Source organism: Actinoplanes sp. NPDC051346 (assembly GCF_040682215.1).
In the GTDB taxonomy this organism is placed as follows: domain Bacteria; phylum Actinomycetota; class Actinomycetes; order Mycobacteriales; family Micromonosporaceae; genus Actinoplanes.
Window position 1 is genome coordinate 558,614 of sequence record NZ_JBFBAJ010000002.1, and the last position, 57,671, is coordinate 616,284.

Sequence of the window (57,671 nt, forward strand, 5' to 3'; positions counted from 1 at the left end):
GTCAGAACCGGTGCAAGGGCCAGAACGGCCAGGGCCAGAACGGCCAGCAGAACCAGAACAACAACAACCAGCAGAACGGGCGTCAAGGCTCCGATCAAGGCGGTAACGGTTCGGCGGCCCGCCAGATGAGCGATATGGAAAACGCCGCGGACAACGCCGAGATGCGCAACTGACCCGCAGTCGTAACCGGACCGACGGCCATCACCGTGAAGCGTTCCGGTGGGGCGCCGATTTCGCCGTCCAGCCAGGATCGGCGGGATCCGGCGCCCTCCGTCGCGCGCGGCGACGTGCGTGGTGTCGGCCCCGGATCGCCGCTGGTCAGCTCGCCCGCGGTGAACCTTGGTTCCGCCCGCCTCGTACTCTCCGGAGTGACACAAGCTGAGGTGACTACGGCGCGACGCGCAAGGCGGGTGGTGCGACAACTCGGCCTGGCGGTGCTCGTCGCCGCGGTCAGCCGGGGTGTCGACCAGCTGTCGTTCGATTCCACGTGGGCCTATTTCGAGTGCGAGCCCGGTTCGAAGTGGGTCTTGGCACTGCTCGGCGGCACGGTTCTTCTCGCGCTTGCCCGGCTGAGGTTCCCGGCCACGACCCTTGTCGGCGCTGCCGCCTTGTTCGCCCTGTGGCCCGCGGCCGGTGCGCTGCTCGCGTTGACGGCCTTCCGTGCCGCCGGGCACGTCCGACCGGAGCGCCGGCTGCGGATCTCGGTCGCGCTGGCCGTCGTGGTCGACCTCGCCGTCGCCGTGGCCGGCGCCCACTACGGCTGGACGATCGTTGTCGCCGGTCACGCCGTGGCGCTGCTCATCTGCATCGGTCTGCCGTTCGGTGTGCAGGTGCTACTCGGCAAGGCGGACCGACTCGTCGCGGTGCTCCGCGAGCGGGCGCACTACCTGGAGGACAACTACCGGCTTGCGCATTCGGCCGCCCGGCTCCAGGAACGGTCCCGCATCGCCCAGGAGATGCACGATCAGCTCGGTCATCGGCTGAGCCTCATTTCCCTGTACGCCGGCGCGCTCGAACTCGCCACGACGGGCACGGAGCCCACCCTGAGCGAGACCGACGGGGCCCACAGAGGTGGGGCCGGCACCGTGGGGACCGGGTCCGTGGGAACCGGAACTGTGGGGACCGGGTCTGTGGGGACCGGGTCTGTGGGGACCGGGTCTGTGGGGACCGGGTCCGTGGGCAACGGGACCGGGGGCAACGGGACCGGGGAGTACCGGCTCGCTGGATATGGGAACGCGGCGAGGACGCCGGCGGGTGCCGACGAGGCCCGGTTGATTCGTGGCACCGTACACGCCGCGATGCGGGAGCTCCGCGCGACGCTGGGCATGCTGCGCTCGGTCGATCCCGGCGAGCCGCTGCTGCAGCCGTTGGCGCAGACCGGCACGAAGACCGACCTGGCCATGCTGGTGGCGGAATCCCGCTCGGCGGGCGTACCCGTGGTGCTGACCTGGGACGGGGATGACCTCACCGATGCTCCACTGCCGGTCCGTCGGGCCGTGCACCGGCTGGTGCGGGAGGGGCTCACCAACATTCACCGGCACGCGCCCGGCGCGGAGGCGACGGTGGTCGTCGAGCGGTGCCTGGGCCGCGTACGGATCGAGGTCACCAGCAGCCCGCCCGTGCCGCGGGTGACGGCGCCGCGCTCCGCGGGTACCGGACTGGGTCTGGTCGGTGTGCAGGAACGAGTGCGACTCCTCGGCGGGGCCTTCGCCGCCGGCGCCACCGCGGGCGGCGGCTTTCGGGTGCTGGCCACGCTGCCGCTGGACGAGCCGGCCACCCCGGACCGCTTGCCGGAGCAGCCTTTGGCGGCCGGCCCGGCGCCCGTCCCGGCCCGGCGGGGGAGTGGCGTGCACCGGCGTACCCTGGATCATCGGCGCGGAATCGCCGTCGTTCTCACCGTGGGCCTGGTCGGCGTCCCGGCGCTGGTCTCCGCAGTGCTCAACGGCGCGTCGCTCGTCGTGCCGGGGACCGATCCCTACGAAGAACAGCCGGCCGAACCGGTCCGGATCGGCATGACCCAGGCCGACGTCAGGACCATCGTCGGTACGGATGATCCGCTCGCCCGCCTGGCCGCCAAAGCCGTGGAGACACCCCAGCCAGCCGATTCCACGTGCCTCTACTCCCTGGACTGGGACGACGGGGAGAACGAGGTGATCGTCCGGCATTGCTTCCGCGTCGACCGGCTCGTTGCCGTGGACGAGTTCCCGGTCCGTACGCTTGATCAGGAACCGAAATGATCGATGCCACCGGCCTGGTCCGGGTATTGGTCGCCGACGACGAGGCGCTCGTGCGAGCCGGCCTGCGCATGGTGTTGTCGCACGCCGGTGACGTCGAGGTCGTCGGGGAGGCCAGGGACGGCGCCGAGGCGCTCGAGCTCGCCGTCGGGCTGGCGGTCGACGTGGTCCTCATGGATGTGCGCATGCCGGGAATGGACGGCCTGACCGCCGCGGAGCGGTTGGCGGTCCGCGCGCCGACGATCCGGGTCGTGATGCTGACGACCTTCGGTGAGGACGAGTACGTGGCGCGGGCGCTGACCGCCGGTGCCGCCGGTTTCGTGCTGAAGGACACCGGGCCGCAGGACCTCATCCATGCCGTCCGGGCCGCCGCGAACGGGCACGCGATACTTTCGCCCCGGGTCATCCGGGGGCTGGTCGACCGGTACGTGACGGCCGGTGCGGGCCGGGCGGCCGAGGCCCGTCGGATGGTCGGTTTGCTGACCACCCGGGAGCGGGAGGTGCTGGTGATGGTCGGTCTCGGGCTGTCCAATGCCGAGGCGGCCGAGCGGCTCTATCTCGGCGAGGGCACGGTCAAGACGCACGTGCGGCATCTCCTCACCAAGCTCGGCTGCGGCAACCGGGTGCAGGCCGCGCTCGTCGCACGGGACGCCGGGCTGCTGCCGAGCGACTGAGCCTGTCGAGCACCGAACGACACAGCGACGGGTCAGCAGGCGCGGTAGCTGAGGTGGTATGTGCTAGCGACCTCGCTGTCGGTGGAATCCATGGTGATGAGGCTGGTGGGTGCGTCGGCCCGGTCCGCGCTCACGCGCAGCTCGGTATCGATGTCGATCTTGCGGCCCTGACCGCATGAGCTGAACACCGGGCCACCGCCGGCCGAGTCGGTGACCTGCCACGAGTCGTCCAGTCCACTGGCGAAGGGGTGCACGGTATACGTCGGCGCACCGGAACCCTGGAAGTGGTAGCGCGCGGAGAGGGAGGCCGAAGCACCTGGTTCGAGGTGGGCGTATCCGCGATAGTCCACGGCGGTGATGGCGTACCCCAGGGTTGCCGGCACGTTGAGCCGAACGGTGAGGCCGCAGGTGCGGCGCTGGTCGGGGTTCCTGGCGCCGGTGCCGGCCCGGGCGAGATAGTCGCTGTAGATCACGGTGAACGCCTCCCTGTCGGGCGACAGCCCGACCGCGACCGTGTCTGCCCGGCAGCCGGTGCCGTTCACCGTCAGCTTCTCGATGGTGACGTGGTCAGCGGGCGGGCCCGACGCCCGTGGTGGCGTCACCATCGCGGCAGAAAGGAATAGTGCGGCGATTGCCCGCATTCCCGGCATGCAAAACCTCCATGAATGGCTCAGGGTATTGTCGGCGTGACAATCCGAGCGCATATTCTCATCCAGAGTGACCGGCCCACAACGTCGATGACGCTCTGCGCCAGCGTCGTCACGCCGAAGCCTGGAGCCAAAATGGCTGCTATCCCGTTTGGTAGAGGTGTTCGGGTCGTTCGGTAGAGGAACGGCGCGGAGTCTCCTGTGATTCTTGGTTAACGAGGTTTATCCCCGTCTGCTGCGTCGACTGCGGATCGCATGAGAATGGAGGCGGCATGAGGACCATCTTCTATTACCACGGCCGAGAAATGATCATCACCGATCAGGCGCTCATCAGGTTGGGAAATGGCGTTGCCCGCTATCGGATCAAGCATATCGGCAGGGTGGGCATGGTGCGACGCTCGAGGTGTGGTCCGGCGTCCTCCGGTGGAATTGTCGTGATCGTGGCGCTGTTGACCGTCGGTCTGGTGGCCGGTTCGGTGCTGCAAAGGCCGTTGCTGCCCGCGATAGCGGCAATACTCGCCGCAACTCTCGCGTGCCGCCGACTGTATGTGCCGAGAATGGAGCTGTGGGCGGAATATCGCGGCAGTGTCGCGGTGCTGTTTTCCAGCACCGATCCTCGAGTCTTCGGTCAGGTTTCCCGGGCGTTGACGCGAGCCGTCGAATCCTGCAGATTGCGCAGGGACAGTGCGTCGACGGGTTCCGGCGAGCTTCGCTCCAAATGTTGATGACATGCAACTGCCAACGGGAAGTGGCGCACGTTCAGTCGTCCGCATCGCGCTCACCGGCGACCTCGACGAGGTGCGCGCCGGTGGCGCTCGGGACATCATCATCGGGAAAATATTCAATCCCACGCCGAGGCGGATAGAGCTGGACCTCAGTGAGGTCGCCAGCATCGACTCCTCGGCGTTGCGAGCCCTTGTGGCGTGTCATCAGCTGGCGAACATCGCGGGAAGTCGACTCGTCATAGTCGATGCTTCGCCCGCCGTACGCAAATCCATGTGGGGCTGTGGATTGTCGGGGCTCTTCTCCTGACGACGTCTCATTCCGAGGAGGACGGCCAGCCCGCGCCTGCGGTCCTCACCCGCTGTATACGCCGACCTCCCTCAGGGAGTAGCCCCAGCCGGTGCCGCGTTGCACCCCATGGACGCGCAGATAGCGGGCCGAGGTCGCGGTGAACCGGACATTGTCCAGGCCGCCGTCGCCAGTCGTCGTGGACCACACGGTTTCCCAGGTGCGGTCGTCGTTGGAGACCTCGACGCGGTACGCCTTGCCGTAGGCGCTCTCCCAGTCCAGCGTGACGGCGCGGACGACGCGGGCCGACCCGAGGTCGATCCGGAGCCACTGGTCGTCGCTCCACCCGCTCGCCCAGCGGGTGGCCGGGTCGCCGTCGACGGCCCGGCCGGGAGCGTAGCTGGTGAACGGATTCCACTCCGTGGAGCTGGCCGACGCGGCCGCGTTCCTGGCGAGATTCACCCCGGGTGCGTGCTGCTCCGACGCGGACCAGCTCCGCAGGTACGACTCGGCGCCCAACAGCAGGTCGTCCACCACCGTCTGCCCGCCCAACAACCGGATCTGTTCCACCCAGTCGGGCACCAGGCCGTAGTGGGCGGCGCCGTCGGTGTTGAGGTCCCACGTACGTTCCCCGGTGGTCGCCCGGTCGAGGACGGCGCTGCCATCAGCGCTGCGGTAGGGGTACCGAACCGGGTTCGGCGCGTTCGCACCGCGGGGTCCCGGCCAGCCACCCAGACCGTTCATGTCGGTGCCGAAGCCATAGCCGGTCCCGTACTTGTCACGCAGCGCCTTGGTGCGCGTGGCCTCGGCGATGAAACCCTCGGCGCCGTTCATGTACTGGGCGATGAAGCCGCCGAGCCGGTAGACCCGCTCCGTCCAGCCCAGATCCATCCAGCCGTGCGACGAGATCACCCCGGGATACGACGCGGATTCGAGTACGTCCAGGGTCCGGCCCGCGGCCTTGACGCTCATGTGGTCGATCTCGACCATCATCTTGCGCTTCATCATCCCGCGCAGGGCGTACTCGCCGAGCGTGGTGAGACCACGGACGTTGCACTGTGCGGCTGTGCTGCCGCCGATCGGGTTGTCGTGCTGGGGTCCCGGGCAGTTCTCCGTCATCCAGAAGGTGCCGGTGGACAGGAACTGGCCGCCGTTGATCGCCGTACCGGTGCTGCCCGAGTCGAACCGGACTCCGCACAGCGCGTTGTCGAACTTGTGGCAGAGGAACATGCTGCGCACGCCCAGCTGGTACAGCTCGTCGAGGCCCCGGTCGATGTCGCCGCTGTCGCACTGAGCCACGTCGAGGATCTGCTTGCAGCCGAACGGCTCGGACGTCTCGACGCCCAGGACGACGGCGAGTTTGCCCTGCCGGATGACGTCGCGGGCCTGACCGCTGTCGGTGACGATACGGAACCAGCCCTTGCCCGGGCCGCCGTACATCCGATCGATGTAGTCCTGCATCTCGTACGTCTTGCGGGCCTGCAGCCGGATGGAGGTCATCTCGTCACAGCTGCGGTCCTTGAAGAAGTAGACCGAGCAGATCACGCCGTTGGTGACGAGGTCGTTGACCAGCACGCGTTGACCGCCGCGCCAAGCGCGCTCGATCCAGGCGTAGTAGTTCTGCTGGTGGGTCAGTGAGTCGTGCGCCGGCCAGTCCTTGAACGTCGGCCAGCCGTTGGGGTCGTGCCGGCCGTCGCCGCCGTTCATGATCCAGTCGAAGATGGCCAGGGAGCCGTCGGGGTAGTGCTCGGGGCAGTCCTTGAGCGCGTCCGCGATGCCCGCCTCGGAGAACGACTTGCCGCAGAGCAGCCGGCCGCCGAAGGCCTCGTTGGACATGATGTGGTCGTGCGCGTCGACGAGGCCGCGGACCCGGCCCTGCGAGTCGGTGCCCTTGAAGGGCTCGCCCGTGACGTTGACCTGGGCGTCCGGCGTCGGCCGACCGGTCGGCACCCACCAGCCGGACTCGGCCGCCGCACTGGGCGCCGCGCTGAGCAGCAGGGCCGTCATCGTAAGGACGGCGGACAGCACCGCGATCCGCCCGTGGGCGCGCATCGGGCGTGCCAGCAGGGAGCGAATCGGGTGAGCGTCGCGGCGCCGCGACGTGGCGGTGCGCGTCAGACGACCGTTGTCGAACATGCCATCCTCCCATTCGGGTGCCGGATCGCTGTGGACATCCGGGGCGGTCGCCGGCGCGGCCGGCTCGCTCCGCTGTCGATGACCGGAGCGCCCGGGGACGCGTACGCGGATCACCGTTCTGACCCGCGCACGCTGAATCGGAAGTGGCATGGATATGTGCTGTCGCGCCGGGCGCGCCGCCTGATGATCGGGCGCGATCCCCACGGATATAGCAACACATCGATCAAGTCTCGGCAACACTTGTCACGAAGGTTTTTCACCTTCATGAGGCGGTGCGTTGCCAGCTCAGCCGATACTCTCGGCCAGCGAGACGATGATCCCTTCCGGCCCCCGGACATAGGCCATCCGCCAAGCACCCTCGTACTCGCCGATGCCACCGACCAGGCCGTAGCCTTCACTCGCCGCCCAGTCGACAGCGGCCCGCACGTCGCTCACCTCGAAGGACACGTTGCGCAGTCCCAGCTCGTTGGCCATGGCGTCCGGCGAGCCCGGCACGGAGTCCGGCCGCACAAATCTCGCGAGCTCCAGACGAGCGCCCCCGTCGGGCGACTTCAGCATGACGATCTCGGTGCGGGAGTCGGGAATGCCGCAGACCGTCTCCAGGAACTCGCCCTCGACGAACGTCCTGCCCTCGACCTCCAGGCCGAGCGCCACGAAAAAGGCGGTCACGACATCAAGATCGGCGACCGTGATACCGACATGGTCGAAGCGCCGTACGTATGACATGGACCGTGCTCCCGTCGTCGTATCGAACAGATATCTGCCACGCCAGGCGGCGTTTCACAGTATCTAGTGCCTCGTCATGCGGCCTTGGCGCGAAAGTCGAAGCCAGCGGCCCAGCGGGTGAACAGCTACGAACGCGGCGGCAGCTCAGCCCGGTCCCAGGCGGTGCCGGCGGCGCCGGACGCTGTGGCGGCGCGGACCGCGCGACCGGCCCAGAGCAGTGGCCGCCCCGCTTCGTCGTATGCCAGGTGGTAGCGGCGCGTGAGGGACCGTCCCGCGTGTGGCACCGCCCGGTCGGGAAGCGGGTCGGCGACGTCGCCGGCCAGCAGTGACCGGGTGGTCCTTCCGGTCAGCGCCAGCCGGACCAACACCGGACCGAGCGCCGGATCCTGATCGGGGCGCAGCGGCACCCAGCTCGGCGGCGGGTCGTCCACCAGGCGCCATACCAGGTCGACGGTCGGGTCGGCGGGCGCCTCGACCGGCGGGCGCGCCGGCGGGCGTCGTTCCACCGGGTGGCCGGTGCCGCCCTCCCAGCGTTCCTCGACGAGCCACGCCAGGTTGGCCACCTCGTCACGCGACAGGCTGATCTCTTCCATCGGGTCGCCGTCGATTCGGCCGACCGCGCCGGGCACCAGCAGCAGTCCAGGCGCTGCCGGGTCAGGGGTGAACATCGCCCAGTCCGCCGACGCGGCCGGGCCGATGACGTCGCGGTCGCCGAAGCTGTCCACGACGGTCAGCTCCTCGACGGTGGTCCAGGAGGCGGCGGGGAGCCGCAGCGGCACCAGATAGGCGTCCGCGCCGTACGAGATCGCGAAGTCCAGGACCAGCAGCCGGGCGAGGTCGGCCGCGCCCGCGTCCGCCGCACCCAGGTCCACCACCTGGTCGTCCACCTCCCACCATCGCTCGGTGGGCATGCCCGGGAAGCGCAGGAGAGTGGGCGTCACGGTGATCTCGGACCGGGTCGGCGGCTCAGCGCCGGACAACGGGCCGGTGGACCGCACCGGCGCGCAGTGATACCAGTCGACGTCGCCGCCCGGGTAGTCGGCGGCGAACACCGTGGTGCCCTCGCTGGAGGCGGCGGCGAGCCCGAACCGGTGAGTCAGCGCCGCGGCATCCCATGCCGGCACGTCCGCCGTCCGCGGCGCGGCCGTGTCCCGCCAGGCCAGCCAGGTCTTCAGCACGTCGCGCACCTCGTCGGGCCGGCCCGCCCCGCCGAACACGTCGGGCAGGGGGTCGCGGGGATCCAGCCCGGCGACCTCGTCCGCGATCGCGTCGCCGTCCGGCAGGCCGGCGAGCAGCGGCCACAGCTCGGTCGCCTCGGTGTCGTCCGTGGGCGGAGCGTCCAGCGGATAGGCGGCGGCCAGACCGTCCGCCACGGTCGTCAACCCGGCTTCGGAGACCAGTTCGCGCAGGGCACGCCCGGCGTCGGCCCGCCGCCACAGCGGCGTGGGCCGGGCTGCGGGAGCGGCCTCCACCAGCACTTCCAACGGTACGCCCGGAGGCAGCCGGTCAAGGCGGGTGTCGCGCGGCCACGATGCGTCCGGCGCACCCGCGGCCACGTGGGTCAGTGGATGGGTGATTGTGCTCAGGGTGGCTGATACCGGCGTCCCGGCGTCCTCGCCGAGCAACTCGCCCAGCTGCCACTGGCGGGCCAGCAGCCAGAGTGAATCGCCGATCCGGGCGGCGAGGACCTCGTCGAGGGGCACCGGGCCGCGCGGTTCGAGCCGGGTGACCAGCCGGGAACGGGCCATCGGGTCAGCCTCCGATCAGGCCGGTCGGTGCCAGACCGTCCGGCGGTGCCGGTGACGCGGTCGGCCCGGGCGGCTCGCTGGACGACAGCAGGGCGGGCAGCAACTGGTTGGGTCCCACGTCGGTCAGGTCGGTGGCGCGCAGCCGGGCCAGGCGCAGCGCCTCGTCGACCGTGTCGGCCAGCGCCGCGATCGACCACTGCTCCAGGTTCGGCGGCGGGACCGCGATCAGCAGGGTCTGCGGCGGAGCCGCCGTCGGCGCGGGCTGGTGGAAGGTCACCGCGGTATCCACCGCGGGCGCCGGGACGGTTTCGGTCCATTCGTCGATGACCAGGCCGGTGAGGGGGCCGGGCAGGCCGCCCACCGGTACCAGGGCGATCAGGTCGACGGTTCCGGGCGCTCCCGGTGCGGGGGTCCACCCGCCGGCCGGGAGCCGGACGGCGCGGGGCCGAGCCGCCGCGCCGCCGGGACGGGCGCCGGCCACGAGGTCGGCCAGGTGCAGGTTGCGCACCTGAGGCCGGACGGCGGCGGCGCGGGCCAGCCAGGATCGGACGGCCGGGTCCGCCGTGGGAGTGGCGGCGGTCAGCGGGTGGCCGGTGGCGGTGATCGTGGCACCGAGCGGCAGCCCGGAGCCGTACACCGCGTCCACGGTCGCCTGCGCCCAGCCGAGCAGCGCGTCGTCCGGCGCGGCCGAGCCGGGTTCGGCGGGCAGGGCGGCGCCGCGGCGGGCGGCCTCGGTCGCGGCGGCGGTGAGGGCCGCCCGCAGTCCGGCCTCGGTGTCGGGCACCGCGACTCGGATCCCGGCCAAGTCGGCCCGCAACAGCGTGTCGACAAGCTCGGCGAGATCAGACGGCGACGCGGAACGCATCCCGCGTGCTGCCGCGGTCCGGGTGGCGGCGGATGCGGCCGCCGCGCCGGCGGCGATCATTTCGGCCACCGCGGCGCGGGCGCGCGTGCTGATCGGCGTGACCGGTTCGGCCGTCACCCCGGAGGCGCCCGGGTCGGTTCCGGCACGGACCAGGTCGGCCGCCGTCAGCGGCCGGCCGGACCCGAGCACGCGCGCGGGCCGCGCCGCGGCTCGCACCGCCTGCACCACGGTGAGCTCGGTGGCGCCGAGACCGCCGCTGTGATCAAGGGCAGGCACCGCGGGACGGCCTGCCGCGCGGGAGGTCAGGGCGGTGAGGCGGGCGTGCAGGGCGCTTCCGGGTGCCACCGCGGCCTCGGCGGCTGCCAGCTCCAGCGGGCCGAACCGGCGCGGGTCGTCGGCGGGGAGGCCGGAGAACAGCTCGTTCAACCGGAACACCTGGGACGCGGCGGGAGCGCCGTCGTGTTCCGGTAGATCCGCCCACAGCCCGATATCCGCGGTGGACGGCAGGGCGGCCGCTACCCAGTCGGCGAGCACCGGCGCGGCGGCGGATCGAGGCGTGGCCGGCCAGCCGGCCGCGGTGGCCGTGCCGGCCGGCGTGGCCGCGAGCAGCAGCAGGACCCGGACCGGGCGGCCGGTGGCGGAGCGGTCGGTCCCGGGCAGCAGCGGCACGGGCACCGAGGTGCGGGCGGCGGCGGCGAAGTCGGCCACCCCGGCGGATCGGCCGTAGCGGCCCACGGTCAGTTGGTGCACGCCCTCGGCCAGCAGCAGGTCGGCCAGGGCGTCCAGGTCGGCGGCGGTGCCGGCGATCGCCGCGGTCAGGTCGGCCAGGGCTGCCGGGTCGGTGCTGATTCCGCCGGGCGGTACCGGTGCGGCGGGGAATCCGGCGGCCTCCAGCAGCGTCAGCCCGTCGGCGACAGCTCCCGGCGCGGACGGCCCCTGTGCGGACGGAAAGCTGTGGCGTACCGGGGCGATGAGAGTGGGCCGGTTGCGGGCGATCAACCGCTCCTCCAGGCGGGCGCCGAGCAGCTCGCCGAGCGGTCGGCCCTCGCGCAGCCCGTCGAGCAACTCGCCGGCGGCGCGAAGCGCGGCCGAGTCCAGCCGCACGGCGGCACTGCCCCGGACCGCGGCGGCCTCCGGGGCCGCCAGCCCGGTCGCGTCGCGGTGGCGCTGGCGGTGGGCGGCGTGCAGGACGGCCGCCGTGATCGCCTGCGCGGCGCCCGGGGCGTGCACGTACCCGGCGGGACCGCTGACCGGGTTCCGCGGCAGGAAGCCCTCCAGGACGCCGAACCCGCCGATGTGGATGCCGGGCCGGACGGCGGATCCGGCGGGCGGCCGGTCGGTGCGCAGGAAGATCAGCCGCTCCCACGCCGCCGCCGTGTACCACGGGTCGATGCGGGTGGCGAGTCCCAGCACGTGCCGCAGCAGAGCTTGCAGCAGCGCCGGGGACAGGGCACTGAGTCCGCCGATGGTATTTCGCATCGCGATGATGTCGGTGGGCGGATCGACCTGCAGGACGTCCAGCACGGTACGCCAGGCGTCGTAGCCGAGACCCGTCCGGTCGGCGGCGACCCACGTGTCCTCGGTCAGGAACTCGGACACCGGGGTGGTCCAGCCGGGTAGCGACTCCGGGGGAAAGCCGCGGGTCTGCGCGAGGGCGCGTACCTCGCCGTCGATGACCGCGACAAGGGCCGCCCGGGCCAGCTGGTACAACAGGGGAGCGGCGGTCCCGGTCGGGAGACCCGGAGTCTGCAGGATGACCTCCGGCAGCGGGCGCAGCGCCAGCGGGAGCAGATAGTCGGCCGGCCGAAGCAGGGGGCCGCCCGCGTCCCGGCGGTCCAGCACTGTCAGCTCGGCGTCCAGGGGCGCCGTTCCCGCGTGCATCAGCAGGTCCCGCAGCCCGGCGAAGCGGGCCGCCGCGGCCGGGCCGAACGCCGCCTCCAGCGGCGGCAGCGGATCGGTGCCGCCGTCGCCGGCCAGCGCCGCGGCGATCGGGCCACCCGCGCAGACCCGGGAACCGAAGCCATACGGCGTCCCGTCGCGACCGAGCGCCCCCAGCAACTGCGTGGTGCTGTCGCGGCCGGGCACGCCGAGGCGGGGGATCCGATCCAGAGCCGGCTCCCACCACGCCCGACGCACGGCTTCCACCGTGGACAGCATCGGGTCGGACGGCTCCCGGTCGATCTGCGGGAGCACCGGCAGGAGGCCGTACGGCTGGGCTCCGACCAGCACCACCGGCAGCGGCCCGGTCGCCTCGATCCGTTCCACGTACTGCCGCAGCGCCGCGTCGGCGTAACCGGGCTCGACCAGCTCGGTCAGGGCCGGGCGGATCGCTGCGGCCACCACGTACCGCAGGTCCCGCTCGGCGTTGGTCACGGCGTCGGTGGCACCGGGCAGCACCCGCCACGGCAGCCGACGCGTGCCCAGGGCGGTGGCGACCCGGTCGATCCGGGATCTCAGGTCCGGGGCGGAGTGCTCGGGCGCGCCCTCGTACCGCTGACGCTCGGCGGCCAGCACGTCACCGGTGATCGCGGTACGCCGGGCGGTGACCGCCCGGCCGAGCGCGGACGAGGTGGTCGGGTCACCCGGCATCGGGAACCGCATCCCGGTCGTCATGTGGTGCGCGTCGACCAGGTCGGCCAGTACCCCCGCCGCGGTGCCGGGGTCCAGTCGGGCCACGACACCGAGCGCGGTCACCCGTACCGGCTTGCCCGGCAGGGCCGTGCCGGAGGCGTCGACCAGCGGCACCACCACGCCGAGGCCCCGCTCGACCGCCACGGCGAAGTCGGTGACCCAGTCCAGCGGATTCGTCCGCGGCGCCAGCGGGTCGGCCGTGAGCGGGACCGGGTCGGGGCAGACCGCGCCGAGCGCGGAGGTGCGCCGCGGGCCGTCCGCACCGTCCAGGTCGACCGTTACCTGCCAGCGGTCCGGCATCAGCCGGGCCACCACCTGCCGGGTCCAGCCGGGCGGTCGCCGCGCCGCGGTCGCCGGATCCTGCCGCGACACCCAGATCGCCCGGTCCGCACCCACCTCGGCGCCCAGCCGCGCCCAGGCGGCCCTGGCATCGGTGTGCGCCAGCTTGCGGTACGCGACGGCGGCGGCGGCCTCGGCATCGGTCAGGGCCGGCTCGTGCGCGTCGGTGTGGATGGTGTCCGGTACGACCCGGGCCAGCAGGTGCCGGACGCTGCCGTCGTGCGGGTCGTCGAACGTCCAGCGGCCCGGGCCGCCCCAGGCGAGCCGGGCTTCCAGCCGGACCGGCAGGAGCAGCACCGGCAGGTCACGCTCCAGGGTCTCAGCGCCGGTGCCCTTGCCCACCACGCGGCGCTGGTTCTCGGCGACCGTGATGCGGGCCTGGTCCAGGGCCGCGGTCGCGTCGGTCAGCCGCGCGTCTCGGTCCTGGCCCGCCGGCTCGGCCGCCGCGGCGGCGCGCCGTCGCTCGGCAACGCGGGCGGCGTCCAATGCCTCGGCGACGGATTTGCGGGCGGCGGCCTGCTCAGGGGTCAGCGGCATGGATGAATCCCGGTGTCGGTCACGGCAGAAGCCGGCTGGCGTGGAGGAAGACCCGGAACGGGTTGCGCCGCAGCACCGCGGCGAGCACGTCGGAGCGGGCCGCCCATTCGGGTCCGGACGTGGGAGCCGTCGCGGGCGGCGTGGTGGGGTCGAGATGGCCGCCGGTGACCGTCACGTCGGACCAGGACAGGTCGGCCCAGGTGCGCAGCGGCCCGGTGGCCCGGTCGGCGGACAGCCCGTACCGGTTGCCCACAGGTGGCTCCGCCAGCACGATGAACCAACCCGGGTCGCCGCCGACGCCCCGCATGACGTCCGCGCTCAGCGGGAAGCCGAACAGCGCGACGTCCGGCTCCGTCCGTCCGGTGAGGACCGGCGACCGGGTCGCGGCCCGCCAGCTCGCGTCGTCCGGTGTGGCGGCCGGCCGCACAGCGCCGGGTGTGCCCTCGCCACGATGGGCGTAGATGATCAGGCCGGGGTGATCGCGAAACAGCCGGCCGCGGGCCACCAGCACGGAGATCCGCGCCGCCGGCTCCACATGACTGCCCAGGTCGCCGGCCCAGTGGTGGAGGTCGGGCAGGTCCCGGAGGGCGGCGCCGCCGCCGACCTCGGTGCGCCGGTCCCAGAACCGCGTGAACGCGCTGCTGCCCCGATCCGCCGGGAACCGCCGCCAGAGGAACTCGCGGGACACCTCGTGGTTGGCGCCGACCGCGACCGCCTCGATGAACGCCGGGTCCGGGTCGGCGAGCACCAACCGGTCGTCCGGCAGCTCGGCCACCCCGGGAAGCAGCCAGTCGGTGCCCTGTTCCAGCAGCAGGTCCACCAGCGGCACGTCGAAGCGCGGCCCGACCCGCAGCCGGGAGATCCGGGCGCCGGCCGTCGCGACGGTGACCGGGCTGCCGGCGGTGTCCAGCCGGGCGGCGAGGCGGGCGGTGAGCGGCGCCTCCGGATGCAACGCGGTGTTCACCCCGCCGGCGAGCGCGTTCAGGTCGGCCGGGGTGCAGGCGGGCGGGGCGGCGGCGTGCATCCGGTTGCGCCGCCAAGCTTCCGCCGCCGCGGCGATGTGCGGCTCGAGACCGAGCGGCGGTGGCCGGGGGATCCGCCCGCGCCGCGGCACGGACACCTGTTCCGGGGCCGGATCCGGTGCGGCGCCGGGTTGCCCCGTGGCGTAACGGTCGAGCAGCTCGGACCGGCTGTAGATGCCGTCGCGCAGCGCGGCCACCCGCCGGGCGATGCGACCGCCGGGGCGGAACAGCCGGCGGGCCGGCGCGCCGAGCACGGCCGGCGGCAGGCAGGTCGATGCGATCTGCCCGGCCAATGACCGGGGGGCGCCGGTGGCGACGGCGAGACGCGCGGCGGCCGGCCAGGCCACCTGCAGCAGCACGGCCGGCCGGGCGATCAGGGGCGCCAGCCGGTCGGTGTGCAGGCGCAACGCCACGCTCAGCCCGGCCTGCGCGTGGCGGATCTGCTCGTCCGCCTCCGCCCACTGCCCGGCCTGCTCCCAGGCGGCGGCCATCAGCTGTTCCTGGTGCACCCGGACCGCGGCGGCGCCCAGCCCGGCCGCGACGCGGTGCGGCGGCCATTCGTTGAGCTGCCGCAACCATGGCGGGTCCGCTTCGGCGTGCCAGTCCCCCCACACCGGCGCGGCCAGGTCCCGCGTGGACGTCATCTCGGCGGTCAGCGGCGCCGCGTCGTACGGCGGCCGGGCCGGCGCCGCACCGACCCGTAGCGCGCCGCCGATGGGCAGCGGGTCCGAGTCGGGCAGCGAGCGGCCGGCCCGATCCACGGCGATCCGCCGGGCGCCGCCAACCGCGACGTCCTCGGCGGCGGGCCGTAGCGCCATCGCCAGGTCCTCGAACGTGGCCGCCTCACCGGTGGTGAACCGCCAGCTGTGATAGACCGGCAGCCGCACCGGGTCCGCGGTGTTCGACCACGCCGGCACGGCGGTCGGGGTGACCGGCACCACGCCCAGCACGGCGTCGGATCCGGCCCGGAACGCCGGGACCAGCGCCGCCAGATACGTGGTCCGGGTGGCCAACCGACGCGGGCACAGCAGTCGGGCGGTTGCCGTCCCGGGCCTGGCCAACGCTGCCCGGATCGCCGCGGCGTCGGACGCGTCGACGGCCGGGTCGCCGACGTGGACGTGCGTCCAGGCGTGCAGGCTGTCCCACGGCGGCAGCTCGGTGCCCGGCACCTCCAGGGTGAGCAGCGCCCCGCCGCCCGTGAGCGTGGCCAGCGACTGCGGCACCACGACCAGGGCCAGCCACGGCGTGAGGTTGCCGGCCGGGTCCGGGCCGAAGGGGGTGACCAGCCATGGCGCCGCCGGGTCGGCCAGTTCCACGTAGGCCAGGTCGGCCGCACTCACCCCGGCCGCGTCCGGCGGCGGCCAGCAGGCTCGCACCTGCCGTACGTCCAGCCCGGTCACGTCGCCCGGCCCGAGCAGCGCCAACCCGGCCGGATCAACCTGACCGACCCGCGCGCCGTCCCGGCTCAGACGCAGGGTCATCGGCAGCGGCGGCCGGGCGTTGGCGGTGTCCGACCGCTGCTGGGTGACGGTCGCGCCCAGACCGGACCGCACCCACCGCAGCACGACGCCGCTCACGGGATCGCCGCCTCGTGCTCGGGCATCGCCAGGACGGCGGGTCCGGCGGCCCCGCGCCGCGCCACCGCCTGGTCGGCCACCATCGCCGGGACGGCCGCGCCTGTCGCGACTAACGAGCCGGGATCGGCTACCACCCAGCGTTCCGGCTTCACGGACAGCCGCTGGGGGCGCACCGCGGGACAGAAGCGTTCAGCGGCTCCGGGCCGTGCGGCGCACCGATCCGCCTCGGCTTGTGCCCATGCGACGACCACCGCGGCCGGAAGGCCCGGACCCGGAGCGTCCTCGGTGGAGCCGATCACCCGGTCCTCGGCGGGGCCGATCACCCGGTCGTCGGTGGTGTCGATCATCCGAACCGGCGCGGCGGCCACCGCCATCCGGTCGTCGGAGAGGGCCACGCCCGCGGTCATCGCCTCGAACTCGGGCCGGCCCAGGGCGGATTCCGGGTTCTCGGGACCGAATTGCGACGGGCTGAACAGGTCGGTCACCATGGTGGTCGACGCGGCGGTCCCGCTCAGGGCCACGCTCAAGGAGTACGTCCCCGGATCGGACGGCGTCGCGCCGCCCAGCCGACTCAGCGCGGCGCCGAACGGCGCGGTCCGCTGCCGGACCACCACCCGCGCGCCGGGATGGGCGGCCCGTGCCGCCTCGGGCGGCTGAGACAGCACGACCGCGCCGCTACCGCCCGCCACCGGCAGCGCCTCGATCGCCGCGGGGCGGCCAAGCTCGGCGATGATCCGTTCGGCGATGCTGACGGTCAGCCCGACCGAGCTGTCCGGCTGTCCCACGGTGGCCTCAACCCGGACCGACACCTCGGGCAGGAAGGCGATCCGGACCCGGGCCACGCCGGTAGCGGTCCACGGCGCGGTGCCGGTGAGGCGTAGCTCCAGCGCGGCGGTCAGCAGCGGTACGGCGTTCAGGCTGATGGTGATCGCGCCGAACAGGTCCACCTCGAACCCGAACCGCGGCAGGAACCGCACGAGCGCGTCGAACCCGATCATCGCCGATCCGGAGATCGTCTGCCCGAGCACCTCGGTCTCGGCGTACACCTCGAGCTTCGCGCCGAGCTGGACGGTGGCCGCGGTGAGCGCCAGATAGGTCTCCAGCCGCAGTCGTGGGTTCTCCGCGTCGGCGAGGCTGATCGAGATCCGGCGCAGCACCGGGAAGCCCTCCGGCACCAGGAACCGCGGGTGGAACCCGCCGGCCGCCATGGTGAAGTGCTTGGTGGCGCCCCATGACGCGCGCAGGGCCATTTCACCGGCGATGGCGAACGGGCCGATCCGGGAACCGGTCAGCGCGCCGTCGATGCTGATGTCGCCGCGTCCGAAGTCGACGATGCCCGCGACGTCGAGCCGCAGCTGGACCAGCGCCGCGTCGGCGGTGGGCAGGACGGCCCGCAGCTTGGCCAGGACCACCAGCTTCACCGGCGACGGCAGCTCGACGATGACGCCGGCTTCGACCGTGATGAGCGGTCCCGGACCCCAACCCAGTTTGGCCATCACGCCGATGGTGAACCGGTCCACCTCGGTCGGGAACATGCGTTGCAGGTCGCCGAGCACCTGCGCGGCGTTGGTCACCGGGTCGCGCGGGAACAGCACCGAGTCGAGCCGGCCGGCCCGGACCGCGTCGCGCATCTCACCGGTGTTGATCGACCGGTTGACGCCGACGATGCCGCCCAGGCCGTACAGGCTGATGCCGAACCCGAGCGGTAACCCGGGGAACTCGACCGCCACGAGGATGAGGAAGGACCAGCCCGGCCGCCCGCCCGGCAGCTTCGTGTTGATCAGGCCGATCGCGGTGATGGCGATGGCCTTGAACTGCAGCTGCAGCACCCCGGCGTACTGTCCGGCGTCGAAGTCCAGGAACAGGTAGCCGCCGCCGGTCACCGGGCCCGCGGAGATCAGCGCGCCGATCCCGGCCGGCGGGCGCAGGCCGGCGGTGATCGGCAGCGACACCGCCGGATCACCGGCGGCCCGGACCCGCAGCTGCACGCCCATCCGGTCCACCCGCAACGCGAGCGGTCCGAGCTTGGCCGCGATCCCCGCGGTCAGCTCCACGCCCGGCCCGCCGTCGAGCAGCAGTTCCACGGCCACGTCCAGCAGGTCGACCGGGCCGATGCTGCGCTTGCCGCTGAGCACCAGGCGGGGCGCCCGCGATCCGACGAATGTGACACCGTCGCGAGCGCTCACCTGCACGCGCAGATCACCGTTCACCTGTGCCGCGCCGCCGAGCAGCGTGCTGAGCAGCCCGTCCGTAGCCGCCACCGACAGCGCCAGCCCGTCCAACGCGAGCGATCCGGCGAAGTCCGCGCCGGCCGCTCCGGCCATGACCCGCACGTCTAACGAGGCCGAGTTCACGGTCAGGTTCATCCCGCCCTCGGCGCCGAACCGCAACGCCGGCGTCGAGGTGGACGCGTACCCGGCGCCAACGGTGAACCGCGTCATGTCGGCCTCGGCCGCGATGCCGGTCTTGTCGAACCGCACCACCTGGGGTCCGGGGATCGCCACGGTGGCCCGCCATCCGCCGCGCGTCCAGGTCAGATCCAGTCCGGGGGAGAGGGCGACGGTGACGGTCAGGCCCGTGCCCGGCTCGTCCGTCACGGCGACCGCGATCCGGGTGTAGTCCGGCACCGGGCGGCGGGTCAACACATCCACGACCAGGATGCGGCTCAGCTCGGCGGCGTCCGGCGCGGCCGGGTCGGTGTCCGCCGTCGTCGCGCCCACGCCCAGATCCTCGAGCGCGTCGATGACCAGCGGCCACGCCACGGCGACCAGGGCACCGGGTTCGGCGGCCAGGTCGCGCAGCCGCGCGATCGGATCTCGCAGCAGGGCGGTCAGGCCCTCGACCGAGACGCGGGTGCGGCGCATCGGCCGGCGCCGCCAGCCGCCCGCGTCGTAGGCCGGGACGTCGGCGGGCTCCGCCACCCCGAGCAGTTCCAGGATCGGCAGCGCCGGGCGGATCCGGGCCAGAACCGCGGTGAGCAGCACCTCGGCGACATCGGTGATGATCTCGGCCGGCGCGTCCGGTGCCGCCGCTACGGCCTGCGCCACCGTGGCGGCGGGCTCAGCGAGCCGGGCTATCAGCAGGCCCAGCATGAGGAGATCCTCCGGTGGGTCCTCGACCGCGTCACCGATGGCGTCCTTCAGTCCGGAAAGGGCGCTCACCGTGGCGGCCACGTCCAGATCGCCGAATTCCTCCCATCCGGCCGCGAACAGCACCCGGCGCAACCCCTCGGGCGTGGTCGCGGCGAGCAGCGGCGCGGCCATCGCGTCAGCCACCCGGACGACCGCACCACCGATGTCGGACGTCATCGCCGCTCCTTCACCCACTCGGTCGCAATCCCCGGGCATTGTGGTGCGTCGCGTACTCGGAGGTTTATCTTCCTCTCGGAGGCCTCATTTCACCTACCTGGCGCGGTCGCCGAAAGGATGACATGGGTGAGCTGGACGAACGGCTGAGGAGCGTCGCTCGTCTGGACGCCGGACCGGGACGCGTCGTGATCCAGCCACCGGCGTCCGGGACGTTCGACGGTGGAGGATTGCTGTCCACCGAGCGGGCGGTATGCGAGCCGATCGATCCGGCCGACCTCCAGTCCATCGACGACGATCCGCTGCAACCGCTCGGTGTCCGGCTCATCGACGCCGGGCTGAAGCTGTGGGTGTACACCGAGGCCCGGCTCGCGATGGACCTGGTGGAGCTGTCCATCACCTACACCACGACCATGAACTCATTGCTCACCGACCCGGTCAAGCTCGAGGCTTACGTCCTGGCGGCCGGCCTGGCCTACAGCGAATACGTACGGGACTACTTCGCCGGGTACGTCGACATGCTCGTGGCCATGTGGGATTTCCTGATCCGCAGCGGTGAATGCACGATCGCCATCGCCGGCCTCACCGCGGAGGCGGTCCTCGGTCTGACCGACTCACCGGACTGGGACGCGGCCGTCACCTCGATGACCGGCGCCTGCGCCCCGTTTATCGATGTGGTCCTGGCGCTCGCCCAGGTGAACGCCTTCTTCGAGGCGCTGCGGGACCACCCGCTGGACATGGTGGGCGCCGCGTTGGAAGTGGTCGCCGAATTCGCCGTCGCCGCGGTGGAGAAGATGACCGACGGCGAGATCATCACCGAGCTCGCCTCGTTCGCCTCGAACCACATCTCGATCGGCGAATTCCACGGCACGCTCCTCGGCATCATCATGGCAGAGGTGATCATCGACGAACTGCTCACCGCCGGCGCCGGCAAGGTGCTCCGCGGTGTCCGCTGGGTCAAGAAGGTCCCGACACCGTGAGGGGCTCCCGATGACGCTGAGCACGGCCACCAAGTCCAAGATCATCGCGCGGTTCGAGAAGATCGCGCAGCTGATGCGCCGCCGGGCCGGCCGCAGAGGCACCCGGCTGGCGGTGGTCGTCCAGCACATCTCCGACGCGTTCCCGAAGGACCGGGTCTTCCACCTGCTCGACGTGGTCGGCCACAGCCTCGCCAAGCGGACCGACGAGCTCGTGCTGATCACCGGCAAACACACCGACGTGCAGGACCAGATCCGTGACCTGAACCGGGCCGGCAAGGTGTGGCTGACCACGTTCATGGGACCCGCTCAGGGCAATACGATCACTCGCCAGCTGGTCGTCGAGATCGAGCAGTCGGCGGCCGACTTCATCTTCGAGTCCCACCACGTCGTCGAGGCACGGCTTCGGACCCGATACCCCGAGCTGAGGAACGCCTTCGCGAGCGGCGACGAAATGATCACCGTCGCGATCCCCAGCGGGCTGCACCGCGGCGCCCGCTACGCGCCGCTGGAGGCCCGAACCGTCAAGCTGAAGCAGTTGCGCGACGCGCTTCCCGACCGGGACTTCAACCTCACCGCGCTGTTGATGACGAAGTTCGACGACGCCTACTTCGCGACGCCGGGCAAGGACTACCGGACATTCCTCACCGAACTGTCGGGGTTCTACAAGCAGCACCTGCCCGAGATGTACAAGCCGGCCGGCCCGGCCGCGACCCATGGCATCCATGCGGCGCTCGTTCAGATCGCCACGAAGACAGGGGTCAGTCCGTCCATCCTCGTCCCGTGATACGCGGCAACCGCCCGAGGCGCCGACAGCGAACCGCCGGCTGAGGTGACGCGTCCGGCGAGCCTACTGTCGGAGCGGGGCGGCTATCCGAACCGGTCGGCGAGTTTGGTCAGCTTGGCGACGTACGCCGGCCAGTCCTGGTCGTCGGGGATGTTGGTGTTCTCCCGCTGCCAGCCGATCGCTCCGTCGTGCTGCTCGCGCATGATGTCGGCGTGGCCGGCGTGACGGGCGACGTCGCTGATCACGTGGACGATGATCCTTTGCAGGGTTACGTCTCCCTTCGGCCCCCACCACGGCACCCGCCCCGGCGCGTCGAGCGGTAGCTGGTTGATTGTTTCGTCCGCGAAGGCCCCGACACGACGGTAGAGGTCGATCAGCTCGTCTTTGGTCTCGTCCTCCCGCGCGTACCAGTCCGCCTGCGGGTCCTCGTCGTATGCCCGCATGGGGACCAGCTCTTCGGGGGTCGGGAACTGGCGCCCGAAGGTGGGCCCGAAGTAGCCGGCTTCGACGTTGAGGCAGTGCTTGAGGACTCCCAGCAGGTTGTTGCCGGTCGCGGTGCGGGGCAGTCTGGCCTCGCGTTCGCTCAGTCCGTCGAGCTTCCAGATGAGATCTTCCCGGGTCGTCTGGAGGTAATGGTGCAGTGCGGACTTCGGGTCGCTCAGATCAGCCATGCGCGCCAGTCTTCCCTACGACGAGCTGCTCGTGGGGGCGTCGCCCTGAGTCAGTGGTGCAGGTGGGCGCGGATGGTGGTGCCGGCGGGTGTGGTGTGGATGCGGACGAGGTCGCAGAGCTGGTGGACCAGCAGCAGTCCTCGACCGCCGTTGAGGGCGTTGGCCGGCACCGGGATGCGTCCGGCGAGGGGATCGCTGAGGTGGCCGCTGTCGGTCAGTTGGCAGACCAGATGACCGTCCTGGGCCCAGACGGCGAGTTCGCCGGTGCCGCCGCCGTATTTGACGGTGTTGCTGGCCAGCTCGTTGACCGCGAGGGCGAGATCCGCGACCCGCTCGGGTGCCAGACCGGCCCGGTCGGCGTACTCGACGACGAAGCGACGGACGGCCCGCAGCGTGAAGAAGTCGATGGCGATGGTGGCCGCGTCGGCGGGCGGGTCGGGCAGCGGCTGGTTGAAGCTGGCGGCGACGGTGACGGGGTCGTCGTAGAAGGCACTGTCGAAGCGGCTGGCGGCGTCGAGCATGACCGGGTGCGTCCGGTACGCGTCCTCGATCCACGCCGGGTCGAGCAGTTCGGTGTTGTAGGGGCACAGGATCGTGGCCGCGCGGTCGGTGAACGCCGCGTTGATCAGCGCCTCGTGCTGGGCGCACGCGGGGTACTCGGTGGCGCTGCGGCCGGCCCAGATCGGTTCGCCGATCAGCCGAACCCGCTGATCGGGGTGGGCGTTGGCGAAGGCCAGCAGGACGGTGGGGATGATCCGGCCTGGATTGCGGCCGACCACCGTCATGTCGCGCAGCAGCACCCGCTCGGCGTCCGCGCCCAGGGCGTCGCGGATCAGGGTGAGGTTGGGGCCGGGGACGGCAACCGCGACCGGTTCGCCGGCGGCCAACCCATCGAGGATGTACGGCACGGTGCCGGCCAGGTACTCCTCGTCGTCGCGGTACAGCAGCGCCGGATGCACGAACTGTTCCACCGTGGCGCCACTCATGCGACCAACCCCGTCAGGCGCAGCTGGGACAGCTGTGTGACGCCAAGGCGGTCCATGGCCCTTGCGACTGTCGCGTGGCATCCGCTGACGTGCACCCCGCCGGGTGCCCGCAGCGCGAGCCGGACCAGCAGCGCGGCGGTGTTGGCGTCGGCGAACCGCAGGCCCTCGACATCGATGACGATCGGAGCGGCCGGGTCGGGCCGCTGGTCCAGCACGGCGTCCAACGCCGCGGCCAGGGCGGCTTCGTTGCTGAGGTCGGCCTCGCCGATCAACCGCAGCCCGTACGGGTCACTGGTGCGACGGATGCGCAACAGCGGCACAGCCTCAGGCTCAGCGTTCGCGGTGAGCGTCGTCGGGTGCGCACATGCCACCTCTTGGAGCAGCCCGCGGCCGAAGGCACGCAGGTCGTAGAGGCAGATCCCCACCGCGCACCCCTCCATGAACAACCGGTTGACCTGCGCCTCGTACGCGACCAGCCGATCGACTACGGCCGGCTCGCCCAGCGCCCACGGCATGTCGCCGACCAGCCGCAGCCCCGGGTAACCATCTGCGGCGGCCTGCTCGATATACCCGGTAAGGGAGTCCAACATGCGGGCTGGTTCAAATCGGCCATCCGGCTGGTACGCCTCGTGAGATGGCAGCGCCCGCACCTGCCCGGCCCGCTGGGCGGGAGCCACCGCGACGCCACGCGCCTCCAGGCCGGCCAGCGCCGCGGCGGGCGGCAGCGGTTCGGTGAACACCAGCACCTTCTCACCGGCGTCCAGGCCGGCCGTGACTGCTCGCGCCATCAGGTCGAGCCCGTCGTCGGTGCCGTTGACGAACGCGCAAATGTGATCACCGAGCTGAAGGTGGTCCAGCATTGCCGCCCCCGCCACGTGACCACCTCCCCAGCGTCCGGGCCCAATTGTGCACCCGGTGCGGGCCTGCGGGCAGGATGGGGTGGTCACACATAGCGGGGGAGGCATGAGGATGGAGCAGCCGACGGCGTTACTGGAGCGGCTGCAACGCGTCAGGAACAGCCTTGCCGCGCTGGACCAGCCGGGCATTTTCGGTGCTCGGGCACACCGGGGGCTGCTCGGTCCGACGCTGACCGAGTCCGAGGTAGCCGGCTTCGAGCGTCGCCACGGCATCGTCCTGCCGGCCGAGTACCGGGCGTTCGTGACGGGGGTCGGCCATGGCGGTCCGGGCCGCTACGGCGGTGCGGGACCGTTCTACGGGCTGCTCCCGCTTGATCGCTGGGATGAGGCACTGGTCGAGGACACCCACGACAGGGTGCTCACCACGCCGTTCCCGGTGGCTCCGGGGCGGGAATACGGCGCTGACTGGTTGAGCGAGGTAGGCCTGTCGGACGACGACGACCGGGAGTGGTTTCCGGGCGCGATCGCGCTGGCCCATCTCGGCTGCGGCGACATGGCGGTGCTGGTGGTCACGGGTGCCGGGCGCGGCCGGGTCGCCTACACGTCCTGGGCCTCCCAGGCCCCGGCCTTCTCCCCGGACCCGGATTTCCTGGCCTGGTATCAGCGATGGCTCGACGCCGCCGGGCGCGGGGATTCCCATTGGTTCTAGTTAAGCTCAACGGATGTCCCGGATTCTCTCGGCGCGTGACCTCGAGTTTCTTCTCTATGAGTGGCTCGATGTCGAGGCGCTGACCAAGCGTTCCCGGTTCGCCGAGCACTCCCGGGAGACCTTCGACGCCGTCCTCGAGCTGTCGGCGCGCATCGCCGAGCGCGAGTTCGCCAGCCACAACCGCAAGGGCGACCTGCAGGAGCCGACCTTCGACGGCGAACGCGTCACGGTCATCCCCGAGGTCGAGTCGGCCCTGCGGGCGTTCCACGATTCGGGGCTGCTCGGCGGCGCGTTGGACGAGGAGTTCGGCGGCCTGCGACTGCCGCACGTCGTCACACGTTCCTGCTTCGCGTGGTTCCAGGCCGCGAACATCGCGACGTCGGCGTACCCGATGCTCACCATGGCGACCGTGAACCTGCTGCTGGCGTACGCGAAGAAAGAGCATGTCGACGCCTTCGTCCGGCCGATGGTCGAGGGTCGGTTCACCGGCACGATGTGCCTGTCGGAGCCGCAGGCGGGGTCGTCGCTGAGCGACGTGACGACCCGGGCCATGCCCGTGGGCGACGGGACCTACCGGCTGCACGGCAGCAAGATGTGGATCTCCGGGGGCGACCACGAGCTCAGCGAGACGATCGTGCACCTGGTGCTGGCCCGGGTCGTCGGCGCGCCGGCCGGGGTCAAGGGGCTGTCGCTGTTCATCGTCCCGAAGCATCTGCTCGGGCCCGACGGTGCGCCGGGTGAGCGCAACGACGTCGTGCTCGTCGGACTGAACCACAAGATGGGCTTCCGGGGCACCACCAACGCCGTGCTGTCGTTCGGGGACGGGACCCACGGGCCGCTCGGTGCCGCGGGCGCGGTCGGCTACCTGGTCGGCGAGGAGGGCCGCGGGCTCGCGTACATGTTCCACATGATGAACGAGGCGCGGATCGGCGTCGGGGCCGGCGCGGTCGCGCTCGGTTACACCGGATATCTGCACGCCCTGGCGTACGCGCGGGAACGCGTCCAGGGCCGGCCGCCGGGAGACAAGGACCCGACGGCGCCGCCGGTGCCGATCGTGCGGCATCCGGACGTACGCCGGATGCTCCTGGCGTCCAAGACCTACGTGGAAGGGGGTCTCGCCCTCATCCTGTACGCCGCCAAGCTGCTCGACGATGACTCCCCGGACGCCCCACTGCTGCTGGACGTGCTGACCCCCATCGTGAAGGCGTGGCCGTCGCAGTGGTGCCTCAAGGCCAACGACTACGCGATCCAGGTGCACGGCGGATACGGCTACACCCGGGAATACCCCGTCGAGCAGTTCTACCGCGACAACCGGCTCAACCCGATCCACGAGGGCACCGACGGCATCCAGGCGCTGGACCTGCTCGGACGCAAGGTCACCATGGACGGCGGCGCGGGTCTGTCGCTGCTGCTGCGCACGATGGGCGAGACGACGGCGCGGGCTCCCCGGGAGCTGTCGGGCCTGGCCCGCGCCCTCGATGCGGCCCGGGCGCGCCTGGCCGACGTGACGCGGACGCTGTGGGCCTCGGGCGATCCCCGGTCCGCGCTGGCGAACGCGACCGCCTACCTGGACGCCGCCGGGCACATCGTCGTCGCCTGGATGTGGCTGGAACAGGCGATCGCCGCCCACGGCAAGCGGGGCGCGTTCTACGACGGCAAGCGCCTGGCGGCGACGTATTTCTTCGACCATGAGCTGCCGCGTACGGGACCGTGGCTGGACCTGCTCGCCAGCGGCGACACCCTGCTGGCGGAGCTGGACGACGATCTCCTCTGACCGTTTACAAGCCGGCCGTCGCGGGCGAGCCGACGACACCGTCGGCACGTCGGGCGGGGTCGTTCAGGACGGTGTGCAGGGTGGCGACGGGGGCGGGTCGGTGGAAGTGGTAGCCCTGGGCGAGGTCGCAGCCCAGGGCGTGCAGACGTTGCGCCTGCGTGCCGGTCTCCACGGCCTCGGCGATGGTGTGCAGCCCGAGGCTGCTGGCCAGTTGCAGGATGGCACGGATGAAGGCGATGTCGCGGGGGTCGCCGGTCTCGATCTGGCCGGTGGTGAACGAGCCGTCCATCTTGAGGATGTCGACCGGCAGTTGGCGTAGGTAGGACAGCGAGGAGTAGCCGCTGCCGAAGTCGTCGATGGCGATGCGGATGCCCTGCTCGCGCAGACTCTCCAGTTGAGCGATGGCGGTGGCGGCGTCGGTGACGGAGGTGATCAGCGCCGTCTCCGTGATCTCGATGATCAGCGCCCGGCCCGGCAGGCCCGCCTGGGCCACCAGCTCCAGCACCCGGGTGGCGAAAGCGGGGTCGCGCAGCTGCTGGGCGGAGACGTTGACCGTGCAGGGTACGCCGTGCTCGGCGTACCAGCCGGCCAGGTCGGTGCAGACCTGACGCAGGACCCAGTCGCCGATGGGCACGATGGCGCCGCTCTGTTCGGCCAGGGGGATGAACTGGGCCGGGGAGACGAAGGTGCCGTCGGGGCGGATCCAGCGCAGCAGCGCCTCCGTTGCGGCGACCCGCCCGGTGGGCAGGTCGACGATCGGCTGGTAGTACATGGTGAACTCGCCGTCGGCCAGCGCGCGGCGCAGCTCGGCGACCATGCGGGTGTGCGCCAGCCGGTCGGCGTGCAGCTCGGCGTCGTAGACGACGATCTGGTTGCCGCCGGCGGACCGGGCCGCGTCCAGCGCCACGTCGGCCTCGCGCAGGACCTCGCCGGCGTTGACCCGGCCATCCCAGGCGCGCAGGCCGATGCTGGCGCTGAGGTGGACTTCCCCGCCGGGCACCGGGTACGGCGTGCCGAGCGACCGCAGCGTCCGTTCGGCGACCCGCATGCCACCGGCGGCGTCGGCGTGGAGCAGGACGGCGAACTCGTCGCCGGCCAGGCGCATCAACTGCGCCGAGCCGGTGCTGGCGCGCAGCCGGGTGGCGGCCTCCCGCAGCAGGTCGTCGCCAGCCTGGTGGCCGAAGCTGTCATTGAGGGCGCGGAAGCCGTCGAGGTCGATCAGCAGCAGTGCGACGCCATTGGCGGGGCGTCCCGTCTCGAGCTGCTCCCGCAGCAGGGTCAGGGTTCCCAGGCCGGTCAACGGATCCCGGCGGACCCGGCGCCCGAGCAGGGTCGCCACCAGGCTCAACCGGAACACCAGCAACGTGGCGATGCCACAGAGCAGAACGACCGGCACGGCGACCTGCGGAACGGACACCGCGCCGTGGTCGCGCAACGTCGTGGTGAGCGTGTACGCGGCCAGGGCCCCGGTGCTGAGGATCAGCAGCACGTACAGGCTCAGCCGTACCGGCGACACCGAGGCCGGTTTGGCCGGCACCTGCCCGGCGGTGTGCGCCATCGACGGGTGCAACGCCGCGGCGCCCACCAGGACCAGCGCGGCCGTCCACCCCAGCACCGAAATCGTGGAGTTGCCCGTCCCGCCGTCGGCGCGTTCGATCCAGCGCACGATGCCGGCCAGGACCACTCCGGCGGAGCCGGCGGTCAGCAGGGCGTACGCGCGCGTACGGATGCGGCTCACCAGCGCCACCCGTACCGTCAGCACCAGGACCAGCAGATCGCCGGTGGTCAGCGCGAGCGCACTGGTCAGCTGCCATCCGTGGTAGTGACCGGCGAACAGCAGCGGCTCGATGATCAGGCTCCACCACCACATCGCCGCGCCCAACGCCACGATGGCGACGTCGATCGTGCCGGCGCGGCGCAGGCCCTGGCGTACCCAGCAGGCCATGCCGAGCGCGAGCAGCGGTCCCCGCACGTGCGACAACAGCAACGCCGCCCACTCCAGGCGACCGGTGCCGGCGTCCACCGCGTGCAGGAGGTTGCCGAGCAGGGCGGCGGCGACCGTGGCGACCGTGAAATACCACGGCAGCGCCCACCGGGGCCGGTGCCACCGGATTCCCAGCACCATCGCCGTCATCGACGCCAGCGCCAGGGGGGCCATCACCGCGTACACGGCCGAACCCGTCAGCGGCATCGTGGCGACGACGGCAAGCCCTCCACCCGCCAGGAAGCGGCGGTGCGCCGGCACACGCCGGAACGCGCGGAGAGGATTCACCTGTCCTGTGTACCGGCCCAGGGTTCCGCGCCCGGTTGCCGCACTGATGCCATTCTGGTGCAGCAACCGTTTGGCACCGTACTCATCATCGGTAGATGTCGGCGATCTCCGCGGCGTACATCTGGTGCACGACCTGCCGCTTGACCTTGAGCGACGGGGTGATCTCCCCGGTCGCCTCGGTGAAGTCACGGGGCAGGATGCGGAACGCCTTGATCGCCTCGGCCTTGGAGACGGCCTGGTTGGCGGCGTCGATCGCGCTCTGGATCTGCGCCCGTAGCCCCTCGTTGTCCCGCACCTGCTCCACGCCGGCTTCCGTCGGCAGGCCCGCCTCGGCCAGCCACTTCGGCAGAGCCTCCTCGTCGAGGGTGACCAACGCGGCGATGAAGGGCTGCCGGTCGCCGACCACCACGCACTGGCTGACCAGCGGGTGGACCCGGACCAGATCCTCCAGCACGGCCGGGGCGACGTTCTTGCCGCCGGCCGTCACGATGAGCTCCTTCTTCCGGCCGGTGATGTGCAGGTACCCGTCGTCGTCGAGCTTGCCGAGGTCACCGGTGCGGAACCAGCCGTCGGCGGTGAGCGCCTCGGCGGTCGCCGTCTCGTTGCCCCAGTAGCCCTGGAAGACCAGGTCGCCGGCGATCAGCACTTCGCCGTCGTCGTCGATGCGTACGGTCACACCCGGCAGGGGCTGGCCGACGGTGCCGATCCTGATGCCGCCGGGCCGGTTCGCCGCGGCGGCGGGAGACGTTTCGGTCAGGCCGTACCCCTCGCAGATGGTGACCCCGATGCCGCGGAAGAAGTGGCCCAGCCGGGCGCCGAGCGGCGCGCCACCGGAGATGGCGTCGCGGCAGCGCCCGCCCAGGGCCGCCCGCAGTTTGCGATAGACCAGCCGGTCGAAGAGGGCGTGTTGCGCCCGCAGCACGAAGCCCGGCCCGGCCGTCGTCTCCAGCGCCTCGCTGTACGCGACCGCCACCTGCTCGGCACGGGCGAAGATCTTGCCCTTGCCGTCGGCTTCCGCCTTCTGCCGGGCCGCGTTGTAGACCTTCTCGAACACCCGGGGCACCGAGAGTACGAACGTGGGACGAAACTCCTGCAGCTCGGCAACCAGTTTCGTGGTGTCCGGGCAGTAGCCCGTGCGAGCCCGGATCTGCACCACGCCGGTCTGGATGAGCCGGGCGAAGGAGTGCGCCAGCGGCAGGAAGAGCAGGGTCGAGGAGCCGGGTCCGAACATGTTCGGCAGCGCGGCCACCGCGTTGGCGGCGTCGACGTGCAGGTTGCGGTGGGTGAGCATGCAGCCCTTGGGGCGCCCGGTGGTGCCGCTGGTGTAGATGAAGGTGGCGAGGTCGTCGGCGCGCACGGCCGCGCGGCGCCGCTCCACCTCCGCCGGGTCGACCGCCGCGCCGGCCCGGACCAGCTCGCCCACCCCGCCGAGGTCGATCTGCCAGATGTTCCGCAAATCAGGCAGCTTGTCCCGTACGCCGGCCACGACAGACGCGTGCGCGCCGGTCTCCAGCACACAGGCCACCGCGCCCGAGTCGGCCAGGATCCACGCGGTCTGTTCGGCGCTGGAGGTTTCGTAGACCGGCACGGTGACCGCGCCGACCGCCCAGATCGCGTAGTCCAGCAGAGTCCATTCGTACCGGGTACGGCTCATCAGCGCGACCCGCTCGCCGGGCTGCACACCCGCGGCGATCAGCCCCCTGGCGACGGCGACCACCTCGTCGCGGAACTCACGGCAGGTCACTTCGCTGCGCGGCCCACCCGTGTCGGCCATCGTCACCGAGGACCGGATGAACTGGACCGCGTCGGGGGCGCTCTCCGCGTTGTCCCACACCGGACCGGTGAGGTTGGCCGTGTCCGCGATGGTGACGATCGGCGGGACAGAAAGTTCGCGCACCCTTGCTCCTCTGCTCACGCTGGTCCTGGCCGCCTTGCGCAGGACATTGCCTGACCGGTGCGCAACTGTACCTATGGCCGTTGGCCCGTTCATCGCCGCGTAGGGACTACCGCGAGCAAAGGGTTACCGCGGTTCATCGACTCACGTGTGTCGGCTCACAACAACGCGTCGACGACCTGGGTGGCTCGTTTCTCGTGCTTGGCGTAGGCGCCTGGAATTGCCGACCGTTGCACGGCCTGCGCCGCGTCACCCAGACTCTCGGACTCCCAGTCGGATGTCTTGAGCAGCCGCTCGTAAAAGGCGTTTGCGGCGTAACGCGGGTTCATCAGCTGCGCCACAGTGCCCCAGCCCTGACTCGGACGCTGCTGGAAGACGCCGAGCGAATCGAAGTCGTCGCCGGCTCCCTCATTCGGCCGGTCGAGGGAAGCCGGGACGGACGGGTTGGCCAGGTTACGCAGGCTGGACTCCTGCATCCCGGTCATCATGGCCACCAGCATCGCCCGGCGGGGAAGACCACGCTCCTGAGCGACCCGCACGATCACCGCGGCATTGTTCATCTGTGCCTGATTGAGGCCCGCCACCGGTTGCGGTGGCCGGGCCGCCGTCGCCGAAGGGGCGGGAACCGCGGCTGACACCGACGGCGCGGCCGGCGCCGGGGAGACGCGCACCCTACCTCGCGAGGCGGCCGGCGGGGCGCTCGATCTCTGCTGAAGCGCGCCGCCGATGGTGACCGGCGTCGTGGTCGGCTGTTCGGTGCCGTTGATGGCGACGACCCCGGCCACGGCGGCCGAGACAGCACTCATCGCTATCAGGATGGACACGGTGCGGCCTTGCCGTCCGGCTCGACGCCGACCCTTTCGGCGCCGGCGCGGCGACCAGTCTGTTTCATACATGTTTGGCCGGAACGCGGGCTCTTCGTCGCCGCGAGGCTGGACATACGCGACACGTTGGCGCGGCATTCCCCCCGGCCGTCGATACTGCGCGGGTTCAGTCGAGTACTCCGACGCCACGAACGCGACCGTCCTTCCGCAAACACCTGGTTCTCTCCCAGGCAGTACGGAGCCTCGGCGGTCTTCGGATCAATACTGTGGCGATCAAAGTGGGGAAACGCGGACTGTTAATGTCTGGGTATGAGGTCTGGACGGCTGCCGCAGAGCGTGGAGTGGGCGATCCACGTCTGCCTGGTGCTGGCCCAGCTCGCCGAGGATGAGCTGCTGCCCGCGCCGCGCCTGGCGCAGCTGTTCGACCTCCCGGCGGCCTACCTGGCCAAGGTGATGCAGGATCTCGCGGCCGCCGGGGTGGTGCGGTCGGTCCCCGGTCGCCGCGGTGGCTACCGACTCCACACCGCGCCGCAGGACGTCTCGGTCGGCCGGATCGTGCGCGCCACCGGGCTCGCGGACGCGCTGTTCGTCTGCACCGAGATCCGCCAACGCGGCCCGTGCGCCGCCGACCCCGACCAGTGCCGCACGCCCTGTGCCGTCGCCGCGCTGATGCGCCGAGCCGAGGCGGCCTATCTCGACGTCCTCGACCGGGTCAGCCTCGCCGACCTGACCATGCCCGGCGGGCGTGCCAGCGCGGACGGGTGGCTGACCACCAATGTCCACCTCTTCAAGGAGAACCCATGACCCTCGTCGACCGCCCCGAACTGCTCGTCGCCGGCTACGCCGTACGCACCGACAACGCCGCCGAAGCCGACCCGGCCCGTGGCCAGCTGCCGGGATTGTGGCAGCGCGCCACCGCTCCCGATGCCTTCGCCGGCGTGCCGGGCCGCGCCGACGACCGCATGTACGCGGTACTCACCGACTACGAGTCCGACCACCACGGCGCCTACACCCAGATCGTCGGCGTGGCGGTGACCGACTCCACCGCCGTACCCGACGCAATGACCACCGTCCGGGTGCCGGCCGCCCGGTGCCTGCTGGTGCCCGCCCGCGGCCCCATGCCCCAGGCGCTCATCGAAGCCTGGCGTGGCGTCTGGCGCCACACCGACGCCGGCGTCACCCCCGCCCGGACCTTCACCACCGACCTGGAAATCCACCACGCTGACGGCGCCGACATCTACCTCGCGGTCTCCTGATGAAGAAGCGCGGGTCCGCCGAGGACACCGGGCAGGACGGGCGGATCATGGCGCTCGCCCGGGCTCGGCGGCCGGACGATCCCGAGGTCGACGCCGCCTGGCAGCTCATCATCCGCGGGCTGACGCATCAGGGACTGCCCAGCCATCACCTCAATGCCATGATCAGCATCCTGGACGGTACGAGCAACGTCGCCGGCTGGGACGAATTCGGCATCGAGGAGCATCCCACCGATCCCGACCGCGTGGTGATCTGGTTCGTGCAAGAAGAGGCCTGCTGCGCCCGCGCGGCCCTGCTGGCCGAGTTGTTGGCGCTACGCGGGTGAGGCCGCCCGGCCGGGCGGCCGGACTCAGATGAGCCAGCGGTGCTTGCGCACGAACGGCAGTCGCGCCCACCACCGGCCCAGACCCCCCATCAGGGCCATCATCACGGCGGCGGCGCCGGCGGTGACGCGCAGGCCGACGCCGAGCATCAGCGCGAGGCCGATGCCAAGCAGGCCGGTTGCGGTCGATGGTCGTCATGGTTCCTCCTCCGTCGCACTACTGACGGCTCGCTTCCGTTCCGATACTCGCAGTGATGTTCGGCGGGGTGGTGAGCGCTGTTCCGCCTAGCGGAAGGTGACGCTGCGCGAAGGCAGAGTCCGACTTGAGTCGACGTTGACGTTCGGCGGCCATCGTGGTTTTCGTCAGAGCGAAACACGAACGGGAGAAACACAATGAAGCTGTCGCGCCTTATCGCCACCCTGGGTGTGGCCCTGGCCGGCGCTGTCCTGGCCGTCCCTCAGTCGGCCTCGGCCGCCGAAGCGAAGGTGCCGGGTGTCCCGATGGGCGTGCAGCAGGTCCGCTCCGCGACCAACGCCGGCCAGACCGACGTGTCCTGGAAGCCGACCGCCTCCGCCAGCCGCTACCGCGTCAAAGTCACCGACGGCGCCACCACGGTCGCCAACGTTCTGGTCCCCGCCACCCAGGCGCTGATCAACGGCCGGCACTACGCCACCGTCGCCACCCCGAACAAGTGCGCCACCTACAAGATCACGGTACGGGCGGAGGACAGCCTCGGCCAGGGCGCTCAGGTCAGCGTCATCGAGAAGTCGCTGAGCCCGAGCATCGTCACCAAGGCCCGCGCCTACCGCGGCGCGGACCGGACCCGGGCGACCTTCGAGATGTCCGTCCCGCAGTGGAAGGGCTACCTCGTCGCGGCCGGCGGCGGTGCCCGTGGCGATGATCTGAAGAAGCCCACGATCGCGATCACGACCCAGCTGCAGCTGGTCCGCCTCGTCGACAACAAGGTGATCAGCACGGTCACCACCACCCAGGCCGGATGGACCACGGCGAAGCTGGCCAAGACCTACACCGCGCTCGACCCGCAGCGCGCCTACGTCCTGAAGGTCACCACCTCCAACGGCTGGGGCAGCTGCACCCGCCAGGACGGCAAGATCCTCCTCGCCGCCGTCCCCGCGTAACGTCCATCCCGAACGGCCCGGCGGACACCGCCGGGCCGTCGGCCTGTCACCACGCGTGTCCATCTCTCCAGAAGGACTCTCAGCGATCGCGTGTCACGGCGTTGGCGAACTCGACGTACGCCTGGAGCCGGCGCTCGTCCCACCGCGCCGCCTGCTGGCGCTGCCACCGCGAGCGGTCCGCGATCCCGGTGGCGAGGATGGTCCCGCTCGTTCCGAGCAGGACGCCGAGCAAAGCCGGCAGCTGGTCCGTCAATGCGCTCATGGCCTCATGGTGCACGGGCGTCACAACCAATTGCGTCTGCGAGGAAAGACGCCCGACCCTTTTGGCACGCCCTGATGCCGTCGGTTCCCGAGCGCGTACCAGCGGCAGCTGGGATCGTCAGCTGCCCGTAGACTTTCGCGGTGCTCGTGCGGTGCGTCAGAATCATCAACCCGTTCGGCGATCCGGTGGATACCTACCCGGGCGTCCGCGTCGGCGCTGTGTATCCCGTGCTGGAGATCGCGTACTTCACCGACGCCCACTACGTGCGAATCATCGACGACGACGACGGTGACGATCCCGGGACGATCTGGGATCCGGAGATGTTCGAGACCGTCGACGGGCACTTTCCGGCATGCTGGTCAGCGGCCATGACCGGCGACGGATCGCTCCGCCTGGCTCCCGGCAGTTGGCATCGGCCGAACTTCTGGAACGACTACTTCGACCGCGATCCGGCGGCCATGGCCGACTATGCCGACGGCAAAGCGGCCGTCTTGGCAGACGCATCCGCACCATGAGGCAGGGGCGCCCGCGGCGACGGTCCTCGTCTGGCCTTCTGGGCGTAGAGCTGGGCGTCGGCGTACGCGTAGAGAGCGTCGAAGTCGTGGCCGTGCTCGTCCAGGGTGGCCGCGCCGACACAGGCGTCTGTGCGCTCGGCGAGCGCTCGACGCAGCCGCTGGGCGGTGTCCGCCACGTCGCTCTCGGCGGTGCCGGGGCGGCCGCCGACCAGCGCCACGAACTCGTCGCCACCGAGGCGGCCGACGACGTCGTCCGCGCGCAGGTGGGCGCCCAGCGTGGCACCGACCCAGCGGAGCAGTTCGTCGCCCGCGGCGTGTCCCTGCGAGTCGTTGAGCTGCTTGAAGCCGTCCAGGTCGAAGATGAGCAGCGAGACCGGGTGACCGGCGCGGCGGGCGTCCGCAAGCTCGGTGGTGAACCGTTCCTGGAACCCCCGACGGTTCAGGCATCCGGTGAGGGTGTCCACGCGGGTGAGCCGGGTGACCAGTGCCCGCTGGCGGGCCGCCGTGCGGCCCTGCATCGCGCACACGGCGGACACCGCGAGCACGCCGCCCAGGTGCGTCGCCACGTACCACCCGTCGGACGCGCCGAACCCCACCGCCACGACGATGTAGATGGCACTGACGGAGACCAGCACGGGTACGGCCGCGCGCAGCGGGGAACTGAGCGCCATCAGCGGTAGCGACACCAGCATGCACATGCCCACCGGGCTGCTCACGCCGCCTCCGGCCGCGGCCACGCTGGCGGCGGTGAGGTAGTTGACCACGGAGATGGCCATCAGCAGATACCGCGTGGCGGACCAGCGACTGAGCCGGTCCGACGCCAGCACGGTGCCCAGTCCGATGGCGATGGCCAGCGAGCACAACGCCACCATCTGCGGCCAGCGCGGCACCGTGGCCGCGTAGGCGACGGCGTAGAGGGCGCACACGGAGGCCTTGGCGATCGACACCCAGCCGACATCGGCGATGGAGTGCCGGCGGCGTTCCCGCTTGGAGACCTCGATCGGGGCGGGCGGCGTGTCCGCCCGGCGGGCGGCCGCCACCGCCTCGGGGGTCGGCAGTTGCCGGTCCCGGGCGCGCTTGTCGCGGTAGACCCGCTCGTCGGCGAGGTGCTTGAGCTGCTCGACGGTGCCCGCCTCGCCCGGGTAGCAGGCGTGGCCGAGGCTGGCCGGGGCGCACGGTTGCAGAGCGGCACGCAGCCGGCCCACCGTCGCGTCGGCCTCGCCCGGCCCGCTACCGGACAGCAACACGGCGAACTCGTCGCCACCGAGGCGGCCCACCGCGTCGTGGGCCCCCAGCTCGCGGCCCAGTTTCTCGCGGGCCAGTGTCTCCCGGCCCACTGCCTCGCGGCTTAGTGTCTCCCGGCCCACTGCCTCGCGGCTTAGTGTCTCCCGGCCCACTGCCTCGCGGCTTAGTGTCTCCCGGCCCACTGCCTCGCGGCTCAGTGTCTCGCCGACCCAGGCGAGCACTTCGTCCCCGCGGCGGTGGCCGTAGGTGTCGTTGATTTCCTTGAACCGGTCCAGGTCGATCAGCACGAGGGTGACCGGTCGGCCGGTGCGTGCCGAGTCGGACAGTGCCTCGGCCACGCGCTCGTCGAACCCGCGCCGGTTGAGGCAGCGGGTCAGCGGGTCGACGCGGGACAGCTCGGCGAGGCGCCGGCGCAGCGACGCCAGCGCCCCGGCGTGGCGCAGGCACAGGTACGACACCCCGCCGAAGAGCAGAGTGTGAACCAGCGCGTACCCCGGCGGCGGCGGACCACCGACAAGCGCCGCCGTCCAGTACGCGGCCAGGCACAGCGCGGCCAGCACACCGAAGATCCGGGGCGGGACGGTGATGGCCAGGAAGACCAGACAGATCGGCACGAACACGCCCAAGGGGCCGGCAACCCCGCCGTCCAACAGCACGAGCACGGTGAGGCTGGCGAGGCTGAAGAGGATCGCTCCGACCTGCACCGGGTACCGCGTCCGCCAGTGGGCGATGGCCGGTGCGAGCCCCCAGCCGAGCCCGAAAACGGCCAGCATCCCGGCGATGACACCCAGCATGGCGGGCCGATGGGGTGCGCCCCAGGTGCCGGCGGTGTAGATAGCCGCCATGGCGGGTCCGATAGCGCTGAGCGCGATGTTGGCCCGGATGGTCCCCACCCGGTCACGGCGGACCGGGTACGGCGCTGTTTGCGCGACCGTCGGCGTCATGGCCAGATGCTCGCGAGACGGGGCAGTGGTCATAGCGGGCGCTCGTGGGGTCCTCTCGACCGCAGCGGCGGTGAGCCACTGTCTCCCGCTTTTTCGGCCGCGCCGGGGCGCTCTTGAGCGGAACCCGGCGAGGGCACCGCCGCCGCACCACCGGTCAGCCGCCGGCCATCGCGCCGACGACGAGGAACGGTTCCTTGCCGGCCAGCACCGGCTCGGGTAACGGCGTGTCCGGCGAATCGTTCGACAGATCCTCCTCGCAGGCGTAGAACCGGATGAAGGCGCGGCGCTTGCCGGTGTTCCTGTCCCTCATCGTGCCGCGCAACATCGGATAGCGGGCCTCCAGCTCGTCGAGCACTCGGCGCTGGGTGACCGGCTCCGTCACCTCGAGTCGCACCTCGCTGCCGACCCGGGCCAGATTCTTCAGATGCGCGGGAAGCACGACACGGATCACGGCAGCACCTGGACTTCCACCGACAACACCGGCGGTAGGTCCCGCACGAGCGTGGCCCAGGTGTCTCCGCCGTCCGCCGAGCCGTACACCTGCCCGCCGCTCGTTCCGAAATAGATGCCGCACGGGTCGAGCGTGTCGACCGCCATCGCGTCGCGGAGCACGTTGACGTAGCAGTCGGCCTGGGGAAGGCCGGTGGTCAACGGCTCCCATTCATCGCCGCCGGCGCGGCTGCGGTATACCCGCAACTTCCCGTCCGCCACGTAGTGCTCGGAATCGCTCTTGATCGGGACGACATAGATGGTCTCCGGCTCGTGCGCGTGCACCGCGATGGGGAACCCGAAGTCGGTCGGCAGGTTGCCGCTCACCTCGCGCCACGACGCTCCCGCGTCGTCGCTGCGCATGACGTCCCAGTGCTTCTGCATGAACAGCACCTCGGGCCTGGAGGGGTGCATGGCGATGCGGTGCACACAGTGCCCCACCTCGGCGTCCTGATCGGGGATCTGCTCGGAGCGCAGGCCGCGGTTGATCGGCAGCCAGGTCGTGCCGCCGTCGTCACTCCGGAACGCCCCGGCGGCCGAGATGGCCACGAAGATCCGCTCGCTGTTGGTGGGATCCACGATGATCGTGTGCAGGCACATTCCCCCGGCACCCGGCTGCCAGCGCGGCGCGGAGGGGTGGGTCCGCAGGCCCGACAGCTCCTGCCAGTTGTGACCGCCGTCGGTCGAGCGGAAGAGCGCGGCGTCCTCGGCGCCCGCGTACACCGTGTCAGGGTCGTCGCGTGCCGGCTCGAGGTGCCAGATCCGCTTGAACTCCCACGGGCGCGGCGTCCCGTCGTACCAAAGGTGGTCGCCGACGGGACCGGCGTAACCGAAGTCGTTGCCGACCGGCTCCCAGGACTTGCCGCCGTCTTCCGAGCGTTGGATGAGCTGCCCGAACCAGCCGGAGGACTGCGACGCGTACAGCCGGTCCGGGTGGGCCGGGGAGCCGTTGAGATGGTAGATCTCCCAGCCCCCGAAATGGGGTTCGCTCACCTGCCAGTTTTGCCTCTTGCCATCCGCGGTGAGGATGAACGCGCCTTTGCGTGTGCCCACCAGTACCCGTACCCCGGTCATGTCCCACCCCGATCCCGGCTTGGCAGCCGCCGAATCCGTTGACGTCCTGCTCCTGGACATCCTCCGCCAGCCCTCCGACACTGTCCGGGCATCGCGGAATGTCAAGCCAACGGTCGACTCGTTCGCCGACGAACGCAAGGGGCCCTGCCGGAATTCCCCCGATCCCTTCGGCTCCCGCTCGCGGGCCTTCACCAGCTCGCCCGCCGCGCGATTCCGCGTTGGACAGCCCGTCTCAGCGTCGCGGCTGACGCGCTGACATGATCGACGGCATGCGATTTCCCAGCCAGGCGATGCCAGAGGACGAGTTCTGGTTCGACGACCCGGAGGACGAAGCGCCGATTCCCCTGTCCGACGACTCGTTCCTGTACCTACGCGCGGGCATCGTCGCGAACGGCAAGGCTGTCGTGGAGCGGGTTCTCGCCGATCCCGCGGTGCTGCTGACCCGTCGATGGGACGACGGGGAAGCACTTACCCAGCTCACCAGCCACCTTGGAAGAAGGCCAACAGGGCCGGGGCAGGATCGATGACAATTGTCGTGTTGGCTGCCGAGATCAGCCCGACGAGCAGCGGCAGCAGGGCGGCGACCACGCCGAACGACGCCAGCACCCGACGGGTCCGCCGTTCGGTGCGTGCCGTGCCGGCGAACCGCTTCCACAGCAGCACGCTGAAGGCGGTCAGACCGGCCGCCACGATCGCGGCGATCACCGCCATCGCCAGGTGGTAGCGGGCGAAGTCGTCGATCATCACCTGCAAGGCGGGGGAGGGCTGGCCTCCTCCCGCGAGCTGTTGCCGGACCTGCTCAAGCGTCCCGGCGGCCTCGCCGCTGCCGGGACCGTCCACCAGCATCGGCAGGAGCGACGCGAACGGCGTCACCGAGCCCTGGACATTCGCCATCACCAGGGCGAGCGAGAACAGCGCGACCATCGTCACCACGACACCGGCCGACGCGAGGGTGGCCCGCCTGCCGACCCCGAGCCGGGCGCCCAGGGCGAACGCCTTCCAGAGGCGGACCCCGAGCACTACGAGTACGGCGAACAGCAGCGCGGCAGTCACCGCCTTGACCAGGTGATAGCGCAGCCAGTAGTCAACGACATTCCGCATGCTCGGAGAGAACACCCCGCTGCCGGACTGCCAGTACTCGGCGAACGCCGCCCGGAGCGACCCGGCGAGGTGCCCCTGATCGGTGAATCCGCCGCCCGGCCGGATCGCCGCCAGCGGCGCGGGGGCGAGGACGAAGGCGGCACCGAGGGTTACGGCGAAGCCGGCGAGCACACGCCCGGGCACGCGCGCGATCGGGCTCCGGACTAGGTAGCTCCGTTCATTAATCCACACCGGATGCACGCTAGTCGGACCGATCCAGGTCATTGTCAAACTGCCGTGGGAGTCGGGAGAGGGGCGGGATTGCGGCCGGCGCGGCGGGAGTGGACGCGCTCAACCGCGGCGTGCAGGCCCTGGTTTCCGTGCAGGTCCGACCGTTGAGCCGGGCCGTCATCGACACGTTCAAGGCGTCAGCGGCCAAGATGCCCGAGGTCCTCAGCGTCTTCGTCCTCGCCGGCGGCGACGACTTCCTGCTCCACGTCGGCGTGCCCGACCTCGACGCCCTGCACGCCTTCCTCCTCGACCGCCTCAGCAAACGACGCGAGGTCAACGGCTTCCGCTCATCAGTGATCTTGGGGTTCCTTGACTTCGTCTGGATCTGCCGGCCGCGGTCCTGCTGGCCGAGTTGGCTATCGACGTGGGCCGGATCGGCGATCCGAACTACCGGACGGCGGAACTCGTCGAGTACGCGGCCGTCCTCGCCGTCCTCGCCGTTGTGGTCACCGTGCTGGTCGGGAAGACCTGGCGCGATCGCATGCTCGCACTTGCGTACGCGGTCCCGCTGTCGGCGGCGGGATACCTGCTCATGGTCGCCACCGCTTTCGGCGGCCGCTGACGCTGTTGGGCGGTACCGTCCGGTGTGGATCCCCGCAAAGCTGCAGGTGCCGTCAAATGACCGCTATCGACCGCTATCCGGGACGCTGTGGTCCATACCCGGAGTTAGATTCTTAAAACCAGGCGTGGAATCGCGCCCGGGACTCTCATGGTGCAATTTTCTGACATTGAATTTCGGGCGGCGAAGGGTATAGTCCGTTGTCATCGCTCATTTACCGGATTCCGAGGTGGGGGACATGGATGACTCGGTGGATGACCGCCGGTACCTCGTCGTCGTGAACGACGAGGAGCAGTACTCGGTATGGCCGGTCGGCGGGGAATTGCCGTTCGGGTGGCGATCGACCGAAGTGACTGGCGACCGTGCCGCCTGTTTGGCGCACATTGACACGGTGTGGACCGATCTTCGCCCGCGCGGCCTGAGGGAGTGGCTCTCCGCCAACGGCTGACGCAAGATCGACGCCCAGCCTGGGGGCAGTTGCCCAGAGTGTGCGTCGGCGGCGGTAAATCTACGCATTTTCGGACGGATCGCGGGTTCTGGCACGACAGCCGGTTCGCCGGCGGTATGGACGTGCCGTCCTGTTTACGGGGGAGAGGTGGGCATAACGCGGGCGATTTCCGCCCGGCGGGATATCACTCGGGCGTCGGGCTTCGACGCCATCGCCAGCATATTCAGGCATCGCCTGCGATGACTTCTGGCCGCTGTTACCTCGCATTTCAGTGCTCGTCGTTCGAATGTCACAGGCATGCCGAAAAGAGCTGCCCGGCTGCCACCGGAGAAGTTTCTCCCACCATTTTGCGTAATCACGAAAGGGGGCTCGTTGACCTCGACCCAGGATCGGTATGACACGGTCGCCATCCAGCAGGGCCTGCTCTTCAATCACCGGTACGAACCGGGCGCCGGGGTGGACGTCCTCCAGGTGGTCTGCGACTGGCCTGAGCCGCTGGACAGGGCGGCGATGGAAAGCGCCTGGCAGCACGCGGCCGCCCGACACGACGTGCTGCGCACGTCGTTCAGCTGGGACCGCGCGGGCGACGCCTGGGACCGCGCGGGCGACGCCGCCGGGCCGTGGCACGCGGTCAGCGACGCGACGACGGTTCCCGTGTCCTGGGTCGACACCGGTACCGATGCGGCCCCGATCGACGAGCGGGTGCGCCGATTCCTGCGCGTGGACCGCGCCCGCGACTTCGACCCGGCCGAGCCGCCGCTGATCCGGGTCACGCTGCTGCACCACGGGCCGCAACGGTCCACGATGGTGCTGAGCCTGCACCACGCGATCCTCGACGGTCGTTCCATCCGGCTGCTGGTCGCCGAGGTGGTGGCGGAATACGAGGCGCTGTGCCGGGGCGAGGGGTATCGTCCGCCGGCGCGGCGACCGTACCGGGACTATGTTGCCTGGTGGAGCCGGCGGCCGGCCGCCGACGAACGGCTGTTCTGGCAGGCCGAGCTGGCCGGAGCGACGCCAACGGCGCTGCCGCTCAGCCCGGCCGAAACGGCCCCACCGCGTGGGCCCGACTCGATCCGCGAGATCGGCACCGAGCTGTCGGCGGCCGAGACGGGCCTGGCGCGGGCGGCGGCCGACACGGCCGGGATCTCGCTCGGCACGCTGGTCACCGCGGCCTGGGCCGTGCTGCTCCAGCGGTACGGCGGCGGCACCGAGGTGCTCTTCGGCACCACTCGCTCCTGCCGGCATGCCACCGTGGACGGTGCCGAGGACATCATCGGGATGCTGGTCAACACGGTTCCGCTCCGGCTGAGCCTCGACGCCGACGCCACCGTGCGCGAATGGCTCGTCCGGGTCCGGGAACGGATTGTCGCTGTCCGGGCGCACCAGCACGCCTCGCTGCCCGAGCTGCACGCGCTGAGCGGGCTCCCGACCGACGTGCCGCTCTTCGACAGCCTCGTCATGTACGACTACCGGGACCTGCACGGCCGGCTCACCGAAGCCGACCCCGGCTGGCGCCGCCGCGCGGTACGGGTGCACCGCCACCCGGCCCAGCCCATCACCGTCTGCGTCTACGGCGAGCCCCGGCTGCGCGTACTGCTCTACCACGACCGCCGTCGCCTGGCCGATCCGCTCGCCGACCGGATGCTGCGGCAGTTCCGCACGGTGCTGCTTGCTCTCTGCCGTCAGCCCGAGGCCCGGGTGGGTGCCTTGCCACTCCTCGACGCCACCGAGCGGGACGAGCTGCTGCGCGACTGGCAGGGGCGGCCCAGCGGCTACCCGCGCACCAGCACGGTGCCGGCGGTCTTCGCCGAGCAGGTCGCCCGGGCGCCGGGAGCCGAGGCGGTACGGTACGGCGCCGCCGCGCTGACCTACGCGGAGCTGGACGAGCGCGCCAACCGCCTCGCCCGCCTCCTCGCCGTCCGGGGGCTGCGACCGGACAACCCGGTCGGGATCGCCCTGCCGCGCGGCCTGGACCTGGTAGTCACGCTCCTCGCCGTGCTGAAGGCGGGAGGCGCATACCTGCCGCTCGATCCGGCCGACCCGCCGGCGCGCACCGCCCGGTTGCTCGCCAGCGCTCGCGTGGCACTCACCGTGACCACGACCGTGGATGCCCGGCGGTTGCCGGCCGGTGCCACGACGCTGCGCCTCGACGAGGTCGCCGACGCGCTCGCCGCCCAGCCCGCGACGCCGCCCGCCGATCCCTCGGCCGCGGACTCCCTGGCGTATGTCAGCTACACCTCCGGCTCGACCGGTGAACCGAAGGGCGTCGCCGTGCCGCACCGCGCCGTGCTGCGCCTCGTGTGCGACCCGGACCATTTCCGTCTCGGCCCCGGCGAGCGGGTGCTCCAGCTCGCCCCGGTCGCGTTCGACGCCGCCACATTGGAGGTGTGGGGCGCCCTGCTCACCGGCGCGAGCGTCGTCGTCGCGCCGCCCGGCCCGCTGGGCGTACCGGAGGTCGCGGCGCTGCTGCGCGCCGAGCGGATCACCACGCTGTGGCTCACCGCCGGGCTGTTCCACCAGGTCGTCGAGTACGATCCCGGCTGCCTCGCCGGGGTCGGCCAGCTCCTCGCGGGCGGCGACGTGCTGGCCCCGGACGCGGTCCGCGCGGCCCTCGCCGCACGTCCCGGCCACCCGGTCGTCAACGGGTACGGGCCGACCGAGAACACGACCTTCACCACCTGTCACGTGATGACCGACCCGGAAGCGGTCGGCGACCCCGTGCCGATCGGCCGGCCGGTGCCAGACACCACCGTGTACGTCCTCGACAGCCGGCTGCGGCCGGTGCCGGTGGGTGTCCCCGGCGAGCTGTACACCGGCGGCGACGGGCTGGCCCGCGGCTACCTCGGCGAGCCGGGCCGGACCGCGGACCGGTTCGTGCCCGACCCCTTCGCACCGGTGCCGGGCGCACGGATGTACCGGACCGGCGACCGCGCCCGCTGGCTGCCGGACGGCACCCTCGAATTTCTCGGGCGCGCCGACGGGCAGGTCAAGCTCCGCGGCTTCCGGGTGGAGCCCGGCGAGGTCGAGGCGGTGCTGCGCCGCCACCCGCGCGTGGGCGACGCCGTCGTCGTCGTGGCCGGGGTGGGGGAGCGGCGGCGGTTGCTCGGCTACGTCACGCCCGCGGCCGGTCCACTCGGCCCGGCCGAGGCGGACGCCCTCGCGGCCGAGGTGCGACGCGTCGCCGCCGGGCAGCTCCCGGCGTACCTGCACCCGGCCGGGTACGCGGTGCTCGACCGGCTGCCGTTGACCGGCAATGGCAAGGTGGACCGGCGGGCGCTGCCGCCGATCGGCGCGACCGCTTCGGAGGGCATCCGCACGCCGCCGGCCGGCCCGGTGCAACGGGCGCTCGCCGAGAGCTGGGGCCGGCTGCTGCCGACGGCGCCGACCGGTGCCGACGACGATTTCTTCGCCCTCGGCGGCAACTCGTTGCTCGCTACCCGGCTGGTCTTCGAGGTCGCCGCGGCGTTCGGCGTGGAGCTGCCGATCCGAGCGGTGTACGACCGGCGTACGCTCGCCGGGCTCGCCGCCGAGATCGAGGCCCGCCGTGGCGTGGCCCCTTCCCCGGCGCTCGTCGCCCGTGACCGTGAGGCGTTCCGCGTTCCGGCGCCGCGACCCGAGGGACCCCACCACCTTTTCCGGCCGGGGGACGGGGTGTGGGGCATCTGGCGCTGGGCGGGCCTGCGCCGTCCCGGCTTCCCGATGGCGCCGCTCGTCGCCCTCGGCGACCCGGGCCTGGTCGCCGCCGCCGACGCTCTCGCGGGCGCGGAGGACGCGCTCATCGCGGCCCGCGACGAGCTCACCGGCCTGCTGCACGCCGCGCGCCGGGCCGCGACGGCGACCGCGGCCACGACCGAGCGGGGCCGGTGGAACCGGATGCTGCGCGCCGCCACCCGCGATGCCGATGTCGACCTCGACCCGTCCGTCGGGCCCGAGGTGGCCGCCGCGGCCGGCCGCCACGCCGATGCCCGCGCCCGGCGCGCCGAGGCCGCGGCCACGTACGCCGCCGCGGCCGGGCAGGCCGCCGCCGACCGGTCCGCGCGGCTGCGCGACGCCGCCCGCGACCCGGCCGTACGGGAGGCGGTGACCTGGCAGAACCTGCACGCGCTGCGCACCGCCCTGGACCCGGTCGCCCACCGCGACCCGGCCGCCGGCCCGGGCGGCTCCCAGCACCGACAGCACGAGGCGCTGGTCGCCAGCTACCTCCAGCGGTACTGCGCCAAGAACGACACCGTCGGCTTCTTCGGCCCGGTCGGCTGGGCCCGGATCGAGCCGGAGTCCGGCGGCCCGCTCGCCGTGCGGCACGGCCGGGAGCTCGAACGCCGGACCGTCTACTTCGAGAGCTGGGCGGTGGTCGAGCTGGCCGAGGCGATCACCCGGCACGAGCCCGGTCTGCGCCCCTGGCTGGTGCCGCGGCGGCTGCCGTTCGTCGCGGTCGATCGCCGGGACGGCGGCGACGTCCTGCTGCTGCCGCTGACCCCGCCCGTGCCGCTGGCTCGCGACACCGCCAGCCTGCTGCGCCGCTGCGACGGGTTGCGGCCCGCCGCGCAGATCGCCGCCGGCCTCGTCGCCGACCCGGCCACCGGTTTCACCACCGAGGACCAGGTGTACGCCCTGCTCGGGCAGCTCCGCGACGAGAAGCGGATCACCTGGTCGCTGGAGGTGCCCAAGGAGGACCTGCACCCCGAGGTGGCGGTGCGGGCCCGGCTCGCCGCCGTACCCGACGAGGCCGTCCGGGGCCGGGCGCTGGCCGCGCTGGACGCGCTCACCGCGCGGCGGGACGCGGTGGCCGGCGCCGCCGGCTCCTCGGACCGGCTCGCCGCCGCCCTCACCGAGCTGGCCGGTGAGTTCACCGCCCGGACCGGGCGGGCGGCGACCCGCCGGGCCGGCGGCGTCTACGCCGGCCGGACCCTGGTCTACGAGGACTGCCGCTCCGGCACCGAGGTGACCCTCTCCGAGGCGATGCTGGAGACGCTGTGGCCCGCGCTCGGGCTGCTGCTCGACAGCGCCCGCTGGTTCACCTGCGCCGGCGCCGCGCTGTTCCGCCGCGTCTGCCGGGACCGGTACCAGGAGCTGGCCGCCCGGACCGGCGGCGCCGAGGTGCCGTTCGGCGACTTCTGGCTGTGGGCCAACGACCTGCTCTTCGACCTGCCCGAGCGGCTGATCGCCCCGGTCGAGCGCGGGCTGCGGGAGCGCTGGGCCACGCTTGTCGGCGTCCCGGCCGGAGCCCGCCGGGTGCAGGTCTCCACGGCCGACATCCGGGCCGCCGCGGCTTCGGCGTTCGCCTGCCCGGCGCCCGGCTGGCCCGGCGCGTGGCAGCACAGCCCCGACGTGATGCTCGCCGCCGACGGCCCTGACGCGATTCGCCGCGGCGAGTACTCCTGGGTCGTCGGCGAGGTGCATCCGGGAGTGAACACCCTGCGGTCGGCGCTGTTCGTCGCCCAGCATCCCGCCCCGGGCGAGCTGCTCGCCGCGTCCGCCGCGGACCTGCCGGTGCCCCGGGTGGTGCTGGCCGCGACCGACGCCGACGGCGGCGCCCCGGCCCGCCTCACCGACAAGCTCGTCACCGGCCGGGACCTGCGGCTGGTCTTCGGGCACGACAGCGGCGGCCTCGACCCGCGCACCGCGGTGTCGGTGGCCGACTGCGTGCTCGTCGACCGGGGCGGCCGCCTGATGGTGCGCAGCCGCGACGGCCGCCTCGATCGGCCCCTCGCCGACGTCGTCGGCGAACCGCTGATGCTCCAGCTCCTGCAGCGGTTCGACATCCTGCGCCCGGCCGCGCACCAGCCGCGGATCACCGTCGACCGGGTCGTCCTGGCCCGGGAGAGCTGGCGGCTGCGCGCGGCCGACCTCGCCAACGCCTGCACCGCCGACGAGGCGACCCGCTTCGCCGAGGTGCGGCGCTGGCAGCGCGGGCTCGGCCTGCCCCGATTCGCGTTCGTGAAGACGCCGGTGGAGAAGAAGCCGTTCTACGTGGACTTCGCCAGCCTGGCCGCCGTCGACGGCCTCGCCCGGGCGGTACGGCGCACGCTCGCGGGTGCGGGCGCGGGCGCGCAGCTGCGCATCGGCGAGATGCTGCCCGGCCCCGACCAGCTCTGGCTGTCCGACGCCGTCGGCGCCCGGTACTCCGCCGAGTTCCGTTTCGTGGCGGTCGACACCCGCCGGGGAGGGTCCGAATGACACTGCACGCTGGCCCAGGGTCGTACGCTCTGCCGGCCTCCGCCAACCAGCAGCGGCTCTGGATGCTCGACCAGCTCGACCCCGGCTGCCCCGCGTACAACATCACCTGGGCGGTGCACCTTGTCGGGCCGCTCGATGTGGCGGTGCTGGAGCGTTCGCTCGGCTGGCTGCTCGCCCGGCACGAGGCGCTGCGTACCGTGCTCGGTGCGGCCGACGGGGCGCCGGTCCAGCTCATCCGGCCACCGTGGACGGTCACTCTCGACGTCACCGGTGTGGCACCGGGCGCCGACCCGGTGGCCCTCGCCGCCGCCGAGGGTGCCCTCCCGTTCGACCTCGCCACCGGCCCGCTGGTGCGGCACCGCCTGTTGCGGCTGGGGCCCGAGCGGCATGTGCTGGTGCTGGTGGTGCACCACGCCGTCGCCGATGGCTGGTCGTTCGACACCCTCTTCGACGAGCTGGCCGCCGCGTACGCCGCCGGTGGCGACCCCGGCCTGCCCCCGCCGCCGGTGCAGTACGCCGACGTGGCGCTCTGGCAGCGCGATCGGAGCGCGGCCGGCGACCTCGAGGACGGCGTACGGCACTGGCGTGACGTCCTCGCCGGTGCCCCCGCCGTGCTCGCGCTGCCCACCGACCGACCCCGTCCGGCCGAGCTGTCCTGGGTCGGTGGGCTGGCCCGGCGCGACCTGCCGGACGGGGTCTCCACCGCGGTCGACCGCCTCGCCCGCGCCGCCGGGGCCACCCCGTTCGCCGTGCTGCTCGCGGCGTTCCAGGCGCTGCTGCACCGGCTCAGCGGCCAGGACGATCTGCTCGTCGCGGTGCCCGTCTCCGGCCGGCTACGGTCCGAGACCGCCCGGGTGGTGGGTTTCTTCGCGAACACCCTCGCGCTGCGGGCCCGGTTCGGCCCATGGCCGACGTTCCGCGACGTGCTCGGCGGCGCTACGGCGGCGATGGCCGATGCCCTGGCCCACCAGGAAACGCCGTTCGACCGGGTGGTCGACGCGGTCACCTCCGGCCGCAGCCTCGCGCACGCCCCGCTCGTGCAGGTGATGTTCGCCCTGGAACGGCAGCAGGAGCCGCGTGTCGCCGGGACGCTGCGGATCGCGCCCGAGCTGTGCGAGAACGGCACCGCCAAGTTCGACCTCACGCTCACCGTGGAGGAGCGCCCGGCCGGGCTGGGGCTGCGGCTCACCTACCGGCGGGACCTCTTCGACGCCGACCGCGTCGCCGCCGTCGCCGACGGGTACGCCGAACTGCTCGACGCGGCCCTCGCCGACCCGGACGCGATCCTCCCGTCCGCCGGTGGCGGCGTCCCGGCGGGGTACAACGACACCGACCTCGCGCTGCCGTACGCCGATCTCGCGACGCTGCTCCGGAACCGCTGGCCCGGCGACCCGACCGCTACGGCGGTCATGGCGGAGGACGGCACGTCGCTGACCTACGGCGAGCTGGCCGAACGCAGCGACCGACTGGCCGGGCGGCTGCGCGCCGCCGGGGCCGGCCCGGACACCCCGGTGGGGCTCTGCCTGCCCCGCGGAGCCGCCGTGATCACCGCGATCCTGGCGGTGTGGAAGGCGGGCGCGGGTTACCTGCCGCTCGACCCGAGCCTGCCGGCCGGGCGCCTCGCGGCGACGGCGGCCGACGCGGGCGTACGGATGCTGCTCGCCGACGCGTCGACCCGGACCGCCACCACCTGGCCGACCGGTGTCCGAGTGGTCGATGTGGACGAACCGACCACGGAAGCGCCGCCGCCCGGTGCCGCGTCCGCGGACGGGCTGGCGTACCTGCTCTACACCTCCGGCTCCACCGGCACACCCAAGGGTGTCGCGGTCACCCAACGGTCGCTCGTCAACCTTCTGGTCGGCGTCGGCGCCACCCTCGGGCTCGGGCCGGACGATCGGGTCGCGGCGCTGACCACCCCCGCCTTCGACATCTCCGTGGTGGAACTGATCCTGCCGTTGCTGGCCGGTGCCCGGGTCGAGGTCTTCGACGCCGACACCGTCCGCGACGCGGCACTGTTGCGCCGGGAGCTGACCCGCCGCGCCGTCACCGTCGTGCAGGCCACCCCGGCGAGCTGGCGGATGCTGCTCGCCGCCGGCGGGGTGCCGAGCGGGGTGCGGCTGCGGATCAGCGGCGGCGAGGCGCTCACCCGGGAGCTGGCCGACGCGTTGCGCACCGACGGCGCCCGGCTGCTGAACGGGTACGGCCCGTCGGAGACCACGGTCTACTCCACCCTCGGCGAGGTCGGTCCGGACGGTCCCGTCGACCTGGGGCGGCCGGTCGCCAACACGCGGCTGCACCTGCTCGACGCGTGGACGCGGCCGGTGGCCACCGGAGTCGCCGGCGAGATCCACCTCGCCGGGTTGGGGGTGGCCCGTGGCTACCACGCCCGGGCGGGGCAGACCGCGGACCGGTTCCGCCCGGATCCGTTCGGCCCCGCGCCGGGCGGGCGCCTCTACGCCACCGGCGATCTGGCGCGCTGGCTGCCCGGCGGGCGGCTGGAGTATCTGGGCCGCACCGACCACCAGGTCAAGGTGCGAGGCTTCCGGATCGAGCTGGGCGAGGTGGAGGCGGCGCTGCGGGAACTGCCGGAGCTGCGCGACGCCGTCGTGACGGCCTGGCGTGGCTCGGCCGGTGACTCGGCGGATGTCCGGCTCGTCGCGTACGCGGAACCCGTCGACCCGGCCGCCGACGCCGGGCTGTGGCCCGCGGTGCGGGACGCGTTGGCTCGTACGCTGCCGGAGTACATGCTCCCGGCGATGCTGGTGCCGCTCAGCCGGCTGCCTCGTACCCCCAGCGGCAAGATCGACCGGCGGGCGCTGCCGGAGCCGCGCTGGGGCGACGGTGGCACCACCGGCGCCGCGCCCCGCGGCCCGGTGCAGGAGCGACTGGCCGCGCTGTGGTGCGCCGTGCTCGGCCTGCCCGGCGTGGGTGTCCACGACAGCTTCTTCGACCTCGGCGGCCACTCGCTCACCGCCACCCGGCTGATCGCCCGGATCACCGCCGAGTTCGGGGTGGCGCTGCCGCTGCGGGCGCTGTTCGCGGCGCCGACGATCGCCGGTCTGTCCGAGCGGCTGACCGAGCCGGCGGCCACCACGGTTGCCGGCCCGGCCGCCTGGAGTCCCGGTGGACCGGACCCGACCGCCTCGCTCGACAGCCTCTCGGACGCAGAGATCGACGACCTGCTGGACACCCTGATCGCGGAGGAGAACGGATGACCGGGCACGCGGTGATCGCCGGAGCGGGCCTGGCCGGCTCCCTGGCCGCCGGCTACCTGGCCCGGCGCGGCTGGTCGGTGCAGGTCTTCGAGCGCCGGAACGATCCGCGCGCCGCCGGCGCGGGGGAGGGCAGGTCGATCAACCTGGGCCTCTCCGCCCGGGGGATGCGCGCGCTCGCCGCCGCCGGGCTGCTCGACGACGTCCTGGCCCGCAGCGTGCCGATGCGCGGCCGGGTCGTGCACCATCCCGACGGCACGACGGCATTCCAGCCGTACGGGGTCGCCGAGCACCAGATCCTGCACTCGGTGCTGCGCCGTGACCTCAACGCGCTGCTGGTCGACGCCGCCGAGACCCGGCACGGCGTGAAGTTCCACTTCGGCCACCGGCTGGACCGGCTCGACCGGGACACCCCGGCGGTGCGGGTCGTGGACGCTGTCACCGGCGCGGCCACCGAGGTCGCCGCCGACCTCGTCGTGGGCGCCGACGGCGCGTTCTCCGCCGTACGGGAGCAACTCCAGCACGGCCGCCGCGCCGACCTGCACCGCGAGTTCCTGGACTGGGGATACAAGGAGCTGACCATCCCGGCCGGTGCCGACGGCCGTCCCCGGGTACGCCTCGACGCGCTGCACGTCTGGCCGGGCGAGGCGGCGATGATGGTCGCCCACCCGAACGTCGACGGGTCACTGACCTGCACCCTGTTCGCGCCGTTCGAGGGTGACCCCAGCCTGGCCACGCTGGACACGCCGGCGGCCGTGCGCGGCTTCGTCCGCCGGCACTTCCCGGACGCGGAGGCGCTGATGCCGCGGCTGGTCGAGGAGTTCTTCGACCATCCGGTCGGGCAGCTCACCACCGTGCGTACCGCGCCGTGGCGCCACGCCGGCAAAGTGGTGCTCATCGGCGACGCGTGCCACGCCGTGTACCCGTTCTACGGCCAGGGCATGAACTCGGCGTTCGAGGACTGCCTGGTCCTGGACGAGTGCCTGGGGGCGTACCCGCACGACGCGAGCCGGGCCCTCGCCGAGTACGAGCGGCGCCGGCGGCCGCACACCGATGTGCTCGCGGACCTGTCGGTGCGCAACTTCGTGGAGCTGCGCGACCGGGTGCACCGGCCGGCGTACGCCGCGAAGGCCGCCGCCGACCGGATGCTGAACCGGCTCGCCCCGCGCGCCTGGACCCCGCTCTACACGATGGTCGCCCACACCACCGTGCCCTACGCCGACGCCCTCGCCCGGGCCCGGCGGCAGGACCGGATTCTGCGTTGCTCTGCCGCGCTCGCCGCGGCGGGCGCCGCCCTCGGCAGTTACGCGGCGCTGCGCCGCCGCCCCGGACGACGGTGAGGACCGAATGCTGACGCACCCCGACCACCCCGGCACCCTGCTGTTCGAGGTCGCCGACCTGGCCGCCACCGAGCCCCATCCGGCGGCCGCGGGCGCCGTCGACCAGCTCCGCGCGGTCGTGCGCTGGGCCCGCGAGTACCTCTGCCGCCCGCACCCCGAGCTGGGCCGTCGCGGGCCGGTCTGCCCGTACGCCCAGGCGTCACTGGAGCGCGGCTCGTTCTACCTCGCGGTGCGGCGGGGGACGTCGATCGACGCCGCGGCCCTGGAATCGCTGCTCGTGGAGTACCGGGACTGGTTCCGGCGGCTGGAGCCGGTCACCGGGCCGGGCGCCCAGTTCAAGACGATCCTGCTGGTCTTCCCGGATCTGCCGGTCGAGGCGGCGGCCGCCGTGGTCGACGCCACCCAGGAACGGCTCAAGCCACGGTACGTCGCCGACGGGCTGATGATCGGTGAGTTCCACGGTGGCCCACCCCCGAAAGCCGGGCTGTGGAACGCGGACTTCCGGCCGCTGCGCAGCCCGTTGCCGCTGCTGGCGATCCGGCACATGGTCGTCACCGACTTTCCGTTCCTCGCCGGTGACCGCGACCTCGTCGCCGCTTACCTGCGGGTGTTCGGCCAGGTGCTACCGGCCGGGCTGCGTCGCCGGGCGGCGGCCGAGGCGGCCCGCTGGGGACTACCGGAACCCGGCCTCGCGATCGGGAACGACCCCGGTCTCGTTGCCGCGCCGCAGCCGCAGGAGGTGTGATGAACGAGGACAAGCGCGCTCAGGTGGCCCGGCTGCTCGCCCGGCGGGCACAGGCGCCGCGCGCGTACCCGCTCTCGTCCGGTCAGCGCCGGTTGTGGTTCCTGGACAGGTTCCACCCCGGCGATCCCGTCTACAACATTCCGGTGGCGTCCCGCGTCGTCGGCCCGTTGGACCACGCGGCGCTGCGGGTCGCGCTGGACACCGTGGTGGCCCGGCACGGGGCGCTGCGGACCACCTTCGCCGACTCCGGCGGGGAACCCGTGCAACTCGTCCACCCTCCGCGCCCGGCCCAGCTGACCATCACCGACCTGGCCGCCGCCGATCCGGGCGCCGACCCCGCCGCCCGGGAAGTCGAGGCGCAGCGGCTGATGTGGGCGGAGGCCACCCGCCCGTTCGATCTCGTCACCGGTCCGCTCGTCCGCGCGCTGCTGGTCCGCGCCGACGACGACGTGCACTACCTCGCGCTGTGCCTGCACCACATCGTCTCCGATGCCTGGTCGCTCGGGGTGCTCCACGCCGAGCTGAACGCCGCGTACGCCGCCGCCCGGGCCGGCACCGACCCCGGGCTGGCGCCGCTGCCCACCCAGTACGGGGAGTTCGCGGTCTGGGAGCGGGAGCGGCTGGCCCCGGGAAGCGAGGAGCTGACCCGCCAGCTCGCGTACTGGCGCGACGCCCTCGCCGGTGCCCCGGCACTGCTGAGTCTGCCGACCGACCGGTCCCGCCCCGCCACCCAGTCCTACCGGGGCGCGGTGCACTACGCGGCGGCCGGCCCGGCGCTCACCGCCCGGCTGCATGACTTCGCCCGGCTGCACAAGGCCACGCCGTTCATGACGCTGCTCGCCGCGTTCCAGGCGCTGCTGTCGCGATACAGCGGGCAGTCCGACGTGGTGGTCGGCACCCCGGTCGCCGGGCGGACGCACCCCGACGTCGAGCCGCTGATCGGCTTCTTCGTGAATTCGTTGCCGCTGCGCGTCTCCACCGCCGGGAACCCGGGCTTCGCCGAGCTCGTCCGCCGGGCGAAAGAGGCGGTCCTGAACGGACTCGGCCACGCCGACGTGCCGTTCGAGAAGCTGGTGGAAGAGCTGCGCCCGGCCCGCAGCCTCGGCCACGCCCCGATCTTCCAGGCGCAGCTCATCATGCAGAACGCCCCGAGCGCCGCGCTGGATCTCGCCGGCACCAGCGCCACCTCGCTCGGGCTCGACAGCGGTACGGCGAAGGTCGACCTCACACTCGTCGGGGTGCCCGACGGCGACGACCTGCGGCTCGCCGTGGAGTACAGCACCGACCTGTTCGACGCGGCCACGATCGAACGGTTCGTCCGGCACCTGCTCACGCTGATGGACGTGGGCCTCGCCGATCCAGACCGGCCGGTCGCCGAGATCGGGCTGCTCAGCGGGGTCGAGCGGTGGCGGACGCTGGTCGAGTGGAACGCCACCGACCGGGAGCTGCCGCCGGTCGGCAGCGCGCTGGAACTGCTCCTGGATGAGCCGGACCCGGCGGCGACCGCCGCGGTCGTCACCGGCCCCGACGGCCAGTGGACCGCCGCCAGGCTGCACGGCGACGCGGCCCGGCTGTCGGCGGTGCTGCGCGAGCGCGGCGTCACCCCGGACAGTCCGGTGGCGATCTGCCTGGAGCGCGGCGGGCGGCTCGTCACCACCATGCTCGGGGTCTGGGCGGCCGGCTGCGGCTACCTGCCCCTCGACCCGGCGCTCCCGGCCGACCGGCTGCGGTACATGATCGCCGACTCCGGTACGCGGGTGCTCGTGACCGACCGGGCCGTACGGGCCCGCCTGGGCGCGGCGCTCGCCGGCGTCGCCGAGGTCGTCTGCCTCGACGATGACGCCGCCGTGTTGGCCGCGGCGGGCCCTACGCCGCCCGCACCGGCTCACCCGGACGGGCTGGCGTACCTGATCTACACGTCCGGATCGACCGGCCGGCCGAAGGGCGTCGCGGTCCCGCACGCCGCCGTGGTCAACCTGCTCGCCGGCTTCGTGGACGCCGTCGGCATCGGCCCGGAAGACAGGTTCGCGGCGGTCACCACGCTGTCGTTCGACATCTCGGTCCTGGAGCTGCTGCTGCCACTCGTCACCGGCGCCCGGCTTACCGTCGTCGGCGCCGCGGTGGCCGCCGACGGTGCCGCGCTGCGCCGCCTGCTCGCCGCGGAGCAGATCACCGCGATGCAGGCCACCCCGGCCACCTGGCGGCTGCTGCTCGCCGCCGGTGGCGTGCCCGAGGGTCTGCGGCTGCGGCTCTGCGGTGGCGAGGCCTTGCCCCGCGACCTCGCCGACGCCCTGCGCGCCGACCACGCCGCCCTGTGGAACTGCTACGGGCCGACCGAGACGACGGTCTGGTCCGCCGCGACCGAGGTCCCGCCCGCCCCGGCCGGCATCGACCTGGGCGTCCCGATCGCCAACACCCGCCTCTACGTGCTCGACCGGGCCGGGCAGCCGGTTCCGGCCGGGGTGGTCGGCGAGGTGCACATCGGCGGCCTCGGCGTGGTCCGCGGCTACCACGGCCGCCCGGGCCTGACCGCCGACAGGTTCCGGCCGGACCCGTTCGGCGGCCGGCCCGGCGCCCGCCTGTACGCGACCGGCGATCTGGCCCGGTACCGGCCCGACGGACGGCTGGAGTACCTGGGGCGAGCCGACCATCAGGTCAAGGTGCGCGGCTTCCGGATCGAGCTCGGCGAGATCGAGGAGCTGCTGCGGGCGCAACCCGAGGTCGCCGACGCGGTCGTGACCACCTGGGACGGCGGGGGAGGTGATGTGCGGCTCGTCGCCTACCTCGTGCCGGCCGGCGGAACGGGGGCGGCAGCCGTCGACGGGCTGTGGGCGGCGCTGCGGCCCCGGCTCGCCGCCCGGCTGCCCGAGTACATGCTTCCGGCCGCCGCGGTGCCGCTGGCGGAACTGCCCCGCAACGCCAACGGCAAGACGGACCGGGCGGCACTTCCACCACCGGCCTGGACCGACGCGGAGGCGGGGGAGTACGTCGCCCCGGACGGCCTGGTGGCGCAGGTGCTGGCCGAGGTGTGGTGCGACGTGCTCGGCGTGGCCCGGGTCGGCGCCCACGACGACTTCTTCCGGCTCGGCGGCCACTCGCTGCTCGGGGCGCAGGCGCTCGCCCGGGTGTCGGCGCTGTTCTCCGTCGACGTGCCGCTCCGGGCGCTGTTCGAGGCGCCGACCGTCGCGTTGCTGGCCGACGTCCTGCACCGCCTGGAACCGCGACCCGGCCATGTGGACGAGGTCGCCGCGCTGCACCGTGACGTGGCGGCGATGTCCGACGACGAGGTACGCGTGCTGCTGGGGGACGCATGACGACCGACGCGACCGACCGCCAGGCGTTGCTGCGCCGGCTGCTCGCCGAGCGTGGCCTGGCCCGCACCGAAACGCCCATCGCTCGCCGTGAACCCCACCGGCCGGTGCCGCTGTCCCCGCTGCAGGAAGGGTTGTGGTTCCTCGACCGGTTGAGCCCCGGCAGCTCCGCGTACGTGCTGTCGTGGGCGGCCCGGCTGCGTGGACCGCTCGACCCGGAGGCGTTGCAGGGCGCCGTCGACACCGTGGTGGCGCGGCACGAGGCGCTGCGCACCGGGCTGATCCCCGACGCCGACGGTGGCGCCGGGCAGCGGGTCCTCGCCCCGGGCGACCCGCGGGCCCGGGTCCGGATTCGCCGCGCTGAGCTGCCCGGCGCGGACGCCGCCGCCGTCGACCAGGCCGTCCGCGCCGAGATCGAGACCCCGTTCGACCTGGCCGCCCCGCCACTGCTGCGGGCGCTGCTGATCCGGCTGGGCGCCGAGGACCACGCGCTGGTGCTGGCCACGCACCACATCGTCGGCGACGACCGGTCGATCGCGGTGATCGTCCGCGAGTTGTTCGCCGCCTACGCTGCCCTGCAGGCCGGGCAGCGGCCGGAGCTGCCGCCGGTCGGGTGCCAATACCCGGATTACGCGCTCTGGCTGCGCGATCGGGACGGAGGCGAGGGGCTGAGCCAGCAACGCGCCTACTGGGCGCGGCGGCTCGACGGCGTACCCGACGGCCTCGACCTGCCCACCGACCGGCCCCGCCCCGCCACCGCCTCCGGGCGCGGTGGCACCCGCGAGCACCGGTTCCCGGCCGGCCTGCGCGACGGCGTCGACGAGGTCTGCCGGGCACACGGCGCCACCCGGTTCGCGGTGCTCCTCGCCGCGTTGCAGGTGCTGCTCGCGCGGCTCACCGGCGGCGACGACGTCTGCGTCGGCTCTCCGGTGACCACCCGGGACCGGCCGGAACTGGCCGACGCGGTCGGCATGTTCGTCAACAGCGTCCCGATCCGCACCGACCTCGGCGGCGACCCGACCCTGGCCGACGCGCTGGACCGGGTCAAGGCCGGGTACGTCGAGGCGATCGACCACGCCGGACTGCCGTTCGACCGGATCGTGGAGGCCGCCCGGGTGTCCCGCCGGGACGGTCGCAACCCGCTGTTCCAGGTCATGTTCGTGCTCAACCCGCCCCGCGCGACGGGCGGCCGTGCCGTGGCCGGTCTCGCGCTCGAACCGCTCGGCTTCACTCGCGACACGACCCGGATGGACCTCACGTTCTTCGTGGATGACACCGGCGCCGGGCTGCGAGTCATCGTCGACCACGACACCGACCTCTACGACGCGGCCACGGTCGACCGGTTGATCGACCGGTACCGGCAGGTGCTGGCCGCGCTCGTCGACCGGCCCGACACCCGGCTGTCCGAGCTGGACGTCCGCGGCCCGGCGGAGCGCGCGGCGCAGGCCGGCTGGCGGGGCAGCCGCCGGGAGTACCCGGGCGCGAACGTCGCCGAGTTGGTCGCCGCCCGGGCCGCCGCCCAGCCTGACGCACCGGCCGTCGTCGCCGGCGACGAGGTCGTCAGCTACGGCGAACTGCTGGACCGCGCCGACCGGCTGGCCCGGAGGCTGCGCGCCGCCGGCGCAGGCCCCGAGGTCCCGGTCGGGCTGGCGCTGCGCGCCTCACCCGCCGCGATCGTCGCGATCCTGGGCATCCTGCGCGCCGGTGCCGGATATCTGCCGCTCGACCCGGGCCATCCGCCGGCCCGCCTCGCCGCGCTGCTCACCCACGCCGGTGCGCCAATGCTGGTCGCGGACACGGGTATTGACGGGTACGCCGGTACGGTGCTGGCACCCGACGGCCCCGAACCGGACGACCCGCCGAGCGGCGCGGCCACCCACCACCCCGACCAGCTCGCGTACGTCATCTACACCTCCGGCTCCACCGGCGCCCCCAAGGGTGTGCAGGTGGACCACCGCAGCCTGGTCAACCTCGTACACGGTTTCGTCGAGGTGCACGGGTTCACCCCGGCCGACCGGCTGCTCATGCTGCCGCCGCTCAGCTTCGACGCCTCCGTCGGC

At 72.5% G+C, this 57,671-nt stretch carries 40 protein-coding genes and 2 pseudogenes (1 of these 42 cut by a window edge); 23 read left to right on the plus strand and 19 right to left on the minus strand.

Features of this window, described 5'->3' with window-relative positions:
- The first annotated feature begins 410 nt into the window (after positions 1-410).
- Together AB0M36_RS06820 and AB0M36_RS06825 are read left to right on the plus strand one after the other, a co-directional pair.
- Entirely contained in the window at positions 411-2,237 is a 1,827-nt protein-coding gene (locus AB0M36_RS06820; protein ID WP_364153517.1) for a histidine kinase, read from the plus strand.
- Positions 2,234-2,908, plus strand: a complete 675-nt coding sequence (locus AB0M36_RS06825; protein WP_364153519.1) for a response regulator transcription factor — start codon at positions 2,234-2,236, stop codon at positions 2,906-2,908. Before AB0M36_RS06820 ends, AB0M36_RS06825 begins: the two co-directional genes overlap by 4 nt.
- Positions 2,909-2,940: 32 nt before the next feature.
- On the opposite strand, the gene AB0M36_RS06830 is transcribed toward AB0M36_RS06825, so the two are convergent.
- A complete protein-coding gene (locus AB0M36_RS06830; protein ID WP_364153522.1) occupies positions 2,941-3,513 on the minus strand; it encodes a DUF4360 domain-containing protein in 573 nt (190 codons plus the stop codon).
- Positions 3,514-3,827: 314 nt separating this feature from the next.
- On the opposite strand from AB0M36_RS06830, the gene AB0M36_RS06835 reads away from it, so the two are divergent.
- Both AB0M36_RS06835 and AB0M36_RS06840 read left to right on the plus strand, forming a co-directional pair.
- Positions 3,828-4,280: a DUF6232 family protein gene (locus tag AB0M36_RS06835; protein ID WP_364153524.1), complete on the plus strand. Its 453-nt coding sequence runs from the start codon at positions 3,828-3,830 to the stop codon at positions 4,278-4,280.
- A 4-nt stretch (positions 4,281-4,284) separates the two neighbouring features.
- Positions 4,285-4,587 (plus strand): STAS domain-containing protein, encoded by a 303-nt coding sequence (locus tag AB0M36_RS06840; RefSeq protein WP_364153527.1) that lies wholly within the window; start codon positions 4,285-4,287, stop codon positions 4,585-4,587.
- 45 nt (positions 4,588-4,632) lie between these two features.
- On the opposite strand, the gene AB0M36_RS06845 is transcribed toward AB0M36_RS06840, so the two are convergent.
- From AB0M36_RS06845 to AB0M36_RS06870, 6 genes are all read right to left on the minus strand, one after another.
- The gene (locus tag AB0M36_RS06845; RefSeq protein WP_364154284.1) at positions 4,633-6,618 is read right to left on the minus strand and encodes a discoidin domain-containing protein; all 1,986 of its coding nucleotides are present in this window, start codon (positions 6,616-6,618) and stop codon (positions 4,633-4,635) included.
- A 369-nt stretch (positions 6,619-6,987) separates the two neighbouring features.
- The gene (locus AB0M36_RS06850) at positions 6,988-7,428 is read right to left on the minus strand and encodes a VOC family protein (RefSeq protein WP_364153530.1); all 441 of its coding nucleotides are present in this window, start codon (positions 7,426-7,428) and stop codon (positions 6,988-6,990) included.
- A 125-nt stretch (positions 7,429-7,553) separates the two neighbouring features.
- The gene (locus AB0M36_RS06855) at positions 7,554-9,176 is read right to left on the minus strand and encodes a hypothetical protein (protein WP_364153533.1); all 1,623 of its coding nucleotides are present in this window, start codon (positions 9,174-9,176) and stop codon (positions 7,554-7,556) included.
- Positions 9,177-9,180: 4 nt separating this feature from the next.
- Complete coding sequence (locus AB0M36_RS06860; protein WP_364153535.1) at positions 9,181-13,548, minus strand: hypothetical protein; 4,368 nt, start codon at positions 13,546-13,548, stop codon at positions 9,181-9,183.
- A 19-nt stretch (positions 13,549-13,567) separates the two neighbouring features.
- Complete coding sequence (locus tag AB0M36_RS06865) at positions 13,568-16,147, minus strand: hypothetical protein (protein ID WP_364153538.1); 2,580 nt, start codon at positions 16,145-16,147, stop codon at positions 13,568-13,570.
- Positions 16,144-19,455 carry a DUF6603 domain-containing protein gene (locus AB0M36_RS06870; protein ID WP_364153541.1) on the minus strand — a complete coding sequence of 1,104 codons (3,312 nt, stop codon included), beginning with the start codon at positions 19,453-19,455 and terminating at the stop codon, positions 16,144-16,146. The genes AB0M36_RS06865 and AB0M36_RS06870 overlap by 4 nt, the downstream gene beginning before the upstream one ends.
- 122 nt (positions 19,456-19,577) lie before the next feature.
- Here AB0M36_RS06870 and AB0M36_RS06875 point away from each other — a divergent pair, with 122 nt between their 5' ends.
- Positions 19,578-20,432, plus strand: a complete 855-nt coding sequence (locus AB0M36_RS06875) for a hypothetical protein (RefSeq protein ID WP_364153544.1) — start codon at positions 19,578-19,580, stop codon at positions 20,430-20,432.
- Between the two features lie 10 nt (positions 20,433-20,442).
- Positions 20,443-21,216, plus strand: a complete 774-nt coding sequence (locus tag AB0M36_RS06880) for a hypothetical protein (RefSeq protein WP_364153546.1) — start codon at positions 20,443-20,445, stop codon at positions 21,214-21,216.
- 83 nt (positions 21,217-21,299) lie between these two features.
- Here the strand turns inward: AB0M36_RS06880 and AB0M36_RS06885 are convergent, their stop codons facing one another.
- From AB0M36_RS06885 to AB0M36_RS06895, 3 genes are read right to left on the minus strand one after another with little or no spacing between them, the layout of a single operon-like run.
- Entirely contained in the window at positions 21,300-21,887 is a 588-nt protein-coding gene (locus AB0M36_RS06885; RefSeq protein ID WP_364153548.1) for a DinB family protein, read from the minus strand.
- A 50-nt stretch (positions 21,888-21,937) separates the two neighbouring features.
- Positions 21,938-22,873, minus strand: a complete 936-nt coding sequence (locus tag AB0M36_RS06890; protein WP_364153550.1) for a sensor histidine kinase — start codon at positions 22,871-22,873, stop codon at positions 21,938-21,940.
- Positions 22,870-23,748 (minus strand): MEDS domain-containing protein, encoded by an 879-nt coding sequence (locus AB0M36_RS06895; RefSeq protein WP_364153553.1) that lies wholly within the window; start codon positions 23,746-23,748, stop codon positions 22,870-22,872. The genes AB0M36_RS06890 and AB0M36_RS06895 overlap by 4 nt, the downstream gene beginning before the upstream one ends.
- A gap of 94 nt (positions 23,749-23,842) precedes the next feature.
- On the opposite strand from AB0M36_RS06895, the gene AB0M36_RS06900 reads away from it, so the two are divergent.
- On the plus strand, positions 23,843-24,439 hold the full coding sequence (locus tag AB0M36_RS06900) for an SMI1/KNR4 family protein (protein ID WP_364153556.1): 597 nt from the start codon (positions 23,843-23,845) through the stop codon (positions 24,437-24,439).
- 13 nt (positions 24,440-24,452) lie between these two features.
- Positions 24,453-26,213 carry an acyl-CoA dehydrogenase gene (locus AB0M36_RS06905; protein ID WP_364153558.1) on the plus strand — a complete coding sequence of 587 codons (1,761 nt, stop codon included), beginning with the start codon at positions 24,453-24,455 and terminating at the stop codon, positions 26,211-26,213.
- Between the two features lie 4 nt (positions 26,214-26,217).
- Here the strand turns inward: AB0M36_RS06905 and AB0M36_RS06910 are convergent, their stop codons facing one another.
- The 3 genes from AB0M36_RS06910 to AB0M36_RS06920 all read right to left on the minus strand — a co-directional run bounded on the left by AB0M36_RS06910 (position 26,218) and on the right by AB0M36_RS06920 (position 31,185).
- Entirely contained in the window at positions 26,218-28,485 is a 2,268-nt protein-coding gene (locus AB0M36_RS06910) for a bifunctional diguanylate cyclase/phosphodiesterase (protein WP_364153561.1), read from the minus strand.
- An 85-nt stretch (positions 28,486-28,570) separates the two neighbouring features.
- A complete protein-coding gene (locus AB0M36_RS06915; protein WP_364153564.1) occupies positions 28,571-30,382 on the minus strand; it encodes an AMP-dependent synthetase/ligase in 1,812 nt (603 codons plus the stop codon).
- Between the two features lie 155 nt (positions 30,383-30,537).
- The gene (locus AB0M36_RS06920; protein WP_364153567.1) at positions 30,538-31,185 is read right to left on the minus strand and encodes a hypothetical protein; all 648 of its coding nucleotides are present in this window, start codon (positions 31,183-31,185) and stop codon (positions 30,538-30,540) included.
- Positions 31,186-31,512: 327 nt separating this feature from the next.
- Here AB0M36_RS06920 and AB0M36_RS06925 point away from each other — a divergent pair, with 327 nt between their 5' ends.
- Genes AB0M36_RS06925 through AB0M36_RS06935 form a run of 3 tightly spaced genes read left to right on the plus strand, consistent with a single transcriptional unit; the run spans position 31,513 to position 32,782 of the window.
- On the plus strand, positions 31,513-32,007 hold the full coding sequence (locus AB0M36_RS06925; RefSeq protein ID WP_364153569.1) for an Rrf2 family transcriptional regulator: 495 nt from the start codon (positions 31,513-31,515) through the stop codon (positions 32,005-32,007).
- The gene (locus AB0M36_RS06930) at positions 32,004-32,459 is read left to right on the plus strand and encodes an effector binding domain-containing protein (protein ID WP_364153571.1); all 456 of its coding nucleotides are present in this window, start codon (positions 32,004-32,006) and stop codon (positions 32,457-32,459) included. The genes AB0M36_RS06925 and AB0M36_RS06930 overlap by 4 nt, the downstream gene beginning before the upstream one ends.
- A complete protein-coding gene (locus tag AB0M36_RS06935) occupies positions 32,459-32,782 on the plus strand; it encodes a hypothetical protein (RefSeq protein WP_364153574.1) in 324 nt (107 codons plus the stop codon). The genes AB0M36_RS06930 and AB0M36_RS06935 overlap by 1 nt, the downstream gene beginning before the upstream one ends.
- Before the next feature lie 24 nt (positions 32,783-32,806).
- Here the strand turns inward: AB0M36_RS06935 and AB0M36_RS06940 are convergent, their stop codons facing one another.
- Positions 32,807-32,929 carry a hypothetical protein gene (locus tag AB0M36_RS06940; protein ID WP_364153577.1) on the minus strand — a complete coding sequence of 41 codons (123 nt, stop codon included), beginning with the start codon at positions 32,927-32,929 and terminating at the stop codon, positions 32,807-32,809.
- 243 nt (positions 32,930-33,172) lie between these two features.
- Between AB0M36_RS06940 and AB0M36_RS06945 the strand changes: the two genes are divergently transcribed.
- Positions 33,173-33,919 carry a hypothetical protein gene (locus AB0M36_RS06945; protein ID WP_364153580.1) on the plus strand — a complete coding sequence of 249 codons (747 nt, stop codon included), beginning with the start codon at positions 33,173-33,175 and terminating at the stop codon, positions 33,917-33,919.
- A 79-nt stretch (positions 33,920-33,998) separates the two neighbouring features.
- Here the strand turns inward: AB0M36_RS06945 and AB0M36_RS06950 are convergent, their stop codons facing one another.
- Complete coding sequence (locus tag AB0M36_RS06950) at positions 33,999-34,181, minus strand: hypothetical protein (RefSeq protein ID WP_364153582.1); 183 nt, start codon at positions 34,179-34,181, stop codon at positions 33,999-34,001.
- A 140-nt stretch (positions 34,182-34,321) separates the two neighbouring features.
- Between AB0M36_RS06950 and AB0M36_RS06955 the strand changes: the two genes are divergently transcribed.
- Positions 34,322-34,696, plus strand: coding sequence for a hypothetical protein (locus AB0M36_RS06955; RefSeq protein ID WP_364153585.1), 375 nt, complete (start codon positions 34,322-34,324; stop codon positions 34,694-34,696).
- On the opposite strand, the gene AB0M36_RS06960 is transcribed toward AB0M36_RS06955, so the two are convergent.
- From AB0M36_RS06960 to AB0M36_RS06970, 3 genes are all read right to left on the minus strand, one after another.
- Positions 34,648-36,885, minus strand: a complete 2,238-nt coding sequence (locus tag AB0M36_RS06960; protein WP_364153588.1) for a GGDEF domain-containing protein — start codon at positions 36,883-36,885, stop codon at positions 34,648-34,650. The two genes, AB0M36_RS06955 and AB0M36_RS06960, sit on opposite strands and share 49 nt — an antisense overlap.
- A gap of 154 nt (positions 36,886-37,039) precedes the next feature.
- A complete protein-coding gene (locus AB0M36_RS06965) occupies positions 37,040-37,336 on the minus strand; it encodes a MoaD/ThiS family protein (protein WP_364153591.1) in 297 nt (98 codons plus the stop codon).
- Positions 37,333-38,367, minus strand: a complete 1,035-nt coding sequence (locus AB0M36_RS06970) for an exo-alpha-sialidase (protein WP_364153594.1) — start codon at positions 38,365-38,367, stop codon at positions 37,333-37,335. The genes AB0M36_RS06965 and AB0M36_RS06970 overlap by 4 nt, the downstream gene beginning before the upstream one ends.
- 350 nt (positions 38,368-38,717) lie before the next feature.
- Between AB0M36_RS06970 and AB0M36_RS06975 the strand changes: the two genes are divergently transcribed.
- Positions 38,718-38,975, plus strand: coding sequence for a DUF4240 domain-containing protein (locus tag AB0M36_RS06975; protein ID WP_364153597.1), 258 nt, complete (start codon positions 38,718-38,720; stop codon positions 38,973-38,975).
- On the opposite strand, the gene AB0M36_RS06980 is transcribed toward AB0M36_RS06975, so the two are convergent.
- The gene (locus tag AB0M36_RS06980) at positions 38,926-39,732 is read right to left on the minus strand and encodes a hypothetical protein (protein ID WP_364153600.1); all 807 of its coding nucleotides are present in this window, start codon (positions 39,730-39,732) and stop codon (positions 38,926-38,928) included. The genes AB0M36_RS06975 and AB0M36_RS06980 overlap by 50 nt on opposite strands.
- Positions 39,733-39,968: 236 nt before the next feature.
- Here AB0M36_RS06980 and AB0M36_RS06985 point away from each other — a divergent pair.
- The 9 genes and pseudogenes from AB0M36_RS06985 to AB0M36_RS07025 form a co-directional block, all read left to right on the plus strand.
- Positions 39,969-40,061: pseudogene (locus AB0M36_RS06985) on the plus strand (Lrp/AsnC ligand binding domain-containing protein); the annotation flags it as partial.
- A 110-nt stretch (positions 40,062-40,171) separates the two neighbouring features.
- On the plus strand, positions 40,172-40,381 hold the full coding sequence (locus AB0M36_RS06990; RefSeq protein ID WP_364154296.1) for a hypothetical protein: 210 nt from the start codon (positions 40,172-40,174) through the stop codon (positions 40,379-40,381).
- Positions 40,382-40,616: 235 nt separating this feature from the next.
- Entirely contained in the window at positions 40,617-40,826 is a 210-nt protein-coding gene (locus AB0M36_RS06995) for an MbtH family NRPS accessory protein (protein WP_364153603.1), read from the plus strand.
- A gap of 372 nt (positions 40,827-41,198) precedes the next feature.
- The gene (locus AB0M36_RS07000; protein WP_364153606.1) at positions 41,199-47,003 is read left to right on the plus strand and encodes an amino acid adenylation domain-containing protein; all 5,805 of its coding nucleotides are present in this window, start codon (positions 41,199-41,201) and stop codon (positions 47,001-47,003) included.
- Positions 47,000-50,218 (plus strand): amino acid adenylation domain-containing protein, encoded by a 3,219-nt coding sequence (locus AB0M36_RS07005; protein WP_364153608.1) that lies wholly within the window; start codon positions 47,000-47,002, stop codon positions 50,216-50,218. Before AB0M36_RS07000 ends, AB0M36_RS07005 begins: the two co-directional genes overlap by 4 nt.
- Entirely contained in the window at positions 50,215-51,555 is a 1,341-nt protein-coding gene (locus tag AB0M36_RS07010; protein ID WP_364153611.1) for an NAD(P)/FAD-dependent oxidoreductase, read from the plus strand. Before AB0M36_RS07005 ends, AB0M36_RS07010 begins: the two co-directional genes overlap by 4 nt.
- A gap of 7 nt (positions 51,556-51,562) precedes the next feature.
- The gene (locus AB0M36_RS07015; RefSeq protein ID WP_364153613.1) at positions 51,563-52,300 is read left to right on the plus strand and encodes a DUF6875 domain-containing protein; all 738 of its coding nucleotides are present in this window, start codon (positions 51,563-51,565) and stop codon (positions 52,298-52,300) included.
- Positions 52,300-55,614, plus strand: coding sequence for an amino acid adenylation domain-containing protein (locus AB0M36_RS07020; protein WP_364153616.1), 3,315 nt, complete (start codon positions 52,300-52,302; stop codon positions 55,612-55,614). The genes AB0M36_RS07015 and AB0M36_RS07020 overlap by 1 nt, the downstream gene beginning before the upstream one ends.
- Positions 55,611-57,671: pseudogene (locus AB0M36_RS07025) on the plus strand (amino acid adenylation domain-containing protein); its annotated part runs 2,430 nt beyond the window's last position; the annotation flags it as partial. The gene AB0M36_RS07020 and the pseudogene AB0M36_RS07025, both read left to right, overlap by 4 nt.

Coding starts and splice junctions, on each gene's coding strand:
- AB0M36_RS06825 (WP_364153519.1), top strand. CDS start 2,234: ATGATCGATGCCACCGGCCTGGTCCGGGTATTGGTCGCCGACGACGAG.
- AB0M36_RS06830 (WP_364153522.1), bottom strand. CDS start 3,513: ATGGTGACGCCACCACGGGCGTCGGGCCCGCCCGCTGACCACGTCACC.
- AB0M36_RS06835 (WP_364153524.1), top strand. CDS start 3,828: ATGAGGACCATCTTCTATTACCACGGCCGAGAAATGATCATCACCGAT.
- AB0M36_RS06840 (WP_364153527.1), top strand. CDS start 4,285: ATGCAACTGCCAACGGGAAGTGGCGCACGTTCAGTCGTCCGCATCGCG.
- AB0M36_RS06845 (WP_364154284.1), bottom strand. CDS start 6,618: ATGCGCGCCCACGGGCGGATCGCGGTGCTGTCCGCCGTCCTTACGATG.
- AB0M36_RS06850 (WP_364153530.1), bottom strand. CDS start 7,428: ATGTCATACGTACGGCGCTTCGACCATGTCGGTATCACGGTCGCCGAT.
- AB0M36_RS06855 (WP_364153533.1), bottom strand. CDS start 9,176: ATGGCCCGTTCCCGGCTGGTCACCCGGCTCGAACCGCGCGGCCCGGTG.
- AB0M36_RS06860 (WP_364153535.1), bottom strand. CDS start 13,548: ATGCCGCTGACCCCTGAGCAGGCCGCCGCCCGCAAATCCGTCGCCGAG.
- AB0M36_RS06870 (WP_364153541.1), bottom strand. CDS start 19,455: ATGACGTCCGACATCGGTGGTGCGGTCGTCCGGGTGGCTGACGCGATG.
- AB0M36_RS06875 (WP_364153544.1), top strand. CDS start 19,578: ATGGGTGAGCTGGACGAACGGCTGAGGAGCGTCGCTCGTCTGGACGCC.
- AB0M36_RS06880 (WP_364153546.1), top strand. CDS start 20,443: ATGACGCTGAGCACGGCCACCAAGTCCAAGATCATCGCGCGGTTCGAG.
- AB0M36_RS06885 (WP_364153548.1), bottom strand. CDS start 21,887: ATGGCTGATCTGAGCGACCCGAAGTCCGCACTGCACCATTACCTCCAG.
- AB0M36_RS06890 (WP_364153550.1), bottom strand. CDS start 22,873: ATGAGTGGCGCCACGGTGGAACAGTTCGTGCATCCGGCGCTGCTGTAC.
- AB0M36_RS06900 (WP_364153556.1), top strand. CDS start 23,843: ATGGAGCAGCCGACGGCGTTACTGGAGCGGCTGCAACGCGTCAGGAAC.
- AB0M36_RS06905 (WP_364153558.1), top strand. CDS start 24,453: ATGTCCCGGATTCTCTCGGCGCGTGACCTCGAGTTTCTTCTCTATGAG.
- AB0M36_RS06920 (WP_364153567.1), bottom strand. CDS start 31,185: ATGAGTGCTGTCTCGGCCGCCGTGGCCGGGGTCGTCGCCATCAACGGC.
- AB0M36_RS06925 (WP_364153569.1), top strand. CDS start 31,513: ATGAGGTCTGGACGGCTGCCGCAGAGCGTGGAGTGGGCGATCCACGTC.
- AB0M36_RS06930 (WP_364153571.1), top strand. CDS start 32,004: ATGACCCTCGTCGACCGCCCCGAACTGCTCGTCGCCGGCTACGCCGTA.
- AB0M36_RS06935 (WP_364153574.1), top strand. CDS start 32,459: ATGAAGAAGCGCGGGTCCGCCGAGGACACCGGGCAGGACGGGCGGATC.
- AB0M36_RS06940 (WP_364153577.1), bottom strand. CDS start 32,929: ATGCTCGGCGTCGGCCTGCGCGTCACCGCCGGCGCCGCCGCCGTGATG.
- AB0M36_RS06945 (WP_364153580.1), top strand. CDS start 33,173: ATGAAGCTGTCGCGCCTTATCGCCACCCTGGGTGTGGCCCTGGCCGGC.
- AB0M36_RS06950 (WP_364153582.1), bottom strand. CDS start 34,181: ATGAGCGCATTGACGGACCAGCTGCCGGCTTTGCTCGGCGTCCTGCTC.
- AB0M36_RS06960 (WP_364153588.1), bottom strand. CDS start 36,885: ATGACGCCGACGGTCGCGCAAACAGCGCCGTACCCGGTCCGCCGTGAC.
- AB0M36_RS06975 (WP_364153597.1), top strand. CDS start 38,718: ATGCGATTTCCCAGCCAGGCGATGCCAGAGGACGAGTTCTGGTTCGAC.
- AB0M36_RS06995 (WP_364153603.1), top strand. CDS start 40,617: ATGGATGACTCGGTGGATGACCGCCGGTACCTCGTCGTCGTGAACGAC.
- AB0M36_RS07005 (WP_364153608.1), top strand. CDS start 47,000: ATGACACTGCACGCTGGCCCAGGGTCGTACGCTCTGCCGGCCTCCGCC.
- AB0M36_RS07010 (WP_364153611.1), top strand. CDS start 50,215: ATGACCGGGCACGCGGTGATCGCCGGAGCGGGCCTGGCCGGCTCCCTG.
- AB0M36_RS07015 (WP_364153613.1), top strand. CDS start 51,563: ATGCTGACGCACCCCGACCACCCCGGCACCCTGCTGTTCGAGGTCGCC.
- AB0M36_RS07020 (WP_364153616.1), top strand. CDS start 52,300: ATGAACGAGGACAAGCGCGCTCAGGTGGCCCGGCTGCTCGCCCGGCGG.